A 57,671-nucleotide genomic window follows, 5' to 3' on the forward strand; every position below is an offset into this window, starting at 1 on the left:
GCCCCCCACGGGTCCACCCGGACCGCACGACCGCACCAGCGACCTCCTCGACTACGAGCAGGTGCAGGACAGCCCGGAGTTCCAGGCGCTGCGACGGCGCTTCAGGCGCTTCGTCTTCCCGATGACGGCCTTCTTCTTCCTCTGGTACCTCACCTACGTGCTGCTCGCGGACTACGCGCACGACTTCATGAGCACGAAGGTGTGGGGGACCATCAACGTCGGTCTCCTCATGGGGCTCGGCCAGTTCGTCACGACCTTCGCGATCACGATGATCTACGCCCGCTGGGCCAACAAGAAGCAGGACCCCATGGCGGACGAGCTCCGTCAGCGCATCGAGGGACGTGATCTCGTATGACCGCCGTCGTCCTGCCGGGCCTCTCCGGCGCCGTCCCCGCCCAGCTCTCGGGCCACCTCCCGCTCGACCTCGCCGGGCAGTCCCACGCAGCATCCGTGGTCGCCGCCTCCGAGGACATCGGCAACCCCGTCGTCAACATCGGCATCTTCCTCGCCTTCGTCGCGGTGACCCTCGTGATCGTGCTGCGGGCCTCCCGCACGAACAAGACCGCCGAGGACTACTACGCGGGCGGCCGGTCCTTCACAGGCCCCCAGAACGGCACGGCCATCGCGGGGGACTACCTCTCGGCCGCGAGCTTCCTCGGGATCGTCGGCGCGATCGCGATCAACGGCTACGACGGGTTCCTCTACTCGATCGGCTTCCTCGTCGCGTGGCTCGTGGCGCTGCTGCTCGTCGCCGAGCTGCTGCGCAACACCGGCAAGTTCACGATGGCTGACGTCCTCTCCTTCCGTCTCAAGCAGCGGCCCGTGCGCATGGCCGCGGCGCTGACGACCCTGGCTGTCGTGTTCTTCTACCTCCTCGCGCAGATGGCCGGGGCGGGCGGTCTCGTCGCGCTCCTGCTCGGCATCGACAGCCGGGCTGGCCAGGGCCTGGTCATCGCGGTGGTCGGTGCGCTGATGATCGTCTACGTGCTCATCGGCGGCATGAAGGGCACCACCTGGGTGCAGATCATCAAGGCGATCCTGCTCATCGCGGGCGCCGGGATCATGACGGTCTGGGTCCTGGCGAAGTTCGGCTTCAACCTCTCGGACGTCATCCAGGGCGCGATCACCACCTCGGGCATCCCCGGGCTCGCCGAGCCTGGCGCGCAGTACGGGGGCAGCGAGACGAGCAAGCTCAACTTCTTGTCCCTCGCGCTCGCCCTGGTGCTCGGCACCGCCGGCCTGCCGCACGTCCTCATGCGCTTCTACACGGTCCCGACAGCCAAAGAGGCCCGCAGGTCTGTCGTCTGGGCCATCTGGCTGATCGGCATCTTCTACCTCTTCACGCTGGTGCTCGGCTACGGGGCCGGAGCCCTGGTCGGCGCCGACACGATCAACGCCGCACCCGGCGGCGTGAACTCGGCGGCTCCGCTGCTGGCCTTCGCCCTCGGCGGGGAGATCCTGCTCGGCCTCATCTCGGCAGTCGCCTTCGCGACGATCCTGGCCGTCGTCGCGGGACTGACCATCACGGCCGCGGCGAGCTTCGCCCACGACATCTACGCCTCGGTCATCAAGAAGGGCGAGGTGAACCCCGACGGCGAGGTCAAGGTCGCCCGGATGACCGTCGTGGTCATCGGTCTCCTCGCGATCGTCGGCGGCATCTTCGCCAACGGCCAGAACGTCGCCTTCCTCGTCGCCCTGGCCTTCGCCGTCGCGGCGAGCGCGAACCTGCCGACCATCCTCTTCTCGCTGTTCTGGAAGAGGTTCAACACGCGGGGCGCGCTGTGGAGCATGTACGGCGGGCTCGGCTCGTGCCTCGTGCTCATCGCCTTCTCGCCCGTGGTCTCGGGCAAGACTGACGAGGCCGGCAACAGCCTGTCGATGATCCGCGACGCGAGCATCGACTTCGCGTGGTTCCCGCTCGAGAACCCGGGGATCGTCACCATCCCGCTCGGGTTCCTTCTCGGGGTGGTCGGCACGCTGACGAGCCGCGAGAAGGGCGTGAAGGCGAAGTTCGCCGAGATGGAGGTGAGGTCGCTCACGGGTGCAGGCTCCGAGAAGGCCGCGACCGAGCACTGACCCCGTCCGCAGCCGCGAGTCCCGGCGGTCCCCGGCACCTGGCCGGGGCCCCGCGGGGCGGCACCGCTCGACGGCGCGTCGAGAGGGTGCCGCCCCGCGGCGGGTCCGTGGGACAATCGACCACGTGACTCCCATCCCTTCAGCGGCCAACCTCGCCCGCATCCAGCCCGCGGCCACTGCTCCGGAGCTGCTCCGAAACTTCTGCATCATCGCGCACATCGACCACGGCAAGTCGACCCTGGCCGACCGCATGCTCCAGATGACCGGCGTCGTCGACCCGCGTGCCATGCGCGCGCAGTACCTCGACCGCATGGACATCGAGCGCGAGCGCGGCATCACCATCAAGTCGCAGGCCGTGCGCATGCCCTGGGAGGTCGCCGACGAGAACGGCGTGCCGACCGGCTACGCCCTCAACATGATCGACACCCCGGGCCACGTGGACTTCACCTACGAGGTCTCGCGCTCCCTCGCGGCCTGCGAGGCCGCGGTGCTGCTGGTCGACGCTGCGCAGGGCATCGAGGCCCAGACGCTCGCCAACCTGTACCTCGCCATGGAGAACGACATGGCGATCATCCCGGCGCTCAACAAGATCGACCTGCCGGCCGCCCAGCCCGAGAAGTACGCGGAAGAGCTCGCGAACCTCGTCGGCTGCGAGCCCGAGGACGTGCTGAAGATCTCGGGCAAGACGGGTGTCGGCGTCCCCGAGCTGCTCGACCGCATCGTGCTCAAGACGCCCGCGCCCGTCGGCGACCCCGACGCCCCGGCGCGAGCGATGATCTTCGACTCTGTGTACGACACGTACCGCGGCGTGGTCACCTACGTTCGCGTGGTCGACGGCAACCTTGCCCCGCGCGAGCGCGTCATCATGATGTCGACCCGGGCGACCCACGACCTCCTCGAGATCGGCGTCTCGTCCCCCGAGCCCATCCCGACCAAGGGACTGGGCGTCGGCGAGGTCGGCTACCTCATCACCGGTGTCAAGGACGTGCGCCAGTCCAAGGTCGGTGACACCGTCACGAACGCGGCCAAGCCTGCCGAGGACGCGCTCGGCGGCTACTCCGACCCCAAGCCGATGGTCTTTTCCGGCCTGTACCCGGTCGACGGCTCGGACTACCCGGTCCTGCGCGACGCCCTCGATCGCCTCAAGCTCAACGACGCCGCGCTCATCTACGAGCCCGAGACCTCGGTCGCGCTCGGCTTCGGCTTCCGCGTCGGCTACCTCGGTCTGCTGCACCTCGAGATCGTCCGCGAGCGCCTCGAGCGCGAGTTCAACCTCGACCTCATCTCGACGGCCCCCAACGTCATCTACGAGGTGACGATGGAGGACAAGAGCATCGTCACCGTGACCAACCCGAGCGAGTTCCCGGGCGGCAAGATCGGCGAGGTCCGCGAGCCCATCGTCAAGGCCACCGTGATCGCCCCCTCGGAGTTCATCGGCGCCGTCATGGAGCTGTGCCAGGGCCGCCGCGGCGAGCTGCAGGGCATGGACTACCTCTCGGCCGACCGCGTCGAGATGCGCTACATCCTCCCGCTCGCGGAGATCGTCTTCGACTTCTTCGACCAGCTGAAGTCCCGCACCCGCGGCTACGCCTCGCTCGACTACGACGTGATCGGCGAGCAGGCGGCCGACCTCGTCAAGGTGGACATCCTGCTGCAGGGCGAGCAGGTGGACGCCTTCAGCGCGATCGTGCACAAGGACAACGCGTACTCCTACGGCCTGTCGATGGTCGGCAAGCTGAAGAACCTCATCAACCGTCAGCAGTTCGAGGTGCCGATCCAGGCTGCCGTCGGTGCGCGCGTCATCGCGCGCGAGACCATCCGTGCCATCCGCAAGGACGTCCTCGCCAAGTGCTACGGCGGAGACATCTCCCGCAAGCGCAAGCTCCTCGAGAAGCAGAAGGAGGGCAAGAAGCGCATGAAGACCATCGGGTCTGTCGAGGTCCCGAAGGAAGCCTTCATCGCCGCCCTGACCTCCGAGCAGACGGAGTCCCGAGACAAGAAGAAGTGAGGCAGTCGTGACCCCGGCTCTCCCCGACGGCGACCCGGCTCCCGACGACGGCACGCTGCCCACCTGGGTGGCGTCCGGTGCGGCTGACCGCCGGTTCGGCGTCTACATGCACGTCCCGTTCTGCACCGTGCGGTGCGGGTACTGCGACTTCAACACGTACACCGCGAGCGAGCTCGGCGGTGGCGCGAGCCAGTCTGCGTACGCGACGACGGCCGTCTCCGAGATCGAGATGGCCGGGCGCCTCATGGACGCGGCAGGTCTGCCGCGCCGCGAGGTGTCGACGGTGTTCGTCGGCGGTGGCACGCCCACGCTGCTGCCTGCCCGCGACCTCGCGACGATGCTGGCGGCTGTCCGCAGCACGTGGGGGCTCGCCGAGGACGTCGAGGTGACGACCGAGGCGAACCCGGACTCGGTGACCCCGGAGTCCTTGAAGGTCCTCGCCGACGCCGGGTTCACGCGGGTGTCCTTCGGCATGCAGTCGGCGGTCCCGAGCGTGCTCGCGACCCTCGAGCGCACGCACGACCCGCGCCGCATCCCCGACGTGGTCCGGTGGGCGACCGACCTCGGTCTCGACGTCTCCCTCGATCTCATCTACGGCACACCGGGGGAGACCCTGGACGACTGGCGCACGAGTGTCGAGTCGGCGCTCGCGACGGGTGTCGACCACGTGTCGGCCTACGCGCTCGTGGTCGAGCAGGGCACCAAGATGGCCGCCCAGGTGCGCCGCGGTCAGCTGACCCTGCCGAACGAGGACGACCAGGCCGCCAAGTACGAGCTCGCCGACGAGCTGCTGACCGAGGCTGGCCTCGGCTGGTACGAGGTGTCCAACTGGGCGCGGACCGTCGACGGCGTGCAGCGGGCCTGCCGCCACAACCTCGCCTACTGGCGGGGCGACGACTGGTGGGGCGTCGGTCCTGGTGCGCACTCCTACCTCGGCTCGGACGTCCCGGGCACCCGGGGCCTGCGCTGGTGGAACGTCAAGCACCCCGTGCGCTACGCCAACCGGCTCGGTCAGGGCCTGAGCCCGTCGGCAGGTCAGGAGACCCTCGACGACGACTCGGCCCAGCTCGAGCGCGTCATGCTCGGTGTCCGCCTGCGTGAGGGCTTCGCGACGGCCGACCTGTCGCCCCGTGCCCGCACGGCCGTCGCCCAGCACGTGGCCGACGGGCTCGTCGACGGGCGCGCGGCCATCGCCGGGCGTGTCGTGCTGACCCGTCGTGGACGCCTGCTCGCCGACACCGTCGTCAGAGACCTCACCGACTGACGATGGCTGCCTCGACTCCTCGTCAGCCACGCTCGGACCGCGGACCGTCGACCACGGTCCGCGAGCTCGGCCGTGTCACGCTGCCCGAAGGGCTCGAACGGATGGACCGTCCGGCGGTGCCGCTCGGGACGATCCGCAAGCCCGTCGCGCCGCGCTCGTCGTCGCGGCCGCCGCGCATCTACGGTCTCGACTCGTTGCGAGCCGTCGCGGTCCTCGCGGTCCTCGTCTACCACTTCCTGCCAGCGCTGCTCCCGGGCGGCTTCATCGGTGTGGACGTCTTCTTCGTGCTGTCCGGCTTCCTCATCACGACGCTGCTCGTGCGCGAGCGCGTGCAGACCGGGCGCGTGTCCCTGCGGCACTTCTGGACGAGGCGGGTCAGACGCATCATCCCGGCGATGGTGGCCGTGGTGGTGGTGTGCACAGCTGCGGCCGGGGTGATCGGCGGCGACGTCCTCGTCGGGATCAAGCTGCAGGTCTTGGGGGCGCTGACCTTCGCGAGCAACTGGTTCGCGATCGCCCAGGGCACCTCGTACTCGGCCGACCTCGTGCCGCAGCTCTTCGCCAACTTCTGGTCCCTCGCGGTCGAGGAGCAGTTCTACCTGTTCTGGCCGCTCGTGCTGCTCGCCGTCTTCTCGGTGCGGCGCTCTCGGGTGACCGGTCTGGTGGTCACGGGGCTCTTCGCCGTGGGGTCGGCGGTGTGGATGGCCGTCGCCTACGACCCGGCGGGCGACCCGTCGCGGGTGTACTTCGGCACCGACACGCACCTCTTCGGTCTGATGGCCGGGGCGTTCTTCGCGCTGTGGTTCGCCCCACGCACCCCGCGCGACACCCCGCAGGTCCCTGACGTGGAGTTCGCGAGCCAGTCTCTGCTGCCGGTGCAGAGCCGCTTCGCGCGCTGGTTCCCGACGTCGCGCCGGCGGTGGTGGCGTCACGCCCTCGGCCTCACGAGCGCCGTGGGCCTGGTGGTCCTGACCCTCACGATGTCCGTCGACGACGCGTTCACCTACCGCGGCGGGCTCGTGCTCGCCTCGCTCTTCGCCCTCGGGCTCATCGCCTTCCTCATCCGCAGCCAGCCGCTCGCGCGACGGGTCGAGGTCCGGCCCCTGCGCTGGGTCGGCGTGCGCTCCTACGGGATCTACCTGTGGCACTGGCCGATCGTCGTCCTCGTCGCGAGCCTCATGGGCGCGGAGAACCCGGGTCGGTCGACGTCGTGGTCGGTCGCCGCGGTGGCGACCGTGGTCACTGCGGTCGCCGCCTGGGTGTCGTACAAGTACCTCGAGCGTCCGGTGATGATCGCCGGCATCCGCGCGCTGTGGACGCGGGTCGCGGGCCGCGCACGGCGGCTGGTCGTCGCTGCGCGCGCCGAGCAGGCGGCACCGGGCCGCTCGCCCCTCGCCCGGGTCCGTCTCGCGGTGGCCGCGGTGCTGGCCCTCGGTCTCGTGAGCGCCTTCGTGCTCGCCGGGGTCCGCGAGCCCGCCACGTCCTCGCTCGAGGCGCAGATCCTCGAGGGGGCACAGGCTGCGCAGGAGGCCAACGCGGCGCAGCCAGCGCCTGCGCCCACGGTCGAGCCCACGCCCGAGCCGACAGCGCCAGCAGAGCCGACACCGGCCCCCGTCCCGACGGTCCCGCCGCCGGGTGACCAGGTGACCCTGGTCGGCGACTCGGTGAGCCTCATCAGCGTGCCGGCCCTCCAGGCGGCGCTGCCTGGGGTCTTCGTCGACGCCGAGGTCTCGCGCCAGATGAGCACGGCACCCGAGATCATCACGGCCATGCGGGACGCGGGCACCCTGCGCACGTACGTGGTCGTGTCCCTGGGGACCAACAGCACGGTGACCGAGCGGGTCATGGAGGACGTCGTCGCCGCCGTCGGTCCCGACCACGTGCTCGTGCTCGTCACGGGTTCCGCGGACCGCAGCTGGATCGGCCCGACGAACGACCAGATGCGGGCCGCTGCGGCCCGCCACCCCGAGAACGTGGTCGTGGCCGACTGGGCCGCCGCGGTCGCTGCCCAGCCCGACGTCCTCGGCAAGGACGGTGTCCACCCGGCACCCGCGGGGCAGGACCTCTACGCCCGCACCGTGGCGGACGCCCTCACCGGAGCGCAGGCGCTCGTCCCTTGAGTGCAGGCGCTCGTCCTCTGAGTGCTCGGGCAGCGCGTGCCAGGGTGTGGTCTGCGCAGGCGGACGGTCGTCGGGGGCTCTAGCCTGGACCTTTGCCGCGCCCCTAGGGTGAGGTAGACAGCCCCCGGCCGTGGTCCGACCGCATCCCGCGGTCGTCCGCCGGGACCGAGGACCGAGGAGATCGCATGAGCGACAAGACGCCGGACGACGGCACGCAGGACCCCTACGCACAGTCGGGATATCCGCCGCCCCCCGGGCCGGCACAGCCGCCCGTCTACGGCCAGCCGGCCCAGGGTCAGCAGCCCGGCTACGGCCAGCAGCCCCCGGCCTACGGCCAGCCCGCAGCGGGCCAGCAGCCGCCCGCCTACGGTCAGCCGGCACCGGGTCAGCCCTCGGGCTGGGAGAAGACCACTCCGGAGCAGCCCGCCTACGGCGCTCAGGACCAGTACTCGACCGGCGGCTACCCGCCGCCCGGGTCCGCCTACCCGCCGCCGAGCGCCCCGCCGATCTCCGCGGGGCAGTACGGGGCTCCCGAGTCTCCGGTCCCTGACGGCTTCCGCTACGGCTGGGAGAAGTTCACGCAGAACATCGGCGTGTTCCTGCTGGCCGCGCTCGCCTACCTCGCGGTCTTCGCGGTCGTCGGGGGCATCTTCTTCGCCATCCTCGTCGGGAGCAGCCTCAGCGCAGGTGACGACGGGGTCGGCGCTGCCGGGATCGCTGGTCTCGGCTTCGGTGCTGTCGTCTTCACGCTCATCATGTTCGTGCTCGTGATGCTCGCACAGGCCGGCATCATCCGCGGTGCGCTCGTCATCACCCAGGGCCGCCGCCCGACGCTCGCCGACTTCTTCTCGACCTCGCGCCTCGGCACGATCATCCTCACGTCGCTGCTCGTCTCCCTCGTGTCGACGATCGTCAGCTTCACCTTCATCGGGTCGATCATCGTCGCGTTCTTCGGGCAGTTCGCGCTGTTCTTCATCATCGACAAGGGTCTCGGCGTCATCGACTCGATCAAGGCGAGCGTCCGCCTGGTCCTCGACAACCTGTCGACCGCGATCCTGCTGTACGTCTTCGTCTACCTCGCGAACGCCGTCGGCGCGATCCTCCTGCTGGTCGGCCTGCTCGTGGCGATCCCCGTGTCCATGATCGCCTCGGCGTACGTCTACAGGAAGCTCATCAACGAGCAGCCCGTCTGACGACGACCAGCTCCACGCACCATGACGAGAGCCTGCACCCCGGCCGGGGTGCAGGCTCTCGTCGATGACGGGCTGTCTCCGAGGATGGCACGGCAAGACCCTCACCCGGCAGGACCGCAGGAGCGTGTGGACCGGCCGGATCAGTCGGTGACCGTCACGAAGTCGATGAGCTCTTCGACCCTGCCGAGCAGCGAAGGCTCGAGGTCCGCGTAGCTGCGGACGGTCCCGAGGATCTTCTTCCACCCGAGGGCGACGTCGGTCTGGTTCTCTGCGGGCCAGCCCAGGCGTTGGAGGATCCCGTACTTCCACTCGGTGCCACGGTCGATCACCGGCCACGCGTCGAGCCCGATGCGCTGCGGGCGCACGGCCTGCCACACGTCGACGTAGGGGTGGCCGAGCACCTTGACGTTGCCGCCGGGGAAGGCGCGTAGCACGTCGTCGGTGATGCGCTGCTCCTTGCTCCCCGGGACGAGGTGGTCGACGAGCACACCGACCCGGCGGCCCTTCGACGGCTTGAAGTCGGCGAGCGCGTCGGCGAGGTTGTCGACTCCTTCGAGCAGCTCGACGACCACACCCTCGACGCGCAGGTCGTCGCCCCAGACCTTCTCGACGAGCTCGGCGTCGTGGCGTCCCTCGACCCAGATGCGGCTGCCGCGGGCGACGCGCGCCCGGGCGTCGGCGACCACGCGTGAGCCGCTCGCCGTGCGGGTGGGTGCCGCGGGGGCCGTGGAGGTGACCGGGGGAGTGAGCGTGACAGGGGCGCCGTCGACCCAGAACCCAGGGCCGAGCGGGAAGGTGCGGGTGCGCCCGGCGCGGTCTTCGAGGACGACGACGTGCAGGCCGCCGGACTTCTCGACACGGGTCACAGCCCCGACCCACCCGGTCATGACCTCTTCGACGACGAGCCCGCGGTCGGCGGGCACGGGCCGAGAGGTGGGGCGGCGCGCCGAGGGGTGCGGTCCGGCGGCGAGGACGTCCTGGGAGTAGCGGTCTGAGCTCACCGCAGCAGGCTAGCCCCCGCGTGCGACGGACGAGCGGAGCCTCGCCGTCCGTCGCACGCGGGGCCGTGCGCCGATCAGGCGAAGGCGTCCGCCACGTCCATCAGCCGCGACCGGATGATGAAGCGCACCCCCTCGGGGCTCTCGACCGAGAAGCCCGAACCGCGCCCTGGGACCACGTCGACCGTCAGGTGCGTGTGGCGCCAGTACGCGAACTGCTCGGTCGACATCCAGAAGTCGATGGTCTGCGACTGCGCGCCGCCGGCTCCCTGGTCGGCGATGTCGAAGCGCCCGAGGAGGACGTCGGCCGCCGAGGTGAACAGCTCGCCCGCGGGGTAGCACATGGGCGACGAGCCGTCGCAGCACCCGCCAGACTGGTGGAACATCAGCGGCCCGTGCTGCTCCCACAACCTGCGCAGCAGCTCGACAGCGCTGTCCGTCGCGGCGACCCGCGACTGTGTCTCGCCGTCGATGACGACGTCGGCGTCGATCATGGATCCTCCTCGATGAGTCCCAGCACGCTCCTAGAAGAACCCGAGGGCCGACTCCGAATAGCTCACCAGCAGGTTCTTCGTCTGCTGGTAGTGGTCGAGCGCGAGCTTGCTGTTCTCCCGCCCGATCCCCGAGCTCTTGTACCCGCCGAAGGCCGCCCCGGCCGGGTACGCGTGGTAGTTGTTCACCCACACGCGTCCCGCCTTGATGTCTCGCCCTGCGCGGTAGGCGAGGTTCCCGTTGCGCGACCACACGCCGGCCCCGAGGCCGTAGAGCGTGTCGTTCGCCTTCGCGATGGCGTCGGCGTAGTCGTCGAAGCTCGTCACCGCGACCACCGGCCCGAAGATCTCCTCCTGGAAGATCCGCATCGAGTTCTGCCCCTCGAAGATCGTCGGGGCGACGTAGTAGCCGTCGGTGAGGTCGCCGCCGAGGTCGACCCGCTCGCCGCCGAGCAGCAGCCGTGCGCCCTCCTGCTTGCCGATGTCGATGTAGCTGAGGATCTTCTCGAGCTGGTCGTTCGAGGCCTGAGCGCCGACCTGGGTGTCGGTGTCGAGAGGGTTCCCCTGGACGGCCTTCTTCGTCCGGTCGAGGGCGTCGGAGAGGAAGGTGTCGTAGATCGGCTTCTGGATCAGCGACCGCGACGGGCAGGTGCACACCTCGCCCTGGTTGAAGGCGAAGAGCACGAAACCCTCTTGCGCCTTGTCGTAGTACGAGTCGTTCTTGTCGGCCACGTCCTCGAAGAAGATGTTCGGGCTCTTGCCACCGAGCTCGACCGTCGAGGGGATGAGGTTCGCGCTCGCGTACTGCAAGATCAGCCGGCCCGTGGTCGTCTCGCCCGTGAAGGCGATCTTGCGGATCCGGGGGCTGGAGGCGAGCGGCTTGCCGGCCTCGAGACCGAAGCCGTTGACGACGTTGAGCACGCCCGGCGGGAGGATGTCGCCGATGAGCTCGATCAGCACGAGGATCGACACGGGTGTCTGCTCGGCGGGCTTGAGCACGATGGTGTTTCCGCCTGCGAGGGCGGGTGCGAGCTTCCACGTGGCCATGAGGATCGGGAAGTTCCACGGGATGATCTGCCCGACGACACCGAGGGGCTCGGCGTAGTGGTAGGCGACGGTGTCGTTGTCGAGCTCGGTGAACTCGCCCTCCTGCGCGCGGATGACCGACGCGAAGTACCTGAAGTGGTCCGCGGCGAGGGGCAGGTCGGCGTTGAGCGGCTCACGGACCGGCTTGCCGTTGTCCCAGGTCTCGGCGACGGCGAGCAGCTCGAGGTTCGCGTCGATGACGTCGGCGATCTTGTTGAGCACGTCGGCGCGCTCGGTGCCTGTGGTCTTGCCCCACGAGGGGGCTGCCTTGTGCGCGGCGTCGAGGGCCGCCTCGATGTCCTCGGCCGTGCCGCGGGCGACCTCGGCGAAGGGCTTGCCGTTGACGGGGGAGATGTCTTCGAAGTACTGGCCCTTGACGGGGGCGACCCAGGTGCCGCCGATCCAGTGCTCGTAGCGGGGCTTGAAGGTGACGAGTGCTCCCGGGGTGCCGGGGGCTGCGTAGACGGTCATGTGTGCTCCTTCGACGACGCTGTCTGATGAGCGCCCGGCGGTGACCGGGCTCTCCTCGACGCTAGGCCCGCCGAGGTTGCATCGAGTTGCACGAGCGGTCGAGCGGTCGAGCGGTCGAGCGGTCGAACGCCGGGCGCGCCGCGACTTCTCGCCCAGGTCGTCAGGGCGTCGCCCGGCCGAGCCTCACCTCGAGGTCTTCGAGGTGCGCGACGACAGCAGCCCGGCGGGGCGAGCGACCGGGCAGCAGCCGCAGGCACGCCGTCCACAGCTCGACGTCGTCCGCGCCCTCGGCGGTCCGCGCGAAGGCGAGGAGGGTGTCGACCCCGGCGTCGGCGAGCAGCGACTCGCGCAGCCGGCGGCTCACCTCGCTGCGCGCAGCGGCGACCCCGGGCGAGGCGGACCCTGGCAGGACGGGGCCGACGTACCCCGCGAAGGCGACCCTGTGAGCGCCGCGGTCGAGGAAGGCGAGCACCTGAGAGGCGTCGAGGTCGAGCGGCGTGCCCACCCTGTAGGGACGCGAGAGGACCTGGAGCGATGCGGGCTCGAGCGCCCTGCGCAGGCGCACCATCTCCGCGCGCAGGGTGACGAGGGCGTCGTCGCGACCGTAGACGGCGGTCGCGAGCTCCTCGGCGCCGAGGCCGCGCGGGTGCCAGGCGAGCAGCGTGAGGATCTCGGCGTGCCGCCCGCTCAGGACCAGCCTGTCTCCGTCGACCTCGAGCAGCGCGTCGTCCCGCCCGAGGACCCGCAGCAGCGGGGCGCGCCCGCGGGTGGTGCCAGCCTGCCCGGCGGGCTGCGCCGTCTCTGCTGCTGGTGCGGCCTTCGCCGCGGTGGGTGCTGCGAGCCGCCGCAGCGTGAAGCCCGACGGCCGCCGCACCGGCCTGCGCGCGAGCCGGTCTTCGAGGGTGAGCAGGTGCAGCTCGGCCTCGACGGCGAGCGCCGTCGCCTCGACGAGGGCGAGGGTCGTGGGCGCCACGGCGTCGTCACCCCCGGTGATGTCGATGACCCCGAGCAGCGAGCCCGTCGCGCGGTCGTGCACGGGGACGGCTGTGCAGCTCCACGGGTGCACGATCCGCGCGAAGTGCTCGGTCCGTCGGATCTGCACGGCACGGTCGAGCACGAGCGCCGTCCCGGGGGCGTTGGTGCCCACGGCGGTCTCGGACCAGTCGGTCCCGGCCACAAAACCCATGCTCTCCGCCCGACGGCGGACGTCGTGGTCACCGTCGACCCAGAGCAGCCGGCCGGCCTGGTCTCCGACGGCCACCATGAGACCGGTGTCGGTCGTGTGCCGCACGAGGAGCGTCTGGATCGTGCCGAGGACGCGCGTGAGCGGGTGCTGGTCTCGGACGGCCCGGAGAGAGTCGTCGAGCAGGGTCGGCTCGGGTACGGCGTCAGGGTCGAGACGTGAGGCCGACGAGCGCACCCACGAGGCGTGCACCAGATCACGCACGCCGCCGGGCTGTGCAGGCAGCGGGGGGAGGACGGGCAGACCAGAGCGGGCGGACAGGACCGGCAGCGCCGCCGGTGCGTCCGACGGAGTGTGCATGCGCCGGACCTCCCGTCGTCGCCGGCACGCTCCGTCGCGTGCCGGTCCAGGTCTGCTCACACGATAGCCCCGGGTCGCACGGCTGTCTCCAGGGGATGCGTGACCGCCGCGTGCACCGTGACGGTGCCCTGTCGTAGAATTAGCACTCAGGCCTCCCGAGTGCTGATGGAGGCCTGACGACAGCCCGACGACAGGCCGATGACAGGGCAGACCGCGCAGGCAGCGCAGAGGCCCCAGGCAGGCGACGACGTGAAGGAGAGGTCCGTGGCGGCGAGCGACGAGCGACGGCTGGACGTCCTGCGCGCGATCGTCGAGGACTACGTCCACACCCGCGAGCCCGTGGGCTCCAAGGTCCTCGCGGAACGGCACAGCCTCGGCGTCTCGCCCGCGACGATCCGCAACGACATGGCGGTCCTCGAGGAGGGCGGCTTCATCGCGCAGCCCCACACCTCCGCGGGACGGGTGCCGACCGACAAGGGCTACCGCATGTTCGTCGACCGCCTGGCGGGCGTGAAGGCGCTCAGCGCGGCCGAGAAGAACGCGATCGAGACCTTCCTCAACGGCGCGGTCGACCTCGACGACGTCGTCACCCGGGCCGGGCGGCTGCTCGCCCAGCTGACGGGCCAGGTCGCAGTCGTCCAGTACCCCTCGCTGCGCCGCTCCGGCCTGCGCCACCTCGAGCTCGTCGTCCTCGGCGAGCGCAGGCTCCTCGTGGTCATCATCACCGACACCGGCCGTGTCGAGCAGCGCACCCTCGAGCTCGACGCGACCCCCGACGAGATCGTCCTGGTCGCGCTGCGCGCCCGGCTCAACGCCGCCGCAGCCGGCCGGCGCCTCCCGGAGCTGCGCACGGCCCTCGACGCGCTCGCGGCCACCTTCGACCCCGAGGACCAGGCGCTCGTCGCGCGGGTCGCCGAGGTCGTCACCGACACGCTCTCCCAGGAGGGCGAAGAGCGCATCGTGCTCGCCGGGACCGCGAACCTCGCGCACGCGAGCATGCGGTTCGAGCACGCCCTGCGCCCTGTCCTCGAGGCTCTCGAGGAGCAGGTCGTGCTGCTCAACCTCCTCACCGAGATGGGCGACGACTCCTCAGGGGTCAACGTGCGGATCGGTCACGAGACCCAGCTGACAGGGTTGTTCGAGACCTCGGTCGTCACGACCGGGTACGGCTCGGACGGCGACTCGGTCGCGACCATCGGGTCGATCGGCCCGACCCGCATGGACTATCCCGCCACGATCGCCTCGGTGCGGGCCGTCGCCCGCTACCTGTCCAGGATCCTCGGTGCATGAGGCGCGTCGTGGCCCCGTCGCCCGGCGGTCTGGCCACGACGTGACGCACGCGATGAAACAAGAACCCCCGTCCAGACGTTGCAGAGTTCAGAGCGAGCACCGTGGTGCCGCGACAGGACGCCGCACCAGCCCCCTTCGACGAACGGCAGAGACCAACCAGTGAGCGACTACTACGAGGTGCTCGGCGTCGACCGTGACGCCAGCCAGGACCAGATCAAGAAGGCGTACCGCAAGCTCGCCCGCGAGCTGCACCCTGACGTCGCAGGTCCGGACGCCGAGGACAGGTTCAAGGACGTCGGTCGCGCCTACGAGGTGCTCTCGAACCCTGAGAAGCGCCGGTCCTACGACATGGGTCACGACCCGTCGGCTCCGGGCGGCGGCATGAACGGTGGCGGCGGCTTCGGCTTCCAGGACATCTTCGAGACGTTCTTCGGCGGCGGCCAGACCCAGCGCGGCCCGATCCCGCGCTCGCGCCGCGGCCAGGACGCCCTCGTGCGCCTGGACATCGACCTCTCCGAGGCAGCCTTCGGCGTGCGCCGCGACATCCAGGTCGACACCGCGGTGGTCTGCGGGACCTGCTCCGGCTCGTGCTGCCGCCCCGGCACCTCCCCGCGCACCTGCGACGTCTGCAACGGACGCGGCACGGTCCAGCGCGTGGCCCGCTCCTTCCTCGGCCAGGTCATGACCACGGCCCCGTGCGCGGCCTGCCAGGGCTTCGGCACGACGATCCCCGAGCCCTGCGCCGAGTGCTCCGGCGAGGGCCGCGTCCGCAGCCGCCGCACGGTCAGCGTCGAGGTGCCCGCGGGCGTCGAGACCGGCAACCGCATCAAGCTCACCTCGCAGGGCGAGGTCGGTCCTGCCGGCGGTCCTGCCGGTGACCTCTATTTCGAGATCCGCGAGCGCAAGCACGAGACCTTCCTGCGCCGCGGGGACGACCTGCACTGCACGCTCGAGGTGCCGATGACCGCTGCCGCCCTCGGCACGGTCATCGAGCTCGAGACCCTCGACGGTCCCGAGTCGGTCGACCTGCGCCCGGGCACGCAGCCCGACCAGGTCATCACGCTGAAGAACCTCGGCGTCGGTCACCTGCACGGTGGCGGTCGCGGAGACATCAACGTGCACGTCGAGGTCCAGGTCCCCACGTCGCTGTCCGAGGAGCAGGCAGAGCTGCTGCGTCAGCTCGCGGTCCTGCGCGGCGAAGAGCGTCCCGAGGGGCGCGTCGCTGCGGCCCACCCGGGTGTCTTCAGCCGGCTGCGTGAGAAGCTCACCGGCCGCTGATGAGCGCACCTGTCTTCCTGGCCGAGGCCGGGGACCTGGGGTCTCTGGCCCCGGGTGACACGTACCTCCTCGACGGGCTCGAGGGGCGGCACGCAGGTGTCGTCCAGCGTCGCGGCGTCGGCGAGCGGATCGACGTCGTCGACGGCGCGGGCCTGCGGCTCACCTGCCGGGTGACGGCTGTGCAGGCCTCCGAGGTGACCCTCGAGGTCGTCTCGGTCGAGCGCGAGCCGTCCGACGGGGTGTCCGTCGTGCTCGTCCAGGCTCTGGCCAAGGGCGACCGGGACGAGCTCGCGATCGAGGCGGCGACCGAGGCCGGCGTGGATGCCGTGCTGCCGTGGCAGGCCGAGAGGTCTGTCGTGGTGTGGCGCGGGGACCGCGCCGCGAAGTCTCGGGCCCGCTGGGTCGCGACGGTCCGCGCGGCGACCAAGCAGGCCCGGCGTGCCGCGCTGCCAGGTGTCGGCGACGTCGTCGACGCGAAGGGCCTCGCCGCCCGCACGGCCCAGGTGGTCGCCGCAGGTGGCACGGTCCTCGTCCTGCACGAAGAGGCGACGCTGCCCATCGCCCAGGCTGCGCTGCCTGCGCTCCCGGCGCTCGGAGCAGGGGCCCAAGAACCGGCTGCCCAGACGCCCGAAGACAGCGCGACGGGCTCGGACGCACTGCGTGAGATCTTGGTGGTCGTCGGACCCGAGGGCGGGATCAGCGAGCGGGAGTGCACGCTGCTCACCGAGGCTGGTGCCACGCTCGTCAGGCTCGGCCCGCACGTGCTGCGCACCTCGACCGCCGGACCGATCGCCGTGGCGCTGCTCTCCGAGCGCCTGGGGCGCTGGGCGTGAGCGCCTCGCAGCGCACACGATTCAGGCTGACGCCGTCCGGTCGACCGGATAGCCTCGGAGGATGACCACGAGCGCACCTGAGCCCGACTGCCTGTTCTGCCTCATCGTCGCGGGGGAGGTGCCCGCGACCATCGTCGCGCGGACCGAGAACGTGGTGGCCTTCGAGGACATCAACCCGAGCGCGCCGATGCACGTGCTCGTCGTCCCGACCACGCACCACGGAGACGTGTCGCAGCTCGCGGCAGCAGCCCCTGACGTGCTCGCGGAGCTGGTCGGTGTCGCCGAGCAGGTCGCCGGCGAGCGTGCCGACGGGCAGTTCCGGCTGATCTTCAACTCGGGTCCTCACGCCGGGCAGACCGTGTTCCACGTCCACGCCCACGTCCTGGGCGGCACACAGCTCGGCGCCCTCGTCGGCTGAGCCACCTAGACTGAGGCCCCGCACCACCCCCGTCCGCTGCACCCCACCCGCACGATCACCGCACCACGAGCCGAAGGACCGAGCACACCGCCCTATGACAGCTGCAGAGAGCACAGGTGGGACGTCACCCACCGACGTCGAGCACCGCATCGTCGTCCCGGCCGACGTGTCCATCGCCAGCCTGCTGGGGCCTGTCGACTCGGTGCTGCGGGCCCTCGAGGCCGGCTTCACGACGGTCGACGTCAGGGTCCGGGAGAACGAGATCGTGCTGCGGGGCCCTGTCGGAGACGTCGCGCTCGCCGCGCGCCTCGTCGACGAGCTCGTCGAGGTCGCCCAGTCGGGTGCACCGCTGACCGCCGACGTGGTCGCCCGGTCCATCGCGATGCTCACGGCGTCGAGCACGTCGCGCCCGGCCGAGGTCTTCTCCCTCGACATCTTGTCGAGCCGCGGGAAGAGCATCCGCCCCAAGACCGCCGGGCAGAAGCACTACGTCGACGCGATCGACGCGAGCACCGTGACCTTCGGCATCGGTCCGGCCGGTACCGGCAAGACGTACCTGGCGATGGCCAAGGCCGTCCAGGCGCTCCAGGCCCGCCAGGTCCACAGGATCGTGCTGACCCGCCCGGCCGTCGAGGCCGGGGAGCGGCTCGGGTTCTTGCCCGGCACGCTCTCGGACAAGATCGACCCGTACCTGCGTCCGCTCTACGACGCGCTGCACGACATGCTCGACCCGCAGTCGATCCCCAAGCTCATCGAGGCCGGGACCATCGAGGTGGCCCCGCTCGCCTACATGCGCGGCCGGACCCTCAACGACGCGTTCATCATCCTCGACGAGGCGCAGAACACCTCGACCGAGCAGATGAAGATGTTCCTCACCCGCCTGGGCTTCCAGTCGAAGATGGTCATCACCGGCGACGTCACCCAGGTGGACCTGCCGGGCGGGACCCAGTCAGGCCTGCGGGTCATCGAAGACGTCCTGACAGGCGTCGACGACATCGAGTTCTGCAGGCTGTCCTCGACCGACGTGGTCCGCCACAGGCTGGTCGGCGACATCATCGAGGCCTACTCCCGGTGGGACCTCACCACCGACCGTCACTCCACCCGTCACGACGCCCGGTCGACCGACCGGACCACCGAGAAAGGCCACCGCAGGTGAGCATCGAAGTCAACAACGAGTCCGGCTACGAGGTCGACGAGGCCGAGTTCGCCGCCCTCGGACGGTTCGTCCTCGACGAGATGCACGTGCACTCGCAGACCGAGCTGTCGATCCTCTTCGTGGGCACCGAGGTGATGACCGAGCTGCACATCCAGTGGATGGACGAGCCCGGCCCGACCGACGTCCTCTCCTTCCCGATGGACGAGCTCCGTCCCGGGCGCGAGGGCGAGGTCACCCCGGCCGGCCTGCTCGGAGACGTCGTCGTGTGCCCCGAGGTCGCCGCCGCCCAGGCCGCCGTGGCCGGCCACTCGACGGTCGAGGAGATGCTCCTGCTCACCACGCACGGGATCTTGCACCTGCTCGGCTACGACCACGCCGAGCCCGAGGAGGAGAAGGAGATGTTCGGCCTGCAGCGCCGGCTCCTGCTCACGTTCCTCGCGGGGCGTCCGACCAGATGAACATCCTCGACGACGCACCGGTCGGCCTGCTCGTCGTGCTGGCCGTCGTCGGCATCCTCCTCGCGGCGCTGCTCAGCGCCGGGGAGGCAGCAGTCACCCGGATCAGCCGGTCGGCCGTCGCGGAGATCGTCGACAACCGCTCAGACCTCGCGTCGCGCGTGCAGCGCCTCGTCGCAGAACCCGGCCAGACCGCCGCCTCGGCGGCGTTCTTGCGGGTGTTCGCCGAGATGCTCTCGACGGCGTGCATCACCGTGTGCTTCGCCGCCTTCGTCGACGAGTGGTGGCTCGTGCTGGTCCTCGCGGTCCTCAGCAGCGCCCTCGTGGCGCTCGTGCTGGTCCGCATCAGCCCGCGCACCATCGGGCGGCACCGGCCGGCGCAGACCCTCGTGCGGCTCAGCGGGCTGCTGTCCGTGACGCTCGCCGTCGCCGGCCGCGTCACCGCGCTCACCAGCACCGCCCGCGCCACGGCCGAGGCCGAGGAAGAGCACGAGCTGCGCGACATGGTCGACAGGGTCAACGACTCCGACGCGATCGAGGACGACGAGCGCACCATGCTGCGCTCCGTCTTCGGCCTGCGGTCGACCCTGACCCGCGAGGTCATGGTCCCGCGCACCGACATGGTCACCTGCGCCGCGTACACCCCGCTGCCCAAGGCGCTCTCGCTGTTCCTGCGGTCAGGGTTCTCCCGCGTCCCGGTGGTCGGCGACTCCGTCGACGAGCTCCTCGGCGTCGTGTACTTCAAGGACGTCGTCAGAGTGCTCAACGACGCCGAGGACGGTGCCTCGCGGACCGTCGCCAAGGTGATGCGCCAGGCGACCTTCGTGCCCGAGTCCAAGCCTGTCGACGACCTGCTGCGCGAGCTCCAGGGTGCTTCGTCGCACATCGCGCTCGTCGTCGACGAGTACGGCGGGATCGCCGGCCTGGTGACGATCGAGGACGCGATCGAGGAGATCGTCGGCGAGCTCACCGACGAGCACGACGCCGCAGCCCCCGAGGTCGAGGAGACCTCACCGGGGACCTACAGGGTCTCCTCCCGCATGCCCGTCGACGAGCTCGGTGAGCTCTTCGACCTCGAGATCGACGACGACGACGTCGACACCGCCGGTGGCCTCCTCGCGAAGGCCCTCGGCAAGGTGCCGCTCACAGGTGCGACCGCCGACGTCCACGGAGTCCACCTCGTGGCCGAGCGCGTCGACGGACGCAGGCGCCAGCTCGCCACCCTTCTCGTCTCCAGGAGCGAGGCCGGAGACCCGGTCACGACCCAGGAACGACGAGTGATCGACGACCACCGTGCGCGCGACGACCTCCGCACGCACCGCAACCAGCAGGAGAACGCCTCATGACCCGCACACCCACCGACGCGCCCGAGGGCACAGTGCACAGGTCGGGGTTCGCCTGCTTCGTCGGCCGCCCCAACGCCGGCAAGTCGACGCTCACCAACGCGCTCGTCGGGCAGAAGGTCGCCATCACCTCGGACCGGCCCCAGACGACCCGTCACACGATCCGCGGCATCGTCAACCGCCCGGACGCCCAGCTGATCCTCGTCGACACCCCTGGGCTGCACAGGCCGCGCACCCTGCTCGGCGAGCGCCTCAACGACCTCGTCCGCGACACGCTGTCCGAGGTCGACGTCATCGCCTTCTGCCTCCCCGCCGACCAGAAGATCGGACCCGGCGACAGGTACATCGCGAACCAGCTCGCCGAGCTCAAGGGCGGTCGCCGCAGCACACCCGTCATCGCTGTCGTCACCAAGGCCGACCTCGTGAGCCACGAAGAGCTCGCGATGCACCTGCTGGCCGTCGACCAGCTGGGGGAGTGGGCTGACATCGTCCCCGTCTCCGCCAAGGGCGGCTACCAGGTGAGCACCCTCGCCGACGTCCTCGTCACGCACCTGCCCGAGGGTGTCGAGCTCTACCCGGACGGTGAGCTGACCGACGAGCCGGAGGCCGTCATGGTCGCCGAGCTGGTCCGTGAGGCAGCCCTCGAGGGTGTGCGCGACGAGCTCCCGCACTCCCTCGCGGTCGTCGTCGACGAGATCCTGCCGCGTGAGGGCAGCAACGGGTCCAACCCGCTCCTCGACGTGCGGGTGAACATCTTCGTCGAGCGCGACAGCCAGAAGGCCATCATCATCGGCCGTGGAGGATCCCGCCTGCGCCACATCGGCACCGAGTCACGCCGCGGCATCGAGGCGCTGCTGGGCAACCGCGTCTACCTCGACCTGCACGTCAAGGTGGCCAAGGACTGGCAGCGCGACCCCAAGCAGATGCGCCGCCTCGGATTCTGACGGGCCCGTCGGGGCCCGCATGGGGAGTTCTACCGGGGGTCAGACGGTGCACGCAGCCCGGATCTGGTCCATGCTCGTCCGTGAGACGTGTCGTGCACGCACATCAGTGCCGGTCACGAGCGCGTCGGCCAGGCACGGCAGCCGCCCGTCACCGACGCGGTCGCCGCAGGGCCGCGCCCCCCGCGAGGGTGGGCGCGCCCGGCGCCCGGCTCGCGCACGGACGGCAACGACGAAAGGGAGAACATGAGCCACGAAGGCCAGGCGCCTACGCCGGGCGGGTACCCGCACCAGGGGCCGCCGCAGAACCCTCAGGCCTCGGCCCCCCAGCCCGGCCAGTACGCCCCGCAGCCCGGACAGCAGGGCCAGTACGCACCGCAGCCCGGCCAGCAGGGCCAGCCGGGGCAGTACGCCCCGCAGCAGGGCCAGTACGCGCCGCAGCCCGGCCAGCAGGGCCCGAACGGGTACCCGCAGGGCGGCTACGCGCCGGGCCAGCCGGGTGGCTACGCCCCCGGTCAGCAGGGTGGCTACGCGCCTCAGGCTCCCAAGGCCCCTCGCCCCAACCCCTTCACGGGCATCCCCGTGTCCGACTTCGTCCGTGACGGGGTCGCAGCGCTGCTGCTCCTCGTCTCGCTCGCCCTCTGGGTGACGCCGGGCGCGAAGGTCGGCGACAGCTTCAACTTCGTCGTCATCATCGTCACGGTGATCTCGGTGCTGTCCCTCGCGATCCCTTACCTCGCTCGCGGCGGGATCTTCCCCGCGTCCTGGACGGTCCACAAGACGCGCCTGGCCCGCCAGCTGGCCAACGCCCCGTACGTGATCACCGTCGTGGTCTACGTGGTCCTCGACATCTTCAAGGTCGGCGACAGCTACGGCGTCGGGACCGCCTTCGGTCTCGGGCTCGCCGGTGCCCTCCTCGCCGCGCAGCCGCGCGAGACCGAGATGGGCCCCGAGCACCTCGACCTCGCCGCCCCCAAGACGTGGCGCCTGGTCACGATCTCGATCGCCGGTCTCGCGGCCGTGACGATGGTCATCTCGCTCATCATGTTCCTCGTCGACGCAGGCGACTACGACAGCGCGATCATCGTGACCATCGGCATCGTCTCCTGGCTGTTCCTCGTCGGGTTCTTCGGCTGGGCCGTCTACGGCGTCCTCGTCCAGCGCTCGGCCTCCTGGCGGCTGTTCCTCGTGGCGCTCGGCGCCGCGCTCGCCGTGATCTTCCTGTTCGGCGCCGGCGACAGCAGCTCCTTCATCCAGGCGCAGTCCGTGCACGCGCTGTTCCCCTTCGCCCCCGCCACGAGCCTGTCGCTCCAGGCCGGCCTCGGCGCGATCTTCCTCCCGGCGCTCGCCGCCGCTGTCTCCTCGCCCGCCTTCCGCCGCACCGTGCGCACCGAGGAGCCGAGCGCGACCTGGATCGGCGCAGCCGTCCACGCCCTCGACTACCTCGCGCTCGTCGCGGGCTCGACCGTCGTGCTCTCGGCACTGTGGATCGGCTTCCCGCAGCGCGAGAGCCTCGACGTCGGCCTCGGCGGTCTCATCACGTCGATCATCCTCGGCCTCGTCGTCGCCGCTGCCGCGGTCTTCGCTCGCCTCTCGCTCGCGTCCCGTCCGGCGAACGGGCGCAACGTCGCCTTCGCGGCCGCTGGTCTCGCCTTCGTGCTGGGCATCGTGATCCTCGTGATCTCCCCGACCGTGGGCACCGGGTACGCCGAGTACAAGATCGTCTCCGAGGGGCACCTGCTCCTCGCCTTCGCCCTCCCGGCCATCGTCGTCATCGCGCTGACGGTGCCCAAGGAGATCCGCACGTACTTCGCGCAGAACCGTCCCGCACCTCGCGCTGCGGGTGACGCTGCCTACCAGTGGAGCCAGCCGCAGGGCGGTCAGGCACCGCAGGGGCAGTACGGCGCTCCCCAGGGTCAGTACGGTGCCCCGCAGCAGGGTCAGTACGGCGCGCCGACGGGTGCCTACGGCACCCCGGCGGTCCAGCCGTCCTACGGCACACCGGCCGCCTCCGAGGGCGGCTACGGCTCGGCGCCGGTCGCGCAGAACCCGGCTGCTCAGTCTGCGTGGCAGGCTCCGTCGACCACGCCCGAGAGCGAGATCGACCAGGACACCCACCTCGCGGGCCACGCCCCGGGCGTGTCCGCTGCGGCCGCTCCGCAGCACGGTGCGTCGCACGACGAGCAGCACGCTCCGCAGCCGGGTGAGCCCAAGGCCTCCGAGCCCGAGCACGCCCCGGCCCCGGCCGCCGCCCCGTCGCACGGCTACACGGCGCAGCAGGCCCTCGACCCGTCGACCACGGGTCTGGTCCTGTCGCAGATCGTCCAGGAGGCCCCCGAGCTGCGTCCGCAGGTCGCGGCCAACCCGACGACCTACCCGGCGCTCCTCGACTGGCTCGGCCAGCTCGGCGACCCGGCCGTCGACGCGGCGCTCCGCAACCGTCAGAGCTGACCTCCCAGGTCACCGACGACGTGCGGGAAGAGCCCAGCCGCCCTTGTGGTGGGTGGGCTCTTCCCGTCTGAGGACCGCGCTGCCCGCCGGTCCACCACCGCCCTCCCTGCTCACGACCGACCAGAACAGGTTCACCATGACCACCCCGAGCGAGTTCACCGCGGCGACCGCGGCCGACCCATCGACCCCGCCCGCCGTCCTCGCGGACATCGCGACCCAGCGCCCGGACCTCCGTGCGGCTGTCGCAGCGAACCCTGTGGCCTATCCCGAGCTGCTCGCGTGGTTGCGTGCCCAGGGGGACCCCGCAGTGGCGGCGGCGATCGACGCGCGGGGCGCGCAGCAGGGAACGGCTGCCGGGCCGCCCGCACCGCCTGCCCCGCCCGTCCCCGACTGGCAGCCGACCCCCGACGTGCAGCAGGGCGGGGACGCTCAGCACACCCAGCCGGTCTGGCAGAAGGGCGGTCAGCCCGGTCAGCAGGACCAGACCCAGCAGCTGTGGCAGGGCTCGCCCGCCCAGCAGGGTGAGCAGCCGCAGCAGGGCTACCCGGCCCAGTCCGCCTGGCAGCAGCAGACGGGCCAGCCCCAGGGCTACGGCCAGCAGAACCCACAGGACGCCGGGTGGGGCCAGCAGCCACCGCAGGACGCCGCGTGGGGCCAGCCGCCTGCGGGCACCAGCCCCAAGAAGTCCCGCAAGGGCCTGTGGATCGGTGTCGGTGCGGGTGTCCTCGTCCTCCTCGGAGCAGGCGCCTTCGCCGCGAACCACTTCTGGTTCTCCAAGGTGGGCGGCGCTGCCACCCCCGAAGAGGCCGCCACGCAGATGATCGAGGGGATCGCCGCGAAGGACCTCGTCTCCGTGTACGGCGTCACGTCGCCGACGGAGATCTCCCAGCTGACGACGGCTGCTGACCTCTTCGACGCGCGCATGCCGGACGGCGACGACGTCGGTGACCTCACCGAGTCCTACAAGGACTACCTCGACGCCCTAGACCTCGCCCTCGAGGACCTCGAGGTGAGCAGCGAAGACCTGGGTGACGGCCTGGCGAAGGTGAGCATCACGAGCGGTTCGCTCACGGTCGACGCCGACGCCGAGAAGCTCGCTGACGCGACGATCGACCTCTTCGACGAGATCGAGAAGTCTTCCCTCTGGGCCACGCTCCAGGAGCAGGGCGCAGAGATCCCGAGCGACGACGAGATCCGGACGTCGATCGACGAGGCGATCGCCGAGTCCTTGCCCGCGACGGTCACCGCCGACGACCTCATGCTCGACCCGGCCGACCTCGGGGGAGACCTCGGTCTCGACCTGGGCGACGACCCGATCGCACCCTTCCTCGTCGTGGTCGAGGAGGGCGGCGACTGGTACGTCAGCCCGTACCTCACCCTCGCCGAGTACTCCTCGCTCGCTGCGGGTGTCGAGCGGGGCGAGATGCCCGGTGACGACCTCGCGGGGGCCTTCGACTCACCCGAGGCTGCGGGAGAGGGCCTGGTGCTCGGCATCAAGGACTACCTCGAGACGGGGACGACGTCGGAGCTCGCCAAGGCGCTGCCTCTTGCCGACCGTCGGGCCCTCACGCTCTACGGCGACCTGAGCAGCATCGACGACCAGTTCTTCCAGGACTTCCAGGAGGACCTCAAGGACGTCGACGTCGACGCGTCCTTCTCGGTGCGTGACGAGAAGGACGGCGTCGCGTGGCTCAAGCTCGAGTCGCTGGAGGTCTCTGGTTCGGTCGAGGGCACGGACTTCTCGGTGACCCTCGACGCCGAGTGCATCGAGGCCGAGGCCGACGGCGAGACCGTCGAGGGCTGCGCCGACCAGGTGCCGCTGCTCGAAGAGCTCGGTGTCACCGACCTCTCGCTCGTCGCGGTCGAGGAAGACGGCTCCTGGTACATGAGCGGCGCGGCCACGTGGGGTGACTCGTCGGGTCTGATCCTGTCGAACGTCCTGCGCCTCAAGGACGAGGGCAAGCTCGACGACCCGCAGTGGCTCGAAGACAGCCTGGGCGACCTCGCCGACATGTTCTGAGGCCCAGACCAGCCGGACCACGACGCTCGTCTCGCGCCTGCGCGGGGCGGGCGTCGTGCGTCGCCGACCTGTCGGACGGGCGACCATGAGACGCCCTGGCGCGTCGCGCACCGAGGAGTACAGTGGACGACGTGATTGGCGTCCAGCGGGTTGAGCTCCTCCTTCTGTGCCGCGACGAGGCCTCGTAGGCCGTCTCCTCGTCGCGGTGGTTGGTGTGCCGGCTTACACGAACGACACCCACTCGAGCACAGGACGACGAAGGAACCACCGCCATGAACCCCCAGTCTTCAGCCAGCAGCACGAGCGCGACGAGCACCCGCTCAGCCTCCGCCCAGCGGCCCTCGCCGATGCCCTTCGGCAAGTACGTGCCGTACTCCGAGCAGTTCCGCGTCGAGGTCCCCGACCGCACGTGGCCTGACAAGGTCATCACGAAGGCCCCGCGCTGGTGCGCTGTCGACCTGCGCGACGGCAACCAGGCGCTCATCGAGCCGATGAACCCCGAGCGCAAGCTGCGCATGTTCGAGCTGCTCGTCTCGATGGGCTACAAGGAGATCGAGGTCGGCTTCCCGTCGGCCTCGCAGACGGACTTCGACTTCGTCCGCATGCTCATCGACGACGGTCTGATCCCCGACGACGTCGTCATCCAGGTGCTGACCCAGTCCCGCGAGCACCTCATCGCGCGCACCTACGAGGCGATCGCTGGCGCCAAGCAGGCCATCGTGCACCTGTACAACTCGACGTCCACGCTCCAGCGCGACGTCGTGTTCCGCACGGACATGGACGGGATCGTCGACATCGCCCTCGAGGGTGCACGCCTGTGCCGCAAGTTCGAGCAGACGATCCCCGACACCCAGGTCTTCTACGAGTACTCGCCCGAGTCCTACACGGGGACCGAGCTCGAGTTCGCCGCGCGGATCTGCAACGAGGTCATCGAGATCTTCGAGCCGACCCCCGACCGCAAGGTGATCATCAACCTGCCCGCGACGGTCGAGATGGCGACGCCCAACGTCTACGCCGACTCGATCGAGTGGATGAACCGTCACCTGGTGCACCGCGAGAACGTCGTGCTGTCGCTGCACCCGCACAACGACCGCGGGACCGCCGTGGCCGCCGCCGAGCTCGGCTACCAGGCCGGCGCCGACCGCATCGAAGGCTGCCTCTTCGGCAACGGCGAGCGCACAGGCAACGTCGACCTGGTGACCCTCGGCATGAACCTCTTCAGCCAAGGGGTCGACCCCGAGATCGACTTCACGGTCGGTGGCGGCATCGACCACATCCGCCGGACCGTCGAGCACTGCAACCAGCTGGGCGTCCACGAGCGTCACCCCTACGCGGGCGACCTCGTCTTCACGGCCTTCTCCGGCTCGCACCAGGACGCCATCAAGAAGGGCCTGGACGCGATGGCGGCCGAGGCCGAGTCGAAGGGCGTCACGGTCGACGACCTCGTCTGGGGCGTCCCGTACCTGCCGATCGACCCGCGCGACCTCGGGCGCTCCTACGAGGCTGTCATCCGGGTCAACTCGCAGTCCGGCAAGGGCGGCATCTCGTACCTGCTCAAGACCGAGCGTCACCTCGACCTGCCGCGTCGCCTGCAGATCGAGTTCTCGCGCGTGGTGCAGTCGGTGACCGACTCGGGTGGCCGCGAGGTCACGGGTGAGGACATCTGGCAGATCTTCGCCGACGAGTACCTCCCGGCCCCGGCCGGCGGTCCGCTCGAGCCCTGGGGGCGCCTGTCGCTGCGCGGCACCCGCGCGTCGAGCGTCGAGGGCGGCCTCGACACGCTGTCGGTCGACCTCGTCGACGGCGGCTCCCCGGTGACGCTCGAGGGCAGCGGCAACGGTCCGATCGCGGCCTTCGTCGACGCCGTGAGCAAGGTGGGCGTCGACGTGCGGGTCCTCGACTACGCCGAGCACGCACTCTCCGAGGGTGGAGACGCCACAGCGGCCGCGTACGTCGAGTGCGCCGTGGGTGACGAGGTCCTGTGGGGCGTCGGCATCGACCCGTCGATCACGACCGCCTCGCTCAAGGCGATCATCTCGGCAGTGAACCGCCAGGGCCGCACGGCCTGACGCACGACCTGGCACGCAGCCAGCGGGGTCGGACCTGGCAGACGGACCTCGGGTCCGGAGCCGGGCCGGCCCCGCTGTGCCTTCCTGCCGGTCTCGCACCGGCGTGCTGGCCTGCCGGTGTCGCTCCGCTGTCTCTTGCTCGTCTGTCGGTCCGGTCCCGTTGCGCGTGCCGGTGTCGCCTCGCTGCGCTGGCCTCGTGCTGTGGACGTCGTGTGACGGCGCGCGGCGACGGCTCCGCTTGTCGGTGGGATGACGGAGAATGGTGCCTGTGGTCCTCTACCGAGACGAAGCGCTCGTCCTGCGCACGCACAAGCTGGGTGAGGCAGACCGCATCATCACCTTCCTGACGCGCGAGCACGGCAAGGTGCGGGCTGTCGCCAAGGGCGTGCGGCGGACGTCGTCGCGCTTCGGCGCCCGCCTCGAGCCCTTCATGTTCGTCGACGTCCAGCTGCACGTCGGACGCAACCTCGACATCGTCACCCAAGCGGAGACCGTCCAGCCCTACGCCCGCGCGATCTTCGCCGACTACGGGCTCTACACGGCGGGCGCCGTGATGCTCGAGACTGCCGACCGTCTCGTCGAGGCCGAGCGCGAGCCGAGCGTCCAGCAGTTCTGGCTCCTCGCCGGTGCGCTGCGTGCGCTGTCCGAGCACGCACACGCCCCGGGTCTCGTCCTCGACTCCTACCTGCTGCGTGCTCTCGCCGTCGCCGGCTGGGCACCGACCTTCTCCGACTGTGCCCGCTGCGGCGAGCCAGGCCCGCACCGGGCGTTCTCTGTCGCGCAGGGTGGCACCGTCTGCCCGCGCTGCCGCCCACCGGGGTCCACAGCGCCAGCCCAGGAGACCGTCGACCTGCTGGCCGCGCTGCTCAGCGGCGACTGGGCCGTCGCCGACGCGACCGACGACCGGTGCCGCCGTGAGGCCAACGGGATCGTCGCGGCCTACTCGCAGTACCACCTGGAGCGCGCGCTGCGGTCGTTGCGGATGGTCGACCGGACCAGTCCGGCCGCTCCCGCGTCAGCCCTCACCGGTCCCACCGCGGCGCGGCCCGACGGCGACAGTCCTGCGCCCAGCCCGGCTCCGCCGTCAGCGACGGTACCCGCAGCCCCCTCCTCCATCTCGGCGACAGAAGGAGCTCTCCATGGCTCGCACCCGAACCCCTGAGCCCGCCGACCGGCGTCCGCCGGTCCGTCCCGACCCGCACCCGTCGGGGGCCACGGCGCCAGCGATCCCGCTCGAGTTCGTGCCGAAGCACGTCGCCGTCGTCATGGACGGCAACGGGCGGTGGGCGAACGCCCGCGGCTTGCCGCGCACCGCAGGGCACGAGGCCGGCGAGGCAGCGCTGCTCGACGTGGTCGCCGGGGCGATCGAGATCGGTGTGCAGCACATCTCGGCCTATGCCTTCTCGACCGAGAACTGGAAGCGCTCGCCCGAGGAGGTCCGCTTCCTCATGGGCTTCAACCGCGACGTGCTGCGCCGCCAGCGCGACACCATGAACTCCTGGGGCGTCCGGGTGCGGTGGGCTGGACGCCGCCCACGCCTGTGGCGCTCGGTGATCGCCGAGCTCGAGACGGCGGAGGAGGTGACCAAGGACAACGCGGTCTGCACGCTCACCATGTGCGTCAACTACGGAGGCCGCGCGGAGATCGCCGACGCCGCCCAGGCCATCGGCCGGGAGGTCGCCGCCGGTCGCCTCGACCCGAGCAAGATCACCGAGAAGACCGTCGCGAAGTACCTCGACGAGCCCGACCTGCCCGATGTCGACCTCTTCCTGAGGTCCTCTGGCGAGCAGCGCATCTCCAACTTCATGATCTGGCAGTCGGCCTACGCGGAGCTCGTGTTCATGGACCAGCTCTGGCCCGACGTCGACCGCCGCACTCTGTGGCGGGCCGTCGAGGAGTACGCGCAGCGTGACCGCCGGTACGGGGGAGCGGTCGACAGGGCGAGCGAAGCGCCGGCTGGGTGACCACCTTGCGTCACGTCCAGGAGACCGACCAGGACTGACCCTCGTCCGTGGCGGTGTTCTCAGGGACCGACCGGCTCCACGGCCGGGGTCGACGGAGACTGCTCGGCCACGGCGGGACAGGTTGCGCTGGGGATGCTCGTCGCGGCTAGGTCGGGTCGGGCGTGAGCAGCACCAGCTGCTCGGTCGCGCGGGTCATGGTGACGTAACGGTCAACGGCTCCCTGGAGGCCGGTGCCGAGCGCGGCTGGGTCGACGAGCACGACGAGGTCGAACTCGAGAACCTTGGTCAGCTGCGGAGGCAGCGAGCGGACGCGCTCCGTCGTGGTGAAGTCCGGTGCGCCGACCACGCAGGCTGTGCCGTCGGGGTGCTTGTCGAGCCAGTCGTCGACGATGGCATGGAGGTCTGCGAGGCGACCGTAGAGCACGGGCAGCCCGCCCGTCCGCACGGAGACCGGCACGTTCGCATCCGGTATCTCGGCGCGCACCACCGCCTCGGCCGCGGCCATGATCGGGGCCGGGGTGCGGTAGCTGTACGTGAGCGGGGCGACCGTGACCTCGTCGATCCCGACCCGCTGGAGCCGCTCTCCCCAGGGCTCGCGGAAGCCGCGGCGTGCCTGCGCGCGGTCGCCGACGACGGTCAGGCTGCGTGACGGGCAGCGCCGCAGCACCATCTGCCACTCGGCGTCCGTGAGCTCCTGCGCCTCGTCGACCACGACGTGCGCGAAGGGCCCGGCGAGGGCGTCGTGCCGCCGGTCGACGGTGTCGAAGGCACCGGCCAGCGCGTCGGCGAGGTCGCTGCTGCGGAGCATCACGGAGGTGCCCTCCGGGTCGTCGTCCGCCTCGACGAGGGAGTCGACGACGTGCGACCTGTACTCGCGCTCGCTCGCGACGGTCGCGTCGTGGCGGACCCGGCGAGCCGCGACTGTCGGGTCGCCGACGCGGTGGCGTGCCGCGTCGAGGAGGGGGAGGTCTGCGTCCGTCCACGGGCTGCCCGCCGGGCGCCGCAACGCCTCGCGCTCGTCCGGGCTCAGCCACGGTGCGCACAGCCGCAGGTACGCCGGGACCGACCAGAGGTCGGCGACGACCTCGGCGGCGTCGAGCATCGGCCAGGCTCGGTCGACTGCTGCGACGAGCTCAGGGTCGCGGCGGAGCGTCACGCGGAGCACCTCGGTCGGGACGCCGCCTGCGCCGCTCGCACCACCCGCGCCATCGTCGGGCCAGGAGCTGTCGCCGTGCCCTCTGCCGTCGTACCTGCCGTCGTCGACGTCGAGACCGTCGTCCACGACGTCGTCTACGACGTCGAACTCGTCGACACCGTCGAGACGACCGAGCCTGTGCGAGCCCTCCACGTCGTCGTCTCGCGCGACCTCGTCCTGGTGCTTGCCCACGAGGATGTCGAGGATCTCCTCCCAGATGCTGTCGAGCGCCTCGTCGTGCGGGGTGCCGGGGTCGGGGGAGCCGAAGGCCCGGGTCCAGTCACCCGGGCTGAGCCAGACCTCGGCCCAGGCGGTCTGAACGAGGAGGCCTTCGGCTGGTGGCTGCTCGAAGAACCGGACTGCGGCGTCGACAGCCTCGACCATCCGCATGGTCCCCTTGAGCCGCGCGACCTCTGGGCTGGCCTCCGGTACCGCGTCCGCACCCTCGGGGACGAGGTCGGCGAGGGTGCAGGTGAGGACGCCGTCCTCGCCGAGGTCGGGCAGCACGTCGGCGACGTAGTCGAGGTAGGGCTCGTGCGGTCCGACCACCAGCATCCCGCCGCGCCGGTGCCCGAGCGACGGGTCGGTGTAGAGGAGATAGGCGCAGCGGTGCAGCGCGACGACGGTCTTGCCGGTCCCCGGCCCGCCGTCGACGACGAGCGTGCCGCGCGAGCCGGCACGGATGATCGCGTCCTGGTCGCCCTGGATGGTGCCGAGCACGTCGCGCATGCGACCGGTCCGGCTCCCGCCGAGGCTGGCGACGAAGGCCGACCGCGCGTCGGGCAGCGTGCCGTGCCCGTCCTCTGCGGCGCCGTCGACCGCAGCGCCGTCGACCACGGCGGCGGTGAGCGGCTCGTCCCAGTAGTTGCGCACCCGGCCGAGGTGCCACCTGTAGCGACGGCGGCTGGCCAGGCTCATCGGGTGCGCCGGGGTCGCGGCGAAGAACGCCTCGGCGGCGGGGGAGCGCCAGTCGACGAGGAGCGGGTCGCCTGCAGCGTCGACGAGGCCCTGCCGTCCCACGTAGACGTGGTGGTCGGCCGCGTCGTCGGAGACGGTGCGACCGAGGCAGAGGTCCGGCCCGTACCTGCGCAGTCCCCGCAGCCGGGCGACGAGGCGGTGGATCTCCGCGTCACGCTCCACGGCGGTCTGGCCGCTGCCCGCGGGGGAGCGCCGCACGGCGGCCAGGCGCGCAGTGAGGCTGGTGACGGTCTGCTCGAGCGATCCGCTCAGGGCGGCGAAGTGCTGCTCGTCGTGCTCGACGAGCCGGGGGTCTGCCTTCGCAGAGAGGTGCTCTGGGAGGTCGAAGACGCTGGTGGTGGTGTGCACGGTGCTGCTCCTCTGCCCGAGGTGTCGAGTGTCTCGGGCGACGATCCTCCACCGCGCAGGGGGCCTTGCAGCAAGCCCCCGGCCCGGCTATACCTTGAGAGAGGCAGGACGCTGTGCGTCCGGTCCGCCAGGGGGCACCGACCCCGGGAACGTGGCGGTGAAGACGGTGCCGCCGCCCAGCCCGCTGGCCGCGGTCAGCGTCCCGCGGTGCAGCTCGACGAGCGTGCGGCTGATCGCCAGGCCCAGGCCAGAGCCGCCCGAGCCCTTGGTCCTCGAGTCGTCCGCACGCCAGAATCTGTCGAACAGGCGGGGAAGGTCTTCTGCGCTGATCCCGACCCCGTCGTCGACGACCTCCAGCACCAGGGCTCCCTCGACCTGCGACGCGCGCAGGTCGACCCGGGCGCCCTTCGAGTGCTGCACGGCGTTGGCGACGAGGTTGTCGACGACCTGCCGCACACGACCCGGGTCGACGTCGGCGACCAGTCCGTCGGGCGCGTCGACCACGAGCTCGATACCGTCCGCGGCGGCCCTGCCGCTCGACGCGCGGCGCACGTCGAGCAGGAGGGCGGCGACGTCCGTCGGCTCGGGGCGCACCACGAGGTGCCCGGAGTCGGCACGGGTGAGGGTGTGCAGGTCCGCGGTGATCTGCTGCAGGTGCATCGTCTCGCCGTGGAGCAGGTCGACGAGGCGCGCGTCGGTCGGGACCACGCCCTCTTGCGCGCCCTCGAGCCAGCCGCGCAGCGTGGTCAGCGGGGTGCGGAGCTCGTGCGAGACGTCGGCGACCATCTGCTGCTGCTGCTCCCGCGCACGCGCGAGCTCGGCAGCCATGGTGTTGAAGGCCCGGGCGAGATCGGACACCTCGTCGCCCCCGCGCACCGGCACGACCACGGAGAGGTCGCCCGCTGCGAGCTCGCGTGCCGCGCGTGTCACGGAGCGGACCCGGCGGACCGCCGGCACACCCACGAGTCCCGCCGTGGCGAGCACGAGCGTCACGACCACCGCCGAGACGAGGGCGATGCGCGCCTGAGACCCGGGGCTGAGGTCCAGCGCACCACGCTGGTCTCCGCGCTCGTCCGTCAGGAACACCTCGACGGACGGGGCGACCGACCCGGCCGAGGCCGTCGTGAAGGCTGCCGCGACACAGCGCAGCTCGTCTCCGGCCGCGGGTCGGCGGACCGGGTCGCTGCCGGTCTCGAGCCCCAGCACGATGCCCGCCGGGTCGGCGCGGACAGGCCGGAGCACCACACGGTCCACAGGCGGCAGCCCAGCGTCGATGAGGCAGGGGTTGGTCAGGTCCGTGAGCTGGTCGAGGACGCGCTGCTCAGGGCCGATCGGCTGCGCCAGGCCCGGAGCGCCGCAGCCCTCCGGCTGTGGCGTGACGTCGAGCACGGCCCGGCCTGTCGGCCAGAATCCGATCGACGTCTCCGGGGCCAGCCCCAGGCACTCGACGACCGCCGACACCCTGCGCAGACTCTCTGCACGCTGCTCGTCGTCGAGGGTGAGCGCGCCGCTGAGGTGGTCGGGGAGCGGGGCGAGGTCGTCGCTCCCGGTCCCCGGAGAACCGCCAGGTGCCAGCACCTGGTCGACGAGGTCCTGCCAGGGGTCGACCTCCGTGCGGGCGTGGTCGGGGTGGGGGAGCCCTGGTCGGGTGTCGACCACGGTGCGGCCCTGCTCGACGACCGCGACGCGGCGCCCGTGCTCGCGCGCGAGCCTGTCGACGAGGGGGCCGACGTCGTCCCAGGTCGCGTGCGACCCGCTCCAGTCGAGCAGCTCGTCGACGATCGCGACGTCCGCCTCGAGGTTGATGCCCGCCTGCTCGATGCTGTAGCTGGGCTGGGTGGTGCGGGTGAGCCAGACGGTCCCGAGGACCGCGACGAGTGCGACCGCGACGACGGCGAGGAGCAGGCGTGCGACGAGGCTACGGCGCATCGGCCCCTGGCTCCGTCGCGGTCGGGTCGACCAGCTTGTAGCCCACGCCGTAGACGGTGCGCAGGAGCTCGGGCCCGTCGAACACCGCGTCGACCTTGGCCCGCAGGTTCTTCATGTGGGTGTCGATCGTGCGCTCGGTCGTGTACTCGTCGGAGCCGTGCAGGTGCCGCAAGAGCTGTGGTCGGCTGAGGACCAGGCCCGCGTGCTCCGCCAGGAGGGTCAGGAGCTGCATCTCCGCCCGGGTGAGGTCGATCGGGGCGCCGCCGACGGACGCCTCGTGGCGTCGGGGGTCCACGACGAGCGGACCGACCGTGACGGGTCCGTCGTCGACGGTGCGACGGCGGCGGAGCAGGGCGCGGGCCCGGGCCACCATCTCGCGGGGGGAGTACGGCTTCGACAGGTAGTCGTCGGCTCCGAGCTCGAGCCCCACCAGCAGGTCGTCTTCCTCGGAGCGGGCGGTGAGCATGAGGATCGGTGTCTCGTCCCCTGCGGCGCGCAGCGCACGGCACACGGCGAAGCCGTCCATCTGGGGCAGCATGACGTCGAGGACCAGCAGGTCGACGACCGAGCTGCGGACCGCCTCGAGGGCGGAGCGCCCGTCGCCGACGACCGTCGTCTGGTAGCCCTCGCGGGTCAGGTAGCGCCGCGCCAGCTCTGCCTGGAGCTCGTCGTCCTCTGCGATCACGATCGTCGTCACGCCGCCATCCTAGGGGCGCAGGACCGCTGGGAGAGCGCCTGGGAGCACGGCTCACGAGCACCTCAACAGCACCAGACAGGTTCCTCACATTCGCTCGCTAGCGTCTCGTCGCGCACCTCCCAGCACCTGCGACCCCTGGAGCGACCATGCACGTCCACCTCCGTACCACCCACGCACGGGCAGCCGTCCCGCTGCTCGCTCTCGTCATCGCCCTGAGCGCCTGCTCTGGAGCGCAGGGCGGCGCGGCCGAGACCGGCGCGGGCGAGATCGCGAGCATCCCGACGACTGCTGCGCCCGCCGAGCCCGCGGCGCCGCCCGAGACCGGGTCCGGTGACCCGACGCAGGCGGGCCCGCCCGCCGACGACCTGGTGGCCACCTACGGCGAACCGGTCCGGCTGCGCCTCGACATGACCGAGGCTGAGGAGATCGAGGCGCAGGCCGGGTACGACCGCTGCATGACCGACCGCACCGGCATCCCCTCGGGAGCAGATTCGACAGGCGGCAGCATCGAGGGGGGCGTCGGCCCCGCCTCGCCCGAGCAGGCTGCCGCCGACGCGGCCGCCAGCGAGGTCTGCGCACCCCTCGCCGCGCTCCCGCCGTGGGAGCACGACCCTCAGAACCCCGACGCGCTGAACTTCGTGCAGGCTGTCGTGGACTGCCTGCACGACCGCGGGGTCACCTACGTCGAGGTCGTCCAGGACCTCGGGACGATCGGGGTCGCCTTCGGAGGGCCGTCCAACGACTCGCGGTCGATCAGCCTCGGCATGGAGCTCTACGACCAGTGCGAGACGAGCGTCGTCGACGCCGGGTCGTGGCAGTGAGGACAGCCCGCCCCGGCCGCCGGGCGGTCGTGGTCGCAGGTGTCGCCGCCGCCTCTCTCGTCGCGGTCGGCGCCCTGGTGACGACCGCCTGGCCGAGCGGCTCCTCCGACGGTGGGGCGAGCCCGACTGCGGTCGAGCGACCGGCGCGGGCGACGGTCGAGGTGACGCGTGAAGACCTCGTCGTCACGCAGGAGGCGCAGGGGGTGGTCGAGTTCTCCGGCTCCCGGGAGATCAAGAGCTCACGACCGGGCACCATCACCTGGCTGCCGGACGTCGGCACCGTGCTGACCCGAGGGTCCACGGTGCTGCGGACCGACGACCAGCCCGTCGTCCTCTTCCTCGGGGAGACCCCGCTCTACAGGACCCTGGACGGCTCGGGGATGCGTGGGTCTGACGTCGACGTGGTCGCGCAGAACCTCGTGGCTCTCGGGCATCTCGCCGCATTCCCGCCCGGCGACGTGACCGGCCCACGGTTCGCCGCCGCCGTCAGCCGGTGGCGGACGGCCAACGGGCTCCGTCCCGTCGAGACCGCCTCGCCCGACGGTGCGGGGCCCACGGGCTCGCAGACCGACCACGAGCCGACCGGGGCTCCGGCGCTGCCCGGTGCCGTGGACGGCGACCAGGGAGGGGCCGGGGCCGAGGGTACGGCCTCGACCGACGGTGAGAGCCAGGAGCCCGTCGTGCCGACCGACGATCAGGGCGGTGAGCCCTCAGCCGCGGCTGACGCCGGCGCCGTCGAGCCCCCGCCTGTCCGCACGACGAGCACGACCTCGGTCCAGACCGGCGAGGTGGTCGTGCTCCCCGAGGACGTGCGCGTCTCGGCGGTCCTGGCTCAGCCTGGAGACGCTGCGGAGGGGGCCGCCGTCCTGCGGGTCACGAGCACGCACAAGGTGATCCGGCTCCAGGGCGACGACGTCCCCAGCGCTGCCGTGCAGCAGGGGGGCGAGGTGACCGTCCTGCTGCCCGGCGGTGCCGAGGTCCCTGGGACCGTCACCGAGGTCGGCACGACCAGCGAGGCCGGCGACGCCACGACGTCGGTGCTCGTCGATGTCGCGGACCAGGAGACGCTGACCGGGGTGGACAGCGGGCCCGTCACCGTGCGCGTCACGACCGAGCGCCACGACCAGGTGCTCGCCGTACCTCCGGCCGCGCTGCTCGCCCTGCGCGAGGGCGGGCACGCGCTCCAGCTCGAGGACGGCACCCTGGTGCCGGTCGAGACCGGCATGTTCACCGACACGCGGGTCGAGGTCTCGGGTGACGGCGTGCACGAGGGCCTGAAGGTCGTGACCGCCTCGTGAGCGTCCTCGAGCTCGAGGACGTGACCAAGACCTACGGGCCCGACGTCGTGGCGCTCGACAGGGTGTCGCTCCGGGTCGAGCGCGGCGAGCTCTTCACGATCGTCGGACGCTCCGGCTCGGGCAAGTCGACGCTCATGAACATCATGGGCACCCTCGACGCACCGACCTCTGGCACCGTCCGCGTCGACGGCCAGGACACCAGCGGCCTGACAGACCGAGAGACCACCGAGCTGCGGGCGCGGTCCATCGGCTTCGTGTTCCAGAGCTTCCACCTCGACGACGGCCAGACCGCCACCGAGAACGTCATGACCGGGCTGCTCTACGCCGGTGTGCCTCGACGGCTGCGGCGCGGGCTCGCGGCCGAGGCGCTCGACAGGGTCGGGCTCAGCCACCGGCTGCTGCACCGTCCGCCCCAGCTCTCGGGCGGTGAGCGGCAACGGGTCGCGATCGCCCGCGCCATCGCCAAGGACCCCACGATCGTCCTGGCCGACGAACCGACCGGTGCGCTCGACAGCCGCAACGGCGAGCTGGTCATGGGCCTGCTCGAACAGCTCAGCTCGGAGGGTGCCACGATCGCCGTCATCACCCACGACGCGACGGTCGCCGCCCGGTCGCCGCGGAGGGTCGCGCTCCACGACGGCGTGATCGTCGGCGCTGACCGTGCTGCCGACGTCGCCGGGCCTGGCGACCCTGCCCGTCCTGTGGCTGCTGCCCGTGGTGGCGACCCGGGTGCGGGTGCAGCGAGCCTCAGCGAGGAGCAGCGATGATCCGCGCGCGCCTGTCCGTGCTCGACACCCTCGCGGTCGGGACCGTCGGGCTGCGCGCCCGCCGCCTGCGGTCCGTGCTGGCCGCTCTCGGCATCGCGATCGGCATCGCCACGGTCGTCCTGGTCACGAGCATCCCGGCCTCGTCGCAGGCGGACCTCGACCGTCGTCTGTCGGCGCTCGGAGCGGACCTCCTGCGGGCCGACCCCGTGCAGTCCGGGGACGAGGTCCGCACCCTGCCGACCGAGAGCCAGGCCATGCTCGAACGCGTCGGCCCGGTCACCGGTGCGGCGGTGGTCGCCAACACGCACGCCCAGGTCCGCAGCAGCGCTCTGCGCTCGCAGGGTGACGGGGCCATCACGGCGCTCGCTGTGAGCGGCTCGCTCGACGAGCTGCTGCGGCTCAGGGTGGCCGACGGTCGGGCGCTCGACGGAGACGTCGAACCGACTGTCGTGCTCGGCTCCGACGCAGCGGAGCGCCTCGGCCTCGACCGGCTGCCGTCAGCACCCGTGACGATCGACATCGGTGGGGTCGCCTTCACGGTGGTCGGCGTCCTCGCGCCGAGCCCGCTCGCGGTCGACCTCCAGTCGGCAGTCCTCATGGACTGGGAGGACGCCGAGGTCTGGCTCGACCCGGACGTCCGCCCGACCGTCGCCTACGTCACCGCACCCGTCGAGACTATCGGCGAGCTCCGTCCTGTCCTGGCCTCGACGCTCTCGCCCGAGTCTCCTGGGCGGGTGCTCGTCAGCCGCCCGTCCGACGTCATCGCGGCGAAGCAGGCGAGCGGCGCGACCTTCGAGGGCATGTTCGTCGGTCTCGCGGGCGTCGCCCTGCTGGTCGGGGGAGTCGGGATCGCGAACACGCTCTTCGCCTCCGTGCTGGAGCGCAGGCGCGAGATCGGGCTCCGACGTGCGCTCGGTGCCCAGCGTGCGTCCATCCGGACGCAGTTCATGACCGAGGCGCTCTGCCTGTGCCTGGCCGGCGGTGCGCTCGGCAGCGCAGGCGGGGCAGTCGTGACGGTGGTCTGGGCCACCTCCCGCGGGTGGCCTGTCGTCATCCCCCTCGGCGTGGTCTGCGTCGGGATCGCGGCTGCGCTGGTCACGGGGGTGCTCGCGGGGATCGCCCCCTCCGTGAGGGCCGCGCGGCTCGCACCCACCCTCGCGCTCTCGGCCGAGTAGGACCGTGCGACCGAGGCGGTGCGAGGACCCGTCGTCGGGGAGGGGGAGGACAGCGACGGGACCTGCGCGAGCCCTGCTGGGGACTGCTGCGCGCAGCTGGGGACTGCTGCGCGCTGCCCTGCGGCCTAGCGCCGTCCTGACCTGGGGGGCTGGCTGCTCACGACCCTGACGTCTCGGACGTCGTCCGGCTCCGGCGCACGCGCCGTGCGCGGAGCACCACGAGCACGACGAGCAGGACGAACCCTCCGAGAGCCACGGCGACCCACCCCGACCCGGTCGCGCCGGCGAGCGCCGCGGTCCACGCCGCCCACCCGACGGTCGCGTAGATCGTCGCGTGGACGAGGCAGCCCACCACGAGCGCGGGCAGGTACCGCGTCGCGAAGGGCATGCGGGTCAGACCCGCGGCGGCGTTGACCACGGTCTTGGTGCCGACAGCGCAGAAGCTCATCGGCACGGCGAGCACACCCCAGCGGTGGACGAAGGTCGTGGCCCGCTGCGCTCCGGGCGTCAGCGACCAGGCGTGGACCCGTGCCAGGACCCGGTTGTCGGGTCGGGCGCCGTCGAGGGTCGTGCCGGCGACGGCGCGCGCGACCCCGTAGGTGACCAGCGTCCGGACGAAGGCCACAGCGAAGAAGAACCCGAAGATGCCGGCGAACGGTGCGCTCTCCAGCTGATCAGGCATGGTGCGCACGCCCTCGGATCAGGACGTGGCTGCGGCGGCGGCGCAGTCGGAGCAAGTGCCGAACAGCTCGATGGTGTGCTCGATCTCGGTGAAGCCGTGGGTCGAGCCGACGAGGGTCGCCCAGGACTCGACGGTCGGGCCGTCGATCTCGACCGTCGCACCGCAGCTGCGGCAGACCAGGTGGTGGTGGTGCTCGGAGCGCTCGCACCGACGGTAGAGGCTCTCGCCCTCAGCGGTCCGCAAGACGTCGACCTGCTTGGCGTCGGCCAGTCCCTGGAGGGTCCTGTACACCGTCGCGAGGCCTGTGCTGTCGCCGCGGGCCCGCAGGATCTCGTGGAGCTGCTGCGCGCTGCGGAAGTCCTCCACGGACTCGAGCAGGTCCGCGATCGCGGTCCGCTGCCGGGTCATGCGCTGCATCTGGGGGCTCCCTGGTCGAGTGTGACGTCGTCGAGTATATCGGGGTGGGGGTCGCGCGACTCTGTGCGGCGCCTCACCACGAGCGGCCGCAGGGCCGCCACGACGGCGTACAGGGCGATCGCCAGGACGACGATCATCGCGCCGGGAGACTGCGGCAGCCAGTACGTGATGGACAGCCCGACGACGCACACGGCGACACCGATCCCGACAGCCACCATCATCGTCCGGCGGAACGACGTGGTGACCAGCTGCGCCACGGCGACAGGGATGATCATCAGCGCGCTGACGAGCAGCAGACCGACCACGCGCATCGACACCGTGACGGTCAGTGCCGCGATGATCGCGATCGCGATGTTGAGCCCGCGGACCGGCAGACCTGAGGCACGTGCGAAGTCCTCGTCGTGGGAGACGCTGAACAGCGCCGAGCTGAGCCCCACCCCGACGAGCAGGATGATCGCGCCCAGGCCGATCGTCAACCACAGATCGGTGATGGTCACCGTCGAGATGGACCCGAAGAGGTACGACATGAGGTTCGCGTTGGTCCCGCCAGCGATCCCGATGATCAGCACACCGCCGGCGATGCCGCCGTAGAACATCAGCGCGAGTGCCACGTCTCCGCTCGTGCGTCCGCGCTCGCGGACCAGCTCGATCGCGACCGAGCCGAGGACTGCGGCGACGACGGCGCCGGGGATCGCGAGGGCGTCGCTCTTTACGAGGCCCATCGTCGAGCCGACGAGCCAGCCGACGGCGACACCTGTGAGCGCGATGTGCCCGATCCCGTCGCCCAGCAGCGAGAGCTTGCGCTGGACGAGGTAGGTCCCCATGACCGGCGCTGTGAGGCCGACGATGATCGCAGCGGTGAGCGAGCGGCGCATGAAGGGGTCGGTGAGCATGCCGCTGAGCTCGGCGAAGAAGGTCGTCATGAGGGGAATCCTGTGTCCTGGATGAGCGACGAGCCGGGCTCTTCGTCGTGGTGCGGGTGCACGTGGTCGTGGCCGGGGGCGCCGTGGTCGCCGAGCGGGACCAGAGGCGCTCCGTCGTGCACCTTGGTGCCGTGCTGGAGCACGACGGTGCGCGAGATCAGCGGTGCGAAGGTCCCGAGCTCGTGGAGGACCACGAGGATGGTCGTGCCCAGCTCGACGAGGGCTGTGAGGGTCGCGGCGAAGGCTTCTTGGCTCGGGTGGTCCACCCCGGCGACGGGCTCGTCGAGGACGAGCAGGTCAGGCTTGCGGGCTAGGGCACGTGCGATGAGCACGCGCTGCTGCTGCCCGCCGGACAGCTCTCCGACGGCGCGGTCGGCCCGGTCGGCGAGACCGACCCGCTCGAGCGCGTCGAGGGCGTCGGCGCGTGCCGAGCGTGGCAGCCGGATGCGACGCCCGTAGAGCAGCCCTGACGAGACGACCTCGAGGGCTGTCGACGGCACGCCCGTCGAGGCGCTCACGCGCTGCGGGACGTAGCCGATGCGCTGCCAGGGGACGTCGCGGCCGAGCGGGGTGCCGTGGATGGCGACGGTGCCGTGCGTGGTCGGCAAGATCCCGACGAGCGAGCGGACGAGCGTGGACTTGCCCGAGCCGTTGGCGCCGAGGAGCGCCACGACCTCGCCCGAGCGGACCGTGAGGTCGATCCCGCGCAGGATGTGGCTGCCGTCGATCGACACGTGGATGCCGTGCGCCTCGATCGCTGGGGCGGCCGACGAGCCGGGGCCGTCGCTCGCGCTGGTCTCGTCGGAGGTGATGGTCTGGCTCATGCGCAGCCCAGGCCTGCCTGGAGCGCCTCGAGGTTGGTCAGCATGACAGAACGGTAGTCCCCGTCGGGGTCGGACAGGCTCTCGATCGGGTCGAGGACGGCGCTCGTGATGCCGAGGTCGGAGGCGAGAGTCTCGGTGACCTTCGGGCTGACGAGCGTCTCGAAGTAGATGGTCGTCACGCCGCGGTCCTTGATGATCGAGGAGACCTCCTTGAGGCGCGCGGGCGACGGCTCGGCCTCGGGGTCGATGCCTGAGATCCCGACCTGCTCGAGCCCGTAGCGCTCGGCGAGGTACCCGAATGCCTCGTGCGAGGTGACGAGCAGCTGAGAGTCGCACTGGGCGAGGCCCTCGGTGAAGGTTGTGTCGAGCTCGGTCAGCGAGGCTGCGAGCTCTTCGCCGCGCTGCGCGTAGGTGTCGGCGTTGTCGGGGTCGATCGCCGACAGCTCGGCGACGACGTCGGCGCTCACGGCTGCGAGGCGCTCGGGGTCGAGCCAGAAGTGCGGGTCGAGCGCGCCGTGGTCGTGCCCGTCGTCGGCCGAGTGCTCTTCGCCCTCGTGCTCGTCGCCCTCTTCGCCCTGGAGCTCGTGCGCCTCGAGGTCCGCCGAGTCGGCGGCGTCGACGACGTGGGCGGGCTCGCGCTGGGCGATCGCGTCGTCCACGGCCGGCTGGAAGTCGGAGAGGTAGACGACGAGGTCCGCCTCGCCGACGCCGCGTGCAGCGGCGGGGGAGAGCTCGAGGTCGTGCGGCTCGGCACCCGAGGGCGTGAGCGAGCTGACGTCGACCAGGTCGCCGCCGATCTCCTGGGTGATGAACTGGAGCGGGTAGAACGAGGCGAGCACCTGGAGGCGTCCGTCGTCCGGGGTGTCCGAGCTGCTGCAGCCGGTGAGGGCGAGCGCAGCGCCTAGGGCGCTCACCGCGAGGGCAGCTGGGACACGAGACCGGGACATGTTCATGAGCATCATTCTCAATTGTGCGGGGGAGGGGTGTCAAACCCCTGCGCTGTCTCGTGGGTCACGGGGGTGCCGGGAGCGACCGGGTCCCAGAGGACCTCGTCCGGGCGGCGCTGCCAGAGGGTCTGCGGACCGTCGGGACTCAGGGCGTCGGTGAGCCAGAGCGTCTCGCCAGGTGCCCACCCCGCGAGCACGGTCGACGTGCCACGGATGGCCCCTCCCGGGACCGGCACCGCTCGACCGGCAGTCGACAGGTAGCCGCGGACCGTGAGGTGGACGGCGTCGAGATGGTGGGACGCCGCCTCCCAGTCCGGCATCCACCATGCGGTGTCGACCCCTGTGGCCTCCCACCAGCAGCTGCGCCGCGACCTGCTGACGTCGAGCGGGAACCGAGCCACCAGCCGCGCGAGGTCGTCCGGGCCGTCGATCTCGTAGACCTCGACCGGGTGCTCGGTACGCAGCGGCCAGGTCCTGGCCCGGTCCCACCCGAAGCTGTCTTCTGTGGTGGAGAGCCCGCTGGGCCCGAGAGAGGGGACGACCGCAGAGGTCACGACAGGACGCGCGGAGAACGGGGGCGACCACCAGTCGCCGCCGATCGCGTGCCGGGCCCCACGGTCCGAGCCGATGTGCCGGGCCTCCGCCTCGTCCTGCGCAGCACGCCACGCGGCGAGCCTGCGGTCCACCCCGGTGAGCGGTGAGCGTGCTGAGGGGACCTCGTCGTCGAGCATCTCGACCTCGTGCAGGTCTTCGGTGTCGACCGGGGCCGTCCACCACCTGGTCGCCGGGGAGGTGACGAGCAGCTCGGCGACCTGTCGGAGTGCCTCACGGCCGACCGGGAGCGCGAGCGCGAGGTCCCACTCGTCGGGTGGCTCCCAGTACCGGGCGGCGTCGACCGAGGCCGTGAGCGCGAGGGACACGCTCTCGACGGAGAGGTCGAGCGGGACCGTCCCGGTGGCGCGCGACCTGCCAGGTGCCTCCTCGTCAGGGGCGAGCGGCGGGCGGCCTGTCTCTCGTTCGTGCGCTCGCTCCGCGACCTGGTCTGGTGTCGCTGCGACCAGCGTCAGCGCACCGAGGATCTTCGCGAGCCTTCCCGACATGAGCCTGGGGTCGTCGTGGCAGCGCCACGGCACCTGCCAGACCTCGAGGACCTGGAACGCGATCTCCAGGCACACGCGCCTGCCGCGCGGGCCGGCCAGCAGGTCGTCGAGGACCAGCGGTGCAGTCTCCGTGCCGTGCGCCGCCGTCGGCCGCCGGCCGGGGGCATCGTCTGCCGGCTGTGCGCTGGTCACGTCAGCCACGGCCCATCGCGGCGAGCTGCTGGGTCGCACGCTCGATGCTCGCCTCCGTCTTGACGAAGGTGAAGCGGATGCTCGACCTGAACAGTGCTGCAGTCTCCGAACCGGCACGGCAGAACGCGCTCACGGGTACACCGACTACCCCGGCGAGCTCTGGCAGCCGCCGCGCGAGGTCGACCCCGTCGTCGTAGCCGAGGGGAGCGCCATCGGCCACGACGAAGTACGTGCCCTGCGGCACGACGACGTCGAAGCCGGCCGTCACCAGCCCGTCGCACAGCAGGTCCCGGCGCCGTGCGAGCGACGACGCGAGCGCCTGGACCGCCTCCTCCCCGCGAGGGTCGGTGAGCGCGAGCGCGACGGCCGGCTGGAACGGCGCACCGTTGACGTAGGTGAGGTACTGCTTCACGGTGCGGATCGCGGTGACCAGGTCGGCGCGCGCGTGCAACCAGCCGATCTTCCATCCCGTGAGCGAGAAGGTCTTGCCGGCCGAGGAGATCGTCACGGTCCGGTCTGCCATCCCCGGCAGGGTTGCCACCGGGACGTGCGCTGCGCCGTCGAAGGTCAGGTGCTCGTACACCTCGTCGGTCACGACGATCACGTCGTGACGCTGCGCGACGGCCGCGATCTCCTCGAGCTCCTCCCGCGTCAGGACCGTGCCGGTGGGGTTGTGCGGGGTGTTGACGAGGATGATCCGGGTCTGCGGTCCGATGGTCTCCCGCAGCGCCTCGACGTCGAGCGCGAAGCGGGCAGGTGGCTCGGCGTGCTCTCGACCTGCGGCGGGCTCCCGGACGTCCGTGCTCGTCGAGACGGCAGCCCGTCGCAGCGGCACCGTCCGGTGGACGGCCCCCGCGAGCGCGATCGCCGCCGCGTGGGAGTCGTAGAAGGGCTCGAGGGTCACGACCTCGTCCCCGGGCTCGCAGAGTGCGAGCAGCGTCGCGGTGATCGCCTCGGTCGCGCCGGCTGTGACGAGGACCTCGGAGCTCGGGTCGACGTGCAGCCCGTAGCGGCGCTCCTGGTGCTGGGCGACCGCGCGCAGCAGCTCGGGCGTGCCCGGCCCTGGCGGGTACTGGTTGACCCCGGCGCGGATCGCGCTGACCGCAGCCTCACGGACGAACTCCGGTCCGTCGTCCTCGGGGAAGCCCTGCCCAAGGTTGATCGCCCCGGTCGAGGCCGCCAGCGCGGACATCTCGGCGAAGATCGTCGGTGCGACGGACCCGTCGGGTGCGAGCAACCCTGCGGCCTGGGCGGTGCGGTACCAGGCGCCTGCCGGTCGTGGTGTCGTCATGGTGCTCCAGGTGCTGGTCGCTGGTGAGTCAGGCTCTCGGTCGTCCTCGATCTGTCCTGGCCAGGCTAGCGAGGTGAGCCAGGGGCGCGGGCGCTCGTCCGCGCAGGCTGTGGACGGGAAGCCGGTGCGGCCTCGGTGTGGACGGCCGGGCCGTCGCGGGCGAGCCCGACGCAGGCCGGGCACGCGCCGGCGAGTAACCTGGGAGCCGGCGCACGACGTGCGTCGACCACCTCTGCCCCACGAGCCACGTGCGGGCACCGATGTTCTTGGAGTGATCACTGTGGCCCAAGCGCCCTCCCGTCTCGATGCCGCCATCTCCCTCGCGAAGCGTCGTGGCTTCGTCTTCCAGTCCGGCGAGATCTACGGAGGTTCGCGCTCCGCCTGGGACTACGGGCCCCTCGGTGTCGAGCTCAAGGAGAACATCAAGCGCCAGTGGTGGCGGACGATGGTCACCAGCCGCGACGACGTCGTCGGCCTCGACTCGGCAGTCATCCTGCCGCGCAAGATCTGGGAGGCCTCCGGCCACGTCGGGGTGTTCACCGACCCGCTGACCGAGTGCCTCTCGTGCCACAAGCGCTTCCGCGAAGACCAGATGCTCGAGGAGTTCGAGGAGAAGAAGGGCCGCGCCCCCGAGGGCGGCCTCGCCGAGATCGCCTGCCCCAACTGCGGGACCCGTGGGCAGTGGACCGAGCCGCGCGACTTCAACATGATGCTCAAGACCTACCTCGGCCCCGTCGAGGACGAGTCCGGGCTGCACTACCTGCGCCCCGAGACCGCGCAGGGCATCTTCGTGAACTTCGCCAACGTCGTCGGTGCGAGCCGCAAGAAGCCGCCCTTCGGCATCGGCCAGATCGGCAAGTCCTTCCGCAACGAGATCACGCCCGGGAACTTCATCTTCCGCACGCGCGAGTTCGAGCAGATGGAGATGGAGTTCTTCGTCGAGCCCGGCACGGACGCCGAGTGGCACCAGTACTGGATCGACCTGCGCACGGCCTGGTACGTGGACCTCGGCATCAGCCGTGACAACCTGCGCCTGTACGAGCACCCGCAGGAGAAGCTGTCGCACTACTCCACGCGCACCGTCGACATCGAGTACCGCTTCGGCTTCACAGGGAGCGAGTGGGGCGAGCTCGAGGGCATCGCGAACCGGACCGACTTCGACCTCAAGACGCACTCGGAGCACTCCGGCAAGGACCTCAGCTACTTCGACCAGGGCAAGAACGAGCGCTGGGTCCCGTACGTCATCGAGCCCGCGGCCGGTCTGACCCGCTCGCTCATGGCGTTCCTCGCCGAGGCGTACACCGAGGACGAGGCCCCCAACGCGAAGGGTGGCGTCGACACCCGCACCGTGCTCAAGCTCGACCCGCGCCTGTCGCCGGTCAAGGCCGCAGTCCTGCCGCTGTCGCGCAACGAGCAGCTCTCGCCCAAGGCGCGCGACCTCGCGGCCGAGCTCCGCAAGCACTGGAATGTCGACTTCGACGACGCCGGTGCGATCGGGCGCCGCTACCGCCGCCAGGACGAGATCGGCACGCCGTTCTGCATCACGGTCGACTTCGACACCCTCGACGACCAGGCGGTGACGATCCGCCACCGCGACGACATGTCGCAGGAGCGCGTCGCCCTCGACCAGGTCACCGCGTACCTCGGCGCCAGGCTCCTCGGAGCCTGACGCCTGCTGGGCGCCGCGCCACGCGTCGTCCGGTGCTGCCGCGTCTGACGCCCGCGTCTCGGCCCTCCACGGGTCGTGGCGCGGGCGTTCGTCGTCCGGGGGAGAGGTGTGGCAGACCGTGCCCGGCGGGTGTCGTCGTGTGACCATCGTCGGGTGCCCTCCGACGCCCACCTCGACGACCGCCCGCTCGCCGTCCGCGCCGTCGCCTCCGTGCGCACCTCGCGGTGGCGCGGTCGACAGTTGCGCATGTGCCGCTACGACGCGCTGCACCACGACGGCCACGTCGAGACCGACGTGCGGCTCACCGTCATGTACCGACGGTCCCCAGCAGACTTCGAGACGGTGTCGCGGACCGTGCACCACAGCTGCCCCGAGGTCGGCACGGGAGCGTGGGTCGACGCCGCCGGTCGCGTGGTTGACGGTCCTGGTCCCCTCGACCACCCGGGCTGGCCCCGCAACGGTCGCCGGGTGCCGTGGCCGATGCCTGAGGCTCGCCCCGACCCGCGGCGCGCGGCACGGTGGCGTGCGGCTCTGGGTGGCGCAGCGCTCGTCGTCGGGATCGTGCTCCTCGTGGGGACTGCGGGCGACGGACCCGTCGGTGCGCTCGGTGCGCTGTCCGCGCTCTGCGGAGCCGCAGCCCTCGCGACCCTGCTGCGGGATGGGACGCGCCGGCGCTGACCTGCCGGACCGGTGGTCTGCTGCACGGGCAGGGCAGGGCGCAGAGCAGGTGTCAGTGCCCCTCGACGGGCGTGTTGGCGACCGGGTGGCCGTCCGAGTGGCGTGACGAGTCCGCCGTCAGGTCGCCGCGCAGCGTGACCGCCGCGAGCACGCAGCACCCCGCGAAGACGACGGCCCCGGCCACGACAGGGATCACTAGGTCGACCGCTGCCAGCACGCCGCCCAGGGCCGACCCGACCGCCAGCCCCAGGAGCCCGAGCACGCGCGCGGTGGCCCCGACGCGTCCGAGCAGCTCGTCCGGGACCAGACGCTGGCGCAGCGAGAGGGCACAGATGCTCCAGATGACCGCGTGCAGGATGTACAGCGCGAGCAGCACGCCTGCGACCAGCGGGTCCCTCGTCAGGGAGAGCCCTGTGAGCGTCACCGCGGCGAGGGCGAGGCTGGCGACGATCGTCCACCTGTAGCCCAGGCGACGCCGCAGCCGAGGCGCGAGGGCAGACCCGAGGAGCCCACCGAGCGCAGAGAAGGCGAGCAGCAGGCCGTATCCGGTGCCGTCCAGCCCGAGCCGCTCCTCGGCGACCAGGACGAGGATCGAGAACGGCAGCATGTACCCGACGCTGGCCAGCGCCCCGACCAGCGCGAGGCTGCCCACGACCCTGTGGTGCGCGAGCCAGACGATGCCGGCACGAGCCTCTGCGGAGACCGACGGGCGGGGCACGACGGCGTCCGCAGATGCCCTCGACGGTCGACGCACCGGCAGAGCGAGGGCGACGAGGCCCGCAAGCGCCCACAGCCCTCCCATCGCGAGGACGGGGGCAGCCGCCGCGAGCGCGAAGAGGAACCCACCGAGCGGTGGACCGGCGAGCTCGTCGGCGATGAGCTGACCCGCAGCGATCCGGCTGTTGGCGGTGTCGAGACGGTCGCGGCCGACGAGCGAGGGCACCATGGTCAGGGCCGCGCTGTCGACCATGCTCTCCAACGTCCCGACGACGGCCATCGTCGCGTAGAGGAGGACCAGCGACGAGACGCCGAGGTGGACCGTGAGCGCCAGGGCCACGAGAGCCCCACCCCGCAGCAGGTTGGCGGTCACCATGAGCGTGCGGCGGTCTGCCCGGTCGACCCACACGCCGACGGGCAGCGCCACCAGGAGGCGGACGAGGGCGTAGAGCGTCGCGAGCCCTGCCACGAGACGAGGGTCGTCAGTCATGGACGCCGCAAGGAGCGGCATCGAGACGAAGGCGATCCCGTCAGCCAGGTTGGACAGCGCGTTCGCACTCCAGAGCACGGAGAACATGCGGCCTAGGGGCATCGGTCCACCTGAGAGGTGAGGGCGACCGAGCCGTGGTCGTCCGGTGAGCGTGCCACGAGGAGCCCTCCCATGCCTCTGCTCAGAGAGCAAGCGTGGCCCGGCGCACATCTCGGCGCGCCGGGCCAGGCTTGATCGGCTCGTCCCTGGCAGGCGTCGTCAGCCTGCTCCAGGGACCGCCGTCCCTACTTGATGAAGAGCATCTCGCGGTACTTCGGCAGCGGCCAGACGGCGTCGTCGACCTGGGCCTCGAGGGCGTCCGCATAGCTGCGGGCCGTCTCCATGAGGGTCCGGACCGAGGACGCCGAGTGCTCCATGTGGGCCTTGGTGTCCGCGAAGTCGTGCTGCGCGAGCGCGGACTCCAGCTCCGTCACGGTCGAGAGCAGCAGGTTCGCGTTCTCGGCGATGACCTTGACCTGCGTGGTGTCGAAGGACACCCCGACCTCGTTGGCGACCGAGTACGTGGTCGCCAGGTCTGCGGCGTACTTGAGGGCGGTGGGGTAGATGACCGTCCGGGCCATGTCGATCACGAGGCGAGCCTCGACGGCGATCGAGTTGATGTACTGCTCGGAGTACACCTCGTACCGGGCGTTGAGCTCGACCGCCGAGAGCACGCCGGTGCGCTCGAAGAGCGCGATGACGTCAGGCTCGGTGTAGACCGGGAGCGCCTCGGCGCTCGTCGGCAGGTTGCGCAGGCCACGCTCGGACACAGCAGCCTCGTGCCAGTCGGAGGAGTAGCCGTCGCCGCCGAAGACGGCGTCGCCGTGCAGCTCCATGAGCTCCTTGACGACGACAGCGACGGCCTCGGGGCGCGTCAGCCCGGCGTCGAGCTGCTTCTCGAGCTGGTCGGCGACCCAGGTGAGGGAGTCGGCCAGCATGGTGTTGAGGGCTGTGAGCGGCCCGGAGATCGACTGCGAGGACCCGACGGCGCGGAACTCGAAGCGGTTCCCCGTGAAGGCGAAGGGCGAGGTGCGGTTGCGGTCGCCCGGGTCGCGCTGGAAGTTGAGTATCTGCGACAGGCCGAGGTCCATCATGCCGCCGTCGGTCGAGACCGAGATCTTGCCGGCCTTGATGTCGTTGTAGACACCCTCGAGCTGGTCGCCGAGGTACACCGAGAGGATCGCCGGGGGCGCCTCGTTGGCACCGAGGCGGTGGTCGTTGGACGCCGACGCGATGACGGCGCGCAGGAGCGGGCCGTACTTGTGCACGCCGCGGATGACCGCACCGCAGAAGAGCAGGAAGTTGAGGTTGTGCTCGGGCGAGGTCCCCGGGTCCAGCAGGTTGCCCTGGGTCGAGTTCCCGACCGACCAGTTGACGTGCTTGCCCGAGCCGTTGAGGCCGGCGAAGGGCTTCTCGTGCAGCAGGCACAGGAACCCGTGCTCGGCGGCGGTCGCCTTCATGACGGTCATGAGCAGCTGCTGGTGGTCCGCGGCGACGTTGGCGGACTCGTGGTACGGCGCGATCTCGAACTGCCCCGGGGCGACCTCGTTGTGGTGGGTCTTGGCCGGGATGCCCAGGCGGTAGAGCTTCTCTTCGAAGGCCTGCATGAAGACCTGGACGCGCTCGGGGATCGCCCCGAAGTAGTGGTCGTCGAACTCCTGGCCCTTGGCGGGCGGGGCGCCGAAGAGCGTGCGGCCCGAGAGCAGCAGGTCCGGGCGGGCGGCGGCGAAGTGCTGGTCGACGAGGAAGTACTCCTGCTCAGGGCCGCAGCTCGCGTCGAGCGGTGCGATGTCGGTCTCGCCCATGAGCGTCAGGACCCGGCGCGCGGAGGCGTCCATCGCGGAGATCGAGCGGAGCAGCGGGATCTTCTTGTCGAGGGACTCCCCGGTCCAGGACATGAAGACCGAGGGGATCATCAGGGTCGCGCCGTTGGCGGTCCACATGATGTACGCGGGGCTCGTCGGGTCCCAGGCTGTGTAGCCGCGCGCAGCGTTCGTCATGCGCAGCGAGCCGTTGGGGAAGGACGAGCCGTCGGGCTCGCCCTTGATGAGCAGGCTGCCCGTGAACTCGGTGATCGCGTGACCGTCGGAGTTGGTGACGATGAACCCGTCGTGCTTCTCGGCCGTGATGTTGGTGAGCGGGTAGAACACGTGCGAGAAGAACTTCGCGCCCTTGCTCATCGCCCAGGTCTTCATCGCGGCGGCGACGATGTCAGCCGTGGCCGGGTCGAGCGGCTCGCCGGTCTTGACGGTCTTCTTGACGGCCTTGAAGGCGGTCTTGGAGAGCGCCTCCTCCATCTTCGCGAGGTTGAAGACGTCGGTCGCCCAGGTCTCGCTCAGCGGCTGCGTCTCGGCCGTCTGCACGGCGGGGCGGTTGAGGACCTCGGTGATCGCCTGGCTTCGGACGTGGTTGGCAGTCATGATCCAGCTCTCCATCGGTGACATTCGCTCTGGGCACGCTAAGGCCCGTGTGTTTCATGGAAGGGCCCCAGTGTTTCAGGCATGTTTCGTGACCGCTCCGCGAGAGCCCGCCTCGATCACCCTGGGCGGAGCCGTCGGACGGCCACGTCGAGCCACCGAGCACACGTCGTCCTCCCCGTGCCAGGTGCGAAGACCTGACCTAGGGTGGTCGGCATGATCTTCCAGGGGGCTGAAGGCACATGACACTGGGCAAGGTGCTCGTCGTCGACGACAACTACGACATCTGCGACCTGCTCGCGCTCAAGCTCACGAACGCGGGCTTCGACGTCACCCAGGCGAACGACGGGATCACCGGTCTCGAGCTCGGGCTGAACGGGTCCTTCGACCTCGTGGTGCTCGACGTCATGATGCCGGGCATGTCCGGCATCGACGTGCTCCGCAGGCTCCGTGACGCCGAGCAGACCGCGACCACCCCGGTGCTGCTGCTCACCGCGAAGACCCAGGAGCGCGACGTCGAGTCGGGCTTCGGAGCAGGCGCCGGGGAGTACATGACCAAGCCCTTCAGCCCCCGGGAGCTGCTCGTACGCGTCAAGGCGATGCTCGCACGCAGTCAGTCCTGACGTGCTGACGCTCTCCTGGTCGGTGCTGATCGGCACGCTGGTGGTGCTCGCCGTGTGCTGTACGGCGCTGCTGGTCGCGACAGTCGCCGTGAGGCTCTCCCGAGCACGCCGGGCGCGGCGCCACGACGAGCGCACCGCCCAGGTGAAGCCCCTCGTCCTGGAGGTCCTCACCGCCGAGGACGAGGAGGTCGCGCCGGCCTGCGAGGCCGTCGCAGCGCTCCCTGACGCGCTGTGGCCCGCTGCCGAGACCTTCGTCCTGGCCGCCTTCGACTCTGTGCGCGGCGAGGTCCGTGACGCCCTCGTCCAGGTCCTCATCGCGCGGGGCACGCTCGACCGCGCCCTGGCCGCCACCCAGTCCCGCAGCGCCGTCAGGCGGGCTCGGGCCGCCGAGGTGATCGGGATCGTCGGGCACGTCTCCGGACGACGAGCTCTCGTCCGCCTTCTGTCCGACCCGAACATCGAGGTCCGCACCGTCGCCGCCCGTGCTCTCGGGCAGATCGGCGACCCGCACCTCACGTCGATCCTCCTCGACTCCCTGCGCCCGGGATCCGACGTCCCGCCGAGCGTCGTGGGGACGGCGCTCCTCGGGTCGGGCGAGACCGACACGGCCGCCCTCGAGGCCGGTCTCGCCGCCGACGACGAGGTCGTCCGGCTCACAGCCATCGCCGTGTCGGCGGAGCTGCTCGTCCTCGCGACAGCCCGAGCCGTCGCAGACCGCGGGCTGACCGACCCGTCGGTGACGGTCCGGGTCCAGGCTGCCCGAGCGCTCGCGCGGCTCGGCGGTGCCTGGGCCGTCCCGGCACTCGCGGCCGCGACCGTCCCGACCGAGGCGTCTGTCGTCAGGGTCGCGGCGACGCGCACCCTGGCCGAGATGCCCTTCCCGCCGGCCAGGGCGCACCTCGCCCTGCTCCGAGACGACGACGACCCCGACGTCCGCCGGCTCGCCACCGCTGCGACACCGTCCCGCGAGACCGCAGGAGGCGACCGATGACGCTCGACCCGGTGCGGGACGCCCTCCTGACGTTCTTCGACGTCTCAGGCCCGTGGCTCCTGCTCTACTTCTTCCTCATCAACACCTCGTACCTCGTGCTCATCATCCTGGCGAGCGTGAACTTCGGCAGGCACCTGCGGCGCACGCAGTTCTCCGGGACGACGAGCGCCGCACGGTCGCCCCTGACCCCGGGGGTCTCCGTCCTGCTGCCCGCGTACAACGAGGCGAACGTCATCCTCGACTCGGTGCGCTCGGTCCTCGACCTGCGGTACCCGGACCACGAGGTCGTGGTCATCAACGACGGCAGCACCGATGCGACCCTCGAGAGGCTCGTCGAGACCTTCGGCCTCGTGCGCAGCGGGCGGGACGTCGCGGGGCGGATCGAGGTCCGCGGGGCGGTGCGTGACGTGTGGGTCCCCGCCGACGAGAGCATCCCGCTGGTGGTCGTCGACAAGGAGAACTCCGGGCGCTCGGACAGCCTGAACATGGGGATCAACGTCGCCTCGCGCGACCTGGTCGTCATGGTCGACGCAGACTCCGTCCTCGACCCTGACGCACTCCTCGTCGTGTCCAAGCCCTTCGCCGACGACCCGCAGAACGTGGTCGCGACCGGCGGGGTCATCCGCGCGGCGAACGGCTGCCGCGTGGTCGGCGGCCGTGTGGTCGACGTGCGGATGCCACGCTCGGTCGTGGCACGCATCCAGGTGGTCGAGTACCTCCGCTCCTTCTTGCTCGGCCGTGCCGGGTGGTCGCAGGCCGACGCGCTCATCCTCATCTCGGGGGCCTTCGGCATGTTCCGACGGGACATCCTCCTCGAGGCCGGCGGGCTCGACGCCGACTCGATCGGCGAAGACTTCGAGCTCGTCATGCGTATCCACAAGATGATGAAGGACTCGAAGCGCGACTACAGGGTCGTGTTCGTCGCCGAACCCGTGAGCTGGACCGAGGTCCCCGACACCCTCGCGGTCCTCGGACGTCAACGACGTCGCTGGCACCGTGGTCTGTGGGAGGTCCTCTGGGGCTACAGGCGCATGACCTTCAACCCGCGCTACGGGCGCATCGGAATGGTGGCGCTCCCGTACTACTGGTTCTTCGAGCTCTTCGCCCCGCTCCTCGAGGTCGTCGGCGTGATCGTCGTCCCGCTCGGGCTGCTCCTCGGGGTGGTCAACGTCCCGTTCGCCGTGGCCTTCCTCCTCGTGGCCTATGTGTACGCCTTCTTCGTCACCTGCGCGGCGCTGCTCGTGGAGGAGATCTCGTTCCACAGGTACGCCCGCTGGCGCGACCTCGGCGCGATCGTCCTCGCTTCCGTCGCCGAGAACATCGGCTACAGGCAGCTCACCGCGCTGTGGCGCCTGCAGGGATGGTGGGCCAGCCTGCGCAAGAAGAAGGCCGTCTGGGGGACCATGACGCGGGCCGGCTTCGGCAGCAGCTGACGCCCTCTCGGCCCGCTAGGTGAGGGTAGCCTTGCCGCGATGATCTCCTCCCCAGCACCGTGCGCGCGGACCACCTCAGCAGACACGACGGACGACGCCTGCGGTCCTCGGGAGCGAGCATGAGCGACCGACAGCCCGACGGTGCGTCCCGCAAGCCACGCCGCGTCGGCTGCGCGCGGATCTCTCGCGACCTCGACGAGCCGATGGCAGGAGCCGCGGGCCGGGCAGACGCATGGGTGCTCGTCGAGCACCCTGGTCCCTGGCCCTCCGAGGCACCCGAGGGCATCCTCCCCGACGCGGTGATCGAGCACCTGGGGCAGCCTGGCGTCAGGGTGGTGCTCGTCCGCCGCCCGCGCTCGCGAACCGTCACCAGGCCCGCCTGCTTCGTCGCGTCGACGCACCCCGACGGCCCCTGGGTCCGCCGTGTCGAGATCGAGACCTACGACGACCTGCTGACGCTCGACGTGGCGGCCGCCGCCGCCGGAGTCCGACCCGTGGCGGGGGAGCCGCACGACCTCCCTCTCGTCCTCGTGTGCACCCACGGGCGTCGCGACGTGTGCTGCGCCGAGCTCGGCCGGCCGTTGCTCCCCGGCATGTCCGCACGGGACGACGTCGACGTGTGGGAGTGCACCCACGTGGGCGGCGACCGCTTCGCCGCGAACGTCGTGCTGCTGCCGCACGGCCTGCACTACAGCCGTCTCGTCGACGAGAGCGCCGCCGCGGTGCTCGACGCCTACGTCGACGGACGGGTGGTCTCCGAGCACCTGCGGGGACGCTCGGCCTTCAGCCAGCCGGCCCAGGTGGCCGAGCACGCCGTGCGGCAGCACACCGGCATCACCGAGGTCGACGGCTTCGCGATCCTCTCCGAGCAGGTGGACAAGGACGGCACGAGCGCACGCGTCGAGATCCGTCACCTTTCGACGACCTTCGTGGTCTGCGCGGAGCGCACGCCGACACCGGGCGCCCCGGAGACCCACGCCTGCGTGCGGGGCGTCGAGCCCGCCCGGTGGAGCTCGTGGCGCGCGAGCAGCGTCGAGGAGATCGGCGGGTGCTGAGGCTCACGGCATGCTCGGGGCCGTCCCGCGTCCCCTAGCCGAGGGCAGGCGGTCGTCCGGTCGCATCGGTGACAGGCATCTCGTCCGCCGGAGCACCCGCCTCTCGCGGCGGCGGTGGGATACTGGAGCAATGACTTCCACGACCACCCTCGAAGCGACCGGCGCGCCTACGGACGGGCCGGGCACGTCCGCCCAGGCCACGCCGTTCCTCCCGCCGCTGCGCATCGGCCAGCACACTGTGCCGTCGCCCGTGGTCCTGGCACCCATGGCGGGCGTGACGAACACGGCCTTCCGCAAGCTCTGCCGCGAGCACGGACCGGGCGGTCTGTACGTCGCCGAGATGGTCACGTCGCGCGCGATCGTCGAGCGCAACGAGCAGGCGCTGCGCATCGTCACCTTCGAGGACGGTGAGTCGCCCCGCTCTGCCCAGGTCTACGGCGTGGACCCGGCTACCGTCGGCGCAGCCGTCGAGATCATCGCGGGCGAGGGGCGTGCCGACCACGTCGACCTCAACTTCGGCTGCCCGGTCCCCAAGGTGACCCGCAAGGGCGGTGGCGCGGTGCTGCCGTGGAAGCGCGAGCTCTTCACCCGCATCGTCGACGCGGCCGTCGAGGCCGGCGCACGGCACGACGTCCCGGTGACCATCAAGATGCGCAAGGGGATCGACGACGAGCACCTCACGTACCTCGAGGCCGGCCTCATCGCCGAGCAGGCCGGTGTCGCGGCCGTCGCGCTGCACGCCCGCACCGCTGCCGAGTACTACTCAGGGACGGCCGACTGGTCCGCGATCCGCCAGCTCAAGGAGACCGTCACGAGCATCCCGGTGCTCGGCAACGGCGATATCTGGTCGGCCGAGGACGCTCTCGAGATGGTCCGCCAGACCGGCTGCGACGGCGTGGTCGTCGGACGCGGCTGCCAGGGGCGCCCGTGGCTCTTCGCCGACCTCATGGCCGCCTTCAACGGTTCGGACGAGCGGGTCACCCCAGGCCTCGGCTACGTCGCCGAGACGATCTACAGGCACGGTGAGCTCATGGCCGAGTTCTTCCAGGACGAGGACAAGGGCACCCGCGACCTCCGCAAGCACATGGCCTGGTACCTCAAGGGCTACGCCGTCGGCGGCGACGCGCGACGCGCCCTCGCGATGGTCTCGACCCTCGCCGAGCTGCGCACGCACCTCGACACCCTCGACCACGACCAGCCGTACCCCGGCAAGGACGCGGAGGGTCAGCGCGGACGCCAGGGCAGCCCGAAGAAGCCGCACGTCCCCGACGGCTGGCTCTCGTCCCGCGAGCTGAGCGACGAGCACCGCGCCAAGCTGCTCGAGGCCGAGCTGAGCGTCTCGGGCGGCTGACCCGCCAGGCTGCTGATGCCTCGGTGGGGTCGACCGCCTCCGCGCAGCAGGCCTTGTCAGACCCGGCGGACCTCGACGCGTCGAGCCAGCGCTGCGGCGTGCTCGGGTGTCGCGGTCCTCGCGCCGAGGTCAGTGGTCGTCACGGCAATCGCCCCTGTCGCCGCGCCGAGTGCGAGCGACTCGAGGGTCGCCCCGCCGGCCAGGTGCGCGGCGATCATGCCCGCGACGAAGCCGTCCCCGGCGCCGTTGGTGTCGACCACGACGTCGACAGGAGCGGTCCCTACCTCGATGAAGCCGTGCTCGTCGAGGGCCAGCGCGCCGCGGGAGCCACGTGTGCACACCGCGAGCCTCGCTCCGCGCGAGACGCGGTCGCGCAGGTAGGCGTTCGGGTCGTCCAGGCGAGACTCGCTGACGACCACGACGTCTGCCCCGTCGGCGAAGGGGCGCTGGAACTCCTGCTTCCCGTCATCGTCGTGCACGTCGCACCACACCGGCACCCCGAGAGCCCGGGCCTGCGCGATCAACGGGATGCTGCTGGCGGCGAGGTCCAGCACGGCCACGGCTGCACCGTGCAGGGAGGCACCTGTGTCGGGGGCCTCTGGGGCGTGCGGCAGCTCGAGGTAGATCGAGAGTCGACCTCCGTCAGCCGCCATGAGATTCAGATGACGCTCACTCCTCCCCCCGTCAGCCTCGGCGGTCTCGAGCCTGATGCGCTCGTGCGTGAGGGCGGCGCGGACCAGGGCGCCCGGCTCGTCGTCTCCCAGGATCGTCCGCAGGACGACGTCGACGCCCAGCGCCGCGAGCGAGACGGCTTTTCCCGCCGAGGTACCACCGAGACCGTCGCGGTACCCGGACGCGAAGATGGTCTGGCTGACCGGTCCCGGGAGCGACTCCACCTCGACGAGGGTGTTCCAGGACGCCGGACCGTTGACGAACACGTGGCTCATGGCTCGAGCCTACGGTCGCCGAGGCATACGCCCGGTACGCCGCCGTGCGGTGACCACCCGTGGTCAGGAGGCGGTCCGCCCGACCCGCCGCAGGAGATACCGGCCAGACGCGCCGCAGGGGGCGGCCCCAGACGGGACCGCCCCCTGCGGGCGTCCTAGAGGTCGAGCGACCGAGAGACCGTCAGGCCTGGACCCACACCGTGGTGTCC

Annotated in this window: 47 protein-coding genes and 1 pseudogene (1 of these 48 running past the window's edge); 30 read left to right on the forward strand and 18 right to left on the reverse strand. The window is 71.2% G+C overall.

What is annotated here, in order from left to right; translation table 11 throughout:
- The first annotated feature begins 61 nt into the window (after positions 1-61).
- The 6 genes from HZZ10_RS02450 to HZZ10_RS19775 all read left to right on the forward strand — a co-directional run bounded on the left by HZZ10_RS02450 (position 62) and on the right by HZZ10_RS19775 (position 8,661).
- Positions 62-355, forward strand: coding sequence for a DUF485 domain-containing protein (locus tag HZZ10_RS02450; protein ID WP_056133935.1), 294 nt, complete (start codon positions 62-64; stop codon positions 353-355).
- The gene (locus tag HZZ10_RS02455) at positions 352-2,076 is read left to right on the forward strand and encodes a monocarboxylic acid transporter (protein ID WP_228086904.1); all 1,725 of its coding nucleotides are present in this window, start codon (positions 352-354) and stop codon (positions 2,074-2,076) included. Before HZZ10_RS02450 ends, HZZ10_RS02455 begins: the two co-directional genes overlap by 4 nt.
- 124 nt (positions 2,077-2,200) lie before the next feature.
- Positions 2,201-4,084, forward strand: coding sequence for a translation elongation factor 4 (gene lepA / locus HZZ10_RS02460; RefSeq protein WP_056131578.1), 1,884 nt, complete (start codon positions 2,201-2,203; stop codon positions 4,082-4,084).
- Positions 4,085-4,091: 7 nt separating this feature from the next.
- Positions 4,092-5,348 (forward strand): radical SAM family heme chaperone HemW, encoded by a 1,257-nt coding sequence (gene hemW, locus HZZ10_RS02465; RefSeq protein WP_179912275.1) that lies wholly within the window; start codon positions 4,092-4,094, stop codon positions 5,346-5,348.
- 2 nt (positions 5,349-5,350) lie between these two features.
- Entirely contained in the window at positions 5,351-7,468 is a 2,118-nt protein-coding gene (locus HZZ10_RS02470; RefSeq protein ID WP_179912276.1) for an acyltransferase family protein, read from the forward strand.
- Positions 7,469-7,653: 185 nt separating this feature from the next.
- A complete protein-coding gene (locus HZZ10_RS19775; RefSeq protein ID WP_179912277.1) occupies positions 7,654-8,661 on the forward strand; it encodes a DUF2189 domain-containing protein in 1,008 nt (335 codons plus the stop codon).
- Between the two features lie 140 nt (positions 8,662-8,801).
- Here the strand turns inward: HZZ10_RS19775 and HZZ10_RS02480 are convergent, their stop codons facing one another.
- From HZZ10_RS02480 to HZZ10_RS02495, 4 genes are all read right to left on the reverse strand, one after another.
- Entirely contained in the window at positions 8,802-9,662 is an 861-nt protein-coding gene (locus tag HZZ10_RS02480) for a DUF3097 domain-containing protein (RefSeq protein WP_056131591.1), read from the reverse strand.
- Between the two features lie 74 nt (positions 9,663-9,736).
- The gene (locus tag HZZ10_RS02485; protein ID WP_056131594.1) at positions 9,737-10,153 is read right to left on the reverse strand and encodes a DUF779 domain-containing protein; all 417 of its coding nucleotides are present in this window, start codon (positions 10,151-10,153) and stop codon (positions 9,737-9,739) included.
- 30 nt (positions 10,154-10,183) lie between these two features.
- The gene (gene exaC, locus HZZ10_RS02490) at positions 10,184-11,707 is read right to left on the reverse strand and encodes an acetaldehyde dehydrogenase ExaC (protein ID WP_179912278.1); all 1,524 of its coding nucleotides are present in this window, start codon (positions 11,705-11,707) and stop codon (positions 10,184-10,186) included.
- 160 nt (positions 11,708-11,867) lie between these two features.
- Positions 11,868-13,250: a helix-turn-helix domain-containing protein gene (locus tag HZZ10_RS02495; protein WP_179912279.1), complete on the reverse strand. Its 1,383-nt coding sequence runs from the start codon at positions 13,248-13,250 to the stop codon at positions 11,868-11,870.
- Between the two features lie 264 nt (positions 13,251-13,514).
- Here HZZ10_RS02495 and hrcA point away from each other — a divergent pair, with 264 nt between their 5' ends.
- The 13 genes and pseudogenes from hrcA (at position 13,515) to HZZ10_RS02560 (ending at position 29,468) form a co-directional block, all read left to right on the forward strand.
- On the forward strand, positions 13,515-14,540 hold the full coding sequence (gene hrcA / locus HZZ10_RS02500) for a heat-inducible transcriptional repressor HrcA (RefSeq protein WP_056133941.1): 1,026 nt from the start codon (positions 13,515-13,517) through the stop codon (positions 14,538-14,540).
- Positions 14,541-14,699: 159 nt separating this feature from the next.
- Positions 14,700-15,818, forward strand: coding sequence for a molecular chaperone DnaJ (gene dnaJ / locus HZZ10_RS02505; protein WP_179912280.1), 1,119 nt, complete (start codon positions 14,700-14,702; stop codon positions 15,816-15,818).
- Positions 15,818-16,651, forward strand: a complete 834-nt coding sequence (locus HZZ10_RS02510) for a 16S rRNA (uracil(1498)-N(3))-methyltransferase (RefSeq protein ID WP_179912281.1) — start codon at positions 15,818-15,820, stop codon at positions 16,649-16,651. Before dnaJ ends, HZZ10_RS02510 begins: the two co-directional genes overlap by 1 nt.
- A 61-nt stretch (positions 16,652-16,712) precedes the next feature.
- Entirely contained in the window at positions 16,713-17,069 is a 357-nt protein-coding gene (locus HZZ10_RS02515) for an HIT domain-containing protein (RefSeq protein ID WP_179912282.1), read from the forward strand.
- A 94-nt stretch (positions 17,070-17,163) separates the two neighbouring features.
- The gene (locus tag HZZ10_RS02520; protein WP_056131612.1) at positions 17,164-18,225 is read left to right on the forward strand and encodes a PhoH family protein; all 1,062 of its coding nucleotides are present in this window, start codon (positions 17,164-17,166) and stop codon (positions 18,223-18,225) included.
- On the forward strand, positions 18,222-18,683 hold the full coding sequence (gene ybeY / locus HZZ10_RS02525) for an rRNA maturation RNase YbeY (RefSeq protein WP_056131615.1): 462 nt from the start codon (positions 18,222-18,224) through the stop codon (positions 18,681-18,683). Before HZZ10_RS02520 ends, ybeY begins: the two co-directional genes overlap by 4 nt.
- Positions 18,680-20,026: a hemolysin family protein gene (locus tag HZZ10_RS02530; RefSeq protein ID WP_179912283.1), complete on the forward strand. Its 1,347-nt coding sequence runs from the start codon at positions 18,680-18,682 to the stop codon at positions 20,024-20,026. Before ybeY ends, HZZ10_RS02530 begins: the two co-directional genes overlap by 4 nt.
- Positions 20,023-20,967: a GTPase Era gene (gene era, locus HZZ10_RS02535; protein WP_056131621.1), complete on the forward strand. Its 945-nt coding sequence runs from the start codon at positions 20,023-20,025 to the stop codon at positions 20,965-20,967. The genes HZZ10_RS02530 and era overlap by 4 nt, the downstream gene beginning before the upstream one ends.
- A 243-nt stretch (positions 20,968-21,210) precedes the next feature.
- Complete coding sequence (locus tag HZZ10_RS02540; RefSeq protein ID WP_179912284.1) at positions 21,211-23,415, forward strand: DUF7937 domain-containing protein; 2,205 nt, start codon at positions 21,211-21,213, stop codon at positions 23,413-23,415.
- A 136-nt stretch (positions 23,416-23,551) separates the two neighbouring features.
- Positions 23,552-25,435, forward strand: coding sequence for a variant leucine-rich repeat-containing protein (locus HZZ10_RS02545; protein ID WP_179912285.1), 1,884 nt, complete (start codon positions 23,552-23,554; stop codon positions 25,433-25,435).
- A 272-nt stretch (positions 25,436-25,707) separates the two neighbouring features.
- Positions 25,708-27,504 (forward strand): 2-isopropylmalate synthase, encoded by a 1,797-nt coding sequence (leuA, locus tag HZZ10_RS02550; protein ID WP_179912286.1) that lies wholly within the window; start codon positions 25,708-25,710, stop codon positions 27,502-27,504.
- Between the two features lie 268 nt (positions 27,505-27,772).
- A pseudogene (gene recO / locus HZZ10_RS02555) lies at positions 27,773-28,501 on the forward strand (DNA repair protein RecO); the annotation flags it as partial.
- A 142-nt stretch (positions 28,502-28,643) separates the two neighbouring features.
- Positions 28,644-29,468: an isoprenyl transferase gene (locus HZZ10_RS02560; protein ID WP_179912287.1), complete on the forward strand. Its 825-nt coding sequence runs from the start codon at positions 28,644-28,646 to the stop codon at positions 29,466-29,468.
- Positions 29,469-29,613: 145 nt separating this feature from the next.
- Here HZZ10_RS02560 and HZZ10_RS02565 read toward each other — a convergent pair whose 3' ends face one another.
- The 3 genes from HZZ10_RS02565 to HZZ10_RS19990 all read right to left on the reverse strand — a co-directional run bounded on the left by HZZ10_RS02565 (position 29,614) and on the right by HZZ10_RS19990 (position 34,615).
- The gene (locus tag HZZ10_RS02565; protein ID WP_179912288.1) at positions 29,614-31,989 is read right to left on the reverse strand and encodes a HelD family protein; all 2,376 of its coding nucleotides are present in this window, start codon (positions 31,987-31,989) and stop codon (positions 29,614-29,616) included.
- Between the two features lie 87 nt (positions 31,990-32,076).
- A complete protein-coding gene (locus HZZ10_RS02570) occupies positions 32,077-33,918 on the reverse strand; it encodes a sensor histidine kinase (protein ID WP_179912289.1) in 1,842 nt (613 codons plus the stop codon).
- Positions 33,908-34,615 (reverse strand): response regulator transcription factor, encoded by a 708-nt coding sequence (locus HZZ10_RS19990; protein ID WP_179912290.1) that lies wholly within the window; start codon positions 34,613-34,615, stop codon positions 33,908-33,910. The genes HZZ10_RS02570 and HZZ10_RS19990 overlap by 11 nt, the downstream gene beginning before the upstream one ends.
- Before the next feature lie 146 nt (positions 34,616-34,761).
- On the opposite strand from HZZ10_RS19990, the gene HZZ10_RS02580 reads away from it, so the two are divergent.
- Genes HZZ10_RS02580 through HZZ10_RS02595 form a run of 4 tightly spaced genes read left to right on the forward strand, consistent with a single transcriptional unit; the run spans position 34,762 to position 38,676 of the window.
- The gene (locus tag HZZ10_RS02580) at positions 34,762-35,436 is read left to right on the forward strand and encodes a hypothetical protein (protein ID WP_179912291.1); all 675 of its coding nucleotides are present in this window, start codon (positions 34,762-34,764) and stop codon (positions 35,434-35,436) included.
- Positions 35,427-36,734 (forward strand): efflux RND transporter periplasmic adaptor subunit, encoded by a 1,308-nt coding sequence (locus HZZ10_RS02585; RefSeq protein WP_218928362.1) that lies wholly within the window; start codon positions 35,427-35,429, stop codon positions 36,732-36,734. Before HZZ10_RS02580 ends, HZZ10_RS02585 begins: the two co-directional genes overlap by 10 nt.
- The gene (locus HZZ10_RS02590; RefSeq protein ID WP_179912293.1) at positions 36,731-37,501 is read left to right on the forward strand and encodes an ABC transporter ATP-binding protein; all 771 of its coding nucleotides are present in this window, start codon (positions 36,731-36,733) and stop codon (positions 37,499-37,501) included. Before HZZ10_RS02585 ends, HZZ10_RS02590 begins: the two co-directional genes overlap by 4 nt.
- Entirely contained in the window at positions 37,498-38,676 is a 1,179-nt protein-coding gene (locus HZZ10_RS02595; RefSeq protein WP_179912294.1) for an ABC transporter permease, read from the forward strand. The genes HZZ10_RS02590 and HZZ10_RS02595 overlap by 4 nt, the downstream gene beginning before the upstream one ends.
- Before the next feature lie 157 nt (positions 38,677-38,833).
- Here the strand turns inward: HZZ10_RS02595 and HZZ10_RS02600 are convergent, their stop codons facing one another.
- From HZZ10_RS02600 to HZZ10_RS02630, 7 genes are read right to left on the reverse strand one after another with little or no spacing between them, the layout of a single operon-like run.
- A complete protein-coding gene (locus HZZ10_RS02600; RefSeq protein ID WP_179912295.1) occupies positions 38,834-39,358 on the reverse strand; it encodes an SNARE-associated domain-containing protein in 525 nt (174 codons plus the stop codon).
- Between the two features lie 18 nt (positions 39,359-39,376).
- Positions 39,377-39,775, reverse strand: a complete 399-nt coding sequence (locus HZZ10_RS02605; RefSeq protein WP_056131658.1) for a Fur family transcriptional regulator — start codon at positions 39,773-39,775, stop codon at positions 39,377-39,379.
- Positions 39,763-40,698, reverse strand: a complete 936-nt coding sequence (locus HZZ10_RS02610; RefSeq protein ID WP_056131662.1) for a metal ABC transporter permease — start codon at positions 40,696-40,698, stop codon at positions 39,763-39,765. The genes HZZ10_RS02605 and HZZ10_RS02610 overlap by 13 nt, the downstream gene beginning before the upstream one ends.
- Positions 40,695-41,522, reverse strand: coding sequence for a metal ABC transporter ATP-binding protein (locus HZZ10_RS02615; protein ID WP_179912296.1), 828 nt, complete (start codon positions 41,520-41,522; stop codon positions 40,695-40,697). The genes HZZ10_RS02610 and HZZ10_RS02615 overlap by 4 nt, the downstream gene beginning before the upstream one ends.
- Positions 41,519-42,484 carry a metal ABC transporter substrate-binding protein gene (locus tag HZZ10_RS02620; RefSeq protein WP_179912297.1) on the reverse strand — a complete coding sequence of 322 codons (966 nt, stop codon included), beginning with the start codon at positions 42,482-42,484 and terminating at the stop codon, positions 41,519-41,521. The genes HZZ10_RS02615 and HZZ10_RS02620 overlap by 4 nt, the downstream gene beginning before the upstream one ends.
- A gap of 2 nt (positions 42,485-42,486) precedes the next feature.
- On the reverse strand, positions 42,487-43,761 hold the full coding sequence (locus HZZ10_RS02625; protein WP_179912298.1) for a hypothetical protein: 1,275 nt from the start codon (positions 43,759-43,761) through the stop codon (positions 42,487-42,489).
- 1 nt (position 43,762) lies between these two features.
- Positions 43,763-45,052 carry an aminotransferase class I/II-fold pyridoxal phosphate-dependent enzyme gene (locus HZZ10_RS02630; protein WP_179912299.1) on the reverse strand — a complete coding sequence of 430 codons (1,290 nt, stop codon included), beginning with the start codon at positions 45,050-45,052 and terminating at the stop codon, positions 43,763-43,765.
- Between the two features lie 280 nt (positions 45,053-45,332).
- Between HZZ10_RS02630 and HZZ10_RS02635 the strand changes: the two genes are divergently transcribed.
- A complete protein-coding gene (locus tag HZZ10_RS02635) occupies positions 45,333-46,721 on the forward strand; it encodes a glycine--tRNA ligase (RefSeq protein WP_179912300.1) in 1,389 nt (462 codons plus the stop codon).
- A 153-nt stretch (positions 46,722-46,874) separates the two neighbouring features.
- On the forward strand, positions 46,875-47,399 hold the full coding sequence (locus tag HZZ10_RS02640; RefSeq protein ID WP_179912301.1) for a hypothetical protein: 525 nt from the start codon (positions 46,875-46,877) through the stop codon (positions 47,397-47,399).
- Positions 47,400-47,451: 52 nt separating this feature from the next.
- On the opposite strand, the gene HZZ10_RS02645 is transcribed toward HZZ10_RS02640, so the two are convergent.
- The gene (locus HZZ10_RS02645) at positions 47,452-48,708 is read right to left on the reverse strand and encodes an MFS transporter (protein WP_179912302.1); all 1,257 of its coding nucleotides are present in this window, start codon (positions 48,706-48,708) and stop codon (positions 47,452-47,454) included.
- A gap of 182 nt (positions 48,709-48,890) precedes the next feature.
- Complete coding sequence (locus tag HZZ10_RS02650) at positions 48,891-51,065, reverse strand: glutamine synthetase III family protein (RefSeq protein WP_056133955.1); 2,175 nt, start codon at positions 51,063-51,065, stop codon at positions 48,891-48,893.
- Positions 51,066-51,304: 239 nt separating this feature from the next.
- Here HZZ10_RS02650 and HZZ10_RS02655 point away from each other — a divergent pair, with 239 nt between their 5' ends.
- The 5 genes from HZZ10_RS02655 (at position 51,305) to dusB (ending at position 56,515) form a co-directional block, all read left to right on the forward strand.
- Positions 51,305-51,685, forward strand: coding sequence for a response regulator transcription factor (locus tag HZZ10_RS02655; protein ID WP_179912303.1), 381 nt, complete (start codon positions 51,305-51,307; stop codon positions 51,683-51,685).
- Between the two features lies 1 nt (position 51,686).
- Entirely contained in the window at positions 51,687-52,676 is a 990-nt protein-coding gene (locus HZZ10_RS02660; RefSeq protein WP_179912304.1) for a HEAT repeat domain-containing protein, read from the forward strand.
- A complete protein-coding gene (locus tag HZZ10_RS02665) occupies positions 52,673-54,109 on the forward strand; it encodes a glycosyltransferase family 2 protein (protein ID WP_056131682.1) in 1,437 nt (478 codons plus the stop codon). The genes HZZ10_RS02660 and HZZ10_RS02665 overlap by 4 nt, the downstream gene beginning before the upstream one ends.
- Positions 54,110-54,228: 119 nt before the next feature.
- Positions 54,229-55,164, forward strand: a complete 936-nt coding sequence (locus HZZ10_RS02670; protein WP_179912305.1) for a ferredoxin family protein — start codon at positions 54,229-54,231, stop codon at positions 55,162-55,164.
- A 130-nt stretch (positions 55,165-55,294) separates the two neighbouring features.
- On the forward strand, positions 55,295-56,515 hold the full coding sequence (gene dusB / locus HZZ10_RS02675) for a tRNA dihydrouridine synthase DusB (RefSeq protein ID WP_179912306.1): 1,221 nt from the start codon (positions 55,295-55,297) through the stop codon (positions 56,513-56,515).
- 56 nt (positions 56,516-56,571) lie between these two features.
- Here dusB and HZZ10_RS02680 read toward each other — a convergent pair whose 3' ends face one another.
- The gene (locus HZZ10_RS02680; RefSeq protein ID WP_179912307.1) at positions 56,572-57,462 is read right to left on the reverse strand and encodes a carbohydrate kinase family protein; all 891 of its coding nucleotides are present in this window, start codon (positions 57,460-57,462) and stop codon (positions 56,572-56,574) included.
- Between the two features lie 181 nt (positions 57,463-57,643).
- Positions 57,644-57,671 carry the 3' end of a glycoside hydrolase family 13 protein gene (locus HZZ10_RS02685; protein ID WP_373367311.1) on the reverse strand. The gene runs 1,796 nt beyond the window's last position, so 28 of the gene's 1,824 nt are visible here — the last part of the coding sequence; its start codon lies off the right edge, out of view — the gene reads right to left on this strand; it ends in the stop codon at positions 57,644-57,646.

This window comes from Sanguibacter inulinus (assembly GCF_013415325.1).
Lineage (GTDB): Bacteria > Actinomycetota > Actinomycetes > Actinomycetales > Cellulomonadaceae > Sanguibacter > Sanguibacter inulinus.

What these genes read in the sequence shown, in the direction of transcription:
- HZZ10_RS02455 (WP_228086904.1), top strand. Translation starts at nt 352, where the DNA reads ATGACCGCCGTCGTCCTGCCGGGCCTCTCCGGCGCCGTCCCCGCCCAG.
- HZZ10_RS02470 (WP_179912276.1), top strand. Translation starts at nt 5,351, where the DNA reads ATGGCTGCCTCGACTCCTCGTCAGCCACGCTCGGACCGCGGACCGTCG.
- HZZ10_RS19775 (WP_179912277.1), top strand. Translation starts at nt 7,654, where the DNA reads ATGAGCGACAAGACGCCGGACGACGGCACGCAGGACCCCTACGCACAG.
- HZZ10_RS02485 (WP_056131594.1), bottom strand. Translation starts at nt 10,153, where the DNA reads ATGATCGACGCCGACGTCGTCATCGACGGCGAGACACAGTCGCGGGTC.
- exaC (WP_179912278.1), bottom strand. Translation starts at nt 11,707, where the DNA reads ATGACCGTCTACGCAGCCCCCGGCACCCCGGGAGCACTCGTCACCTTC.
- HZZ10_RS02495 (WP_179912279.1), bottom strand. Translation starts at nt 13,250, where the DNA reads ATGCACACTCCGTCGGACGCACCGGCGGCGCTGCCGGTCCTGTCCGCC.
- HZZ10_RS02510 (WP_179912281.1), top strand. Translation starts at nt 15,818, where the DNA reads ATGAGCGCACCTGTCTTCCTGGCCGAGGCCGGGGACCTGGGGTCTCTG.
- HZZ10_RS02515 (WP_179912282.1), top strand. Translation starts at nt 16,713, where the DNA reads ATGACCACGAGCGCACCTGAGCCCGACTGCCTGTTCTGCCTCATCGTC.
- HZZ10_RS02520 (WP_056131612.1), top strand. Translation starts at nt 17,164, where the DNA reads ATGACAGCTGCAGAGAGCACAGGTGGGACGTCACCCACCGACGTCGAG.
- HZZ10_RS02530 (WP_179912283.1), top strand. Translation starts at nt 18,680, where the DNA reads ATGAACATCCTCGACGACGCACCGGTCGGCCTGCTCGTCGTGCTGGCC.
- era (WP_056131621.1), top strand. Translation starts at nt 20,023, where the DNA reads ATGACCCGCACACCCACCGACGCGCCCGAGGGCACAGTGCACAGGTCG.
- HZZ10_RS02540 (WP_179912284.1), top strand. Translation starts at nt 21,211, where the DNA reads ATGAGCCACGAAGGCCAGGCGCCTACGCCGGGCGGGTACCCGCACCAG.
- HZZ10_RS02545 (WP_179912285.1), top strand. Translation starts at nt 23,552, where the DNA reads ATGACCACCCCGAGCGAGTTCACCGCGGCGACCGCGGCCGACCCATCG.
- leuA (WP_179912286.1), top strand. Translation starts at nt 25,708, where the DNA reads ATGAACCCCCAGTCTTCAGCCAGCAGCACGAGCGCGACGAGCACCCGC.
- HZZ10_RS02560 (WP_179912287.1), top strand. Translation starts at nt 28,644, where the DNA reads ATGGCTCGCACCCGAACCCCTGAGCCCGCCGACCGGCGTCCGCCGGTC.
- HZZ10_RS02570 (WP_179912289.1), bottom strand. Translation starts at nt 33,918, where the DNA reads ATGCGCCGTAGCCTCGTCGCACGCCTGCTCCTCGCCGTCGTCGCGGTC.
- HZZ10_RS02580 (WP_179912291.1), top strand. Translation starts at nt 34,762, where the DNA reads ATGCACGTCCACCTCCGTACCACCCACGCACGGGCAGCCGTCCCGCTG.
- HZZ10_RS02595 (WP_179912294.1), top strand. Translation starts at nt 37,498, where the DNA reads ATGATCCGCGCGCGCCTGTCCGTGCTCGACACCCTCGCGGTCGGGACC.
- HZZ10_RS02600 (WP_179912295.1), bottom strand. Translation starts at nt 39,358, where the DNA reads ATGCCTGATCAGCTGGAGAGCGCACCGTTCGCCGGCATCTTCGGGTTC.
- HZZ10_RS02605 (WP_056131658.1), bottom strand. Translation starts at nt 39,775, where the DNA reads ATGCAGCGCATGACCCGGCAGCGGACCGCGATCGCGGACCTGCTCGAG.
- HZZ10_RS02610 (WP_056131662.1), bottom strand. Translation starts at nt 40,698, where the DNA reads ATGACGACCTTCTTCGCCGAGCTCAGCGGCATGCTCACCGACCCCTTC.
- HZZ10_RS02615 (WP_179912296.1), bottom strand. Translation starts at nt 41,522, where the DNA reads ATGAGCCAGACCATCACCTCCGACGAGACCAGCGCGAGCGACGGCCCC.
- HZZ10_RS02620 (WP_179912297.1), bottom strand. Translation starts at nt 42,484, where the DNA reads ATGATGCTCATGAACATGTCCCGGTCTCGTGTCCCAGCTGCCCTCGCG.
- HZZ10_RS02630 (WP_179912299.1), bottom strand. Translation starts at nt 45,052, where the DNA reads ATGACGACACCACGACCGGCAGGCGCCTGGTACCGCACCGCCCAGGCC.
- HZZ10_RS02645 (WP_179912302.1), bottom strand. Translation starts at nt 48,708, where the DNA reads ATGCCCCTAGGCCGCATGTTCTCCGTGCTCTGGAGTGCGAACGCGCTG.
- HZZ10_RS02650 (WP_056133955.1), bottom strand. Translation starts at nt 51,065, where the DNA reads ATGACTGCCAACCACGTCCGAAGCCAGGCGATCACCGAGGTCCTCAAC.
- HZZ10_RS02655 (WP_179912303.1), top strand. Translation starts at nt 51,305, where the DNA reads ATGACACTGGGCAAGGTGCTCGTCGTCGACGACAACTACGACATCTGC.
- HZZ10_RS02665 (WP_056131682.1), top strand. Translation starts at nt 52,673, where the DNA reads ATGACGCTCGACCCGGTGCGGGACGCCCTCCTGACGTTCTTCGACGTC.
- HZZ10_RS02670 (WP_179912305.1), top strand. Translation starts at nt 54,229, where the DNA reads ATGAGCGACCGACAGCCCGACGGTGCGTCCCGCAAGCCACGCCGCGTC.
- dusB (WP_179912306.1), top strand. Translation starts at nt 55,295, where the DNA reads ATGACTTCCACGACCACCCTCGAAGCGACCGGCGCGCCTACGGACGGG.
- HZZ10_RS02680 (WP_179912307.1), bottom strand. Translation starts at nt 57,462, where the DNA reads ATGAGCCACGTGTTCGTCAACGGTCCGGCGTCCTGGAACACCCTCGTC.